Raw genomic sequence first — 57,323 nt, 5'->3', positions numbered from 1 at the left:
TCCAGGACAACCAGGTTCACTACAGCAACGAGCCGGTCGCCGTGGTGGTGGCCGATACGCTCGAACATGCCACCGACGCCGCCCGCCAGTTGCGCATCACCTATCAGAGCGGCGCCGCGGTCACGGACTTCGCGCAGGCCAAACCGAACGCGCACGCCCCCGACAAGCCGCAAGGCCGACAAACCGACACGCAACGCGGCAGCTTCGACGACGGCATGCAAACCGGCACGGTACACGTGGACGCGACCTACACCACGCCGATCGAACATCACAGCCCGATGGAGCCGCACGCCACGATGGCGCGCTGGGACGGCCCGCAGCTCACGCTCTATGATTCGACGCAAGGCGTCAGCAGCGCGGCGCAGGCGGTCGCGAAGACGCTCGGCATTGCGCCCGCCGACGTGCGCGTGATTTCGCCGTTCGTGGGCGGCGGCTTCGGTTGCAAAGGCTCGTCGTGGTCGCATGTGTCGTTGTGCGCAATGGCGGCGAAACAGACCGGGCGGCCCGTGCGGCTCGTGCTCGAACGGCCGCAGATGTTCGGCCCGGTCGGTGCGCGTCCGCACACCGAGCAGCACTTCGTGCTCGCCGCGCGGCGCGACGGCACGCTGAGCGCGATGCGTCACGACAGTATCTCGAACACGTCGGTGATCGAAGACTGGACCGAGACCTGCTGCATGGTCACGCGCATGCTGTACGCGGTGCCCAATCAGGTGACCACGCACCGCATCGTGCCGCTCAATCTGGGCACGCCGACCTTCATGCGCGCGCCGGGAGAAACAACCGGTTCGTTCGCACTCGAATCGGCAATGGACGAACTCGCGGCGGCCTTGAAAATGGATCCGCTCGCGCTGCGCATCAAGAATTACGCCGATGCCGACCCGCAGGAAAACAAGCCGTGGTCGAGCAAGTCCTTGCGCGAGTGTTATCAGATCGGCGCCGAGAAATTCGGCTGGTCGCGGCGCACGAGCGCCCCGCGCTCGATGCGCAACGGCGGCACGCTGATCGGCATGGGTATGGCCACCGCCACCTATCCGGCCAATCGCAGCGAAGCCAGCGCGATTGCGCGGATCTTGCCGGACGGCACCGCGATGGTCGCCTCCGGCACCCAGGATATCGGCACCGGCACCTACACCGTGATGACCCAGGTGGCCGCGGACGCGCTCGGCTTCGCGCCGGAAAACATCCACTTCGCGCTCGGCGATTCGTCGCTGCCCAGGGCGCCTGTGTCGGGCGGCTCGCAATCGGCCGCGAGCGTCTCGCCGGCGGTACGCGACGCGGCGAGCCAGGCGCGCAGCCAGTTGATCGCGCTGGCGCTCGCCGATCAAGCCTCGCCCGTGCACGGCATTGCGCTCGACGACATCACCGTGGAAAACGGCTGGGTGGCGAGCCGCTCGCAACCGGGCAAGCGCGATCCGGCAGCGGCGATCATCGCGCGCTCGGGCGGCAAGCCGATCGAGGCGATCGCAACCGTCAAGCCCGGCGACGAAAAGCAGAAGTACTCGTTCCACTCGTTCGGCGCGGTGTTCGTCGAGGTGCATGTCGACGCCGACCTCGGCACGATCCGGGTGGCGCGCGTGGTGGGCGTGTACGACGTGGGACGCGTGCTCAACCAGAAGACGGCGCGCAGCCAGTTGATGGGCGGCATCGTGTGGGGCGTCGGGGCGGCGCTGCAGGAAGAGAGCCCGGTCGATACCCGCTATGGCCGCTTCACCAACGCGAATCTCGCCGAGTATCACGTGCCGGTCAATGCCGATATCGGTTCGCTGGACATTACCTTTATCGACCGGCCGGATCCGTATATCAACTCGCTCGGGGTACGCGGCATCGGCGAAATCGGTATTACGGGCGTACCGGCGGCGATTGCGAACGCGGTGTATCACGCCACCGGCGTGCGCGTGCGCGACCTGCCCGTCACGCTCGACAAGGTGATGGGCACGATGCAGGTTTGACGCGCGCGTTCGCGTTCGCCGGCCGGTTTCAGTGTGACGCGGGTCCGTTTCGATTGACGTGACGAAGCCCGGCAAGCGCATGAGGATGTCGGACAGCAAGCGCCGTGCATATGCATTGGCGCTTGCCTACGGCTGCGTTGCATCGCACAATCGATCTTCATCTTTATACCGGTGCCTGCTCATGGTCTACGCCTCGCTCGCCACTGGCGTGTTGCTCGCCGCCGGCTTCGGTTCGCGTTTCGACCCGGACGGCCTGCACAATAAACTGCTGGCGCGCATGCCCGACGGCACACCGGTCGCGCATGAGGCCGCGCATCGGCTGTTGCGGGTCGTCTCGCAGGTGGTGGCCGTGGTGCGGCCGGGTTCGGACGCGCTCGCTCGGCTGCTCAACGACGCCGGTTGCGACGTGGTGTTCGCGCTGGACGCCGAACGCGGCATGGGCGCGAGTCTCGCAGCCGGGGTCGAAGCCTGCGAGGGCGCCGAAGGCTGGATCGTCGCGCTCGCGGACATGCCGCGCATCGCCATCTCCACCATTGAAGAAGTGGCGCGCGCGCTCGACGGCGGCGCTTCGCTGGTCGCGCCGTATTACCACGGGCAGCGGGGGCATCCGGTCGGCTTCGGCATCGAGCATCGCGACGCGCTGCTGGCGCTCGACGGCGATACCGGCGCAAGATCCCTGTTGATGTCGCAACAGGTCACGCGGCTGGACGTGGACGATCCAGGCATTTTGCGCGATGTCGATACGCCTGAGGATCTGCGCAGCGTCTAGGCGTGACGCCCGGCCGGGGTAGTTGTGACGCGACACGCTTGATCCGGACTGGCGTTCAGGCGCATACTGTATATTTATACAGTATTTTGTCCGCACGGGTTGGCGCTTTACGTGGCGCATGGCCGCGGCGCGCCCGCATGAAACGCATTCCAATCGAACCGACTTTCGCCGCATGGCGCCGCGCGGCGCGGGAACTGCTGCGGCAAGAGATCGAGCCGGAGCGGATCGAGTGGGTCGAGTGTGATTCGGACGCTTCGAGCCCTTTGAGCGATTCGCGCCCTTCGAGCAATCCCGGCACTCACAGCGCCGAGGTTCCGGCCAGCCCCGCCGCCACTCCGGCGGTCGCCACTCCCGTCATTCCTCGTGAACTGCTCGCCCGGCTGAAAACCGCAGCCTGCTTCCGCGCGCCGGACCGCTGGTCCCTGCTCTACCGCATTCTGTGGCGTTGGACTCGCGGCGAGCGCCACGTCCTCGATCTGGCGGATCGCGACGGCGCGCTGCTCGATCAACGCGTCCAGTCGGTGAAACACGAAACCGACGATCTGCTGCTGCTCACCCTGTTCAGGCGGCGCGATCCGTCTATGGGGCCGCCGGAATTCGTCGGCTGGTACGAGCCGAATCATGATCTGCTGGAGCGCGCCGCCGCACGCTTCGCCGAGCGCATGGGTGATTCCACATGGATGCTCGCGACACCACACGGCGCGGCTTTCTGGAACGGCATGTTGCTGCGAATCAGCCGGCCGGCAGCAGACAACGGCGAGCGCGCCGCGCATCCTTTTACAGAAAGCCAGCAGCAAAGTCCGCCGGCCAGCCAGGTGCTGCCAGCGGGTGTCATGGCCGGCGAAGCCACGACCAGCGAACCCACCGAGGCGCTGTGGCTCGCGTATTACGCCAGCGTCTTCAACGGCGCGCCGGCGTCCGTGCCATTGCGCTACTGGAGAACGCCGCCCGCGGGCCCGCCGCTGCCCGCGCACCTCGCGCGCGAGCGCAGCCGTCTCGGTGCGCAGAGCGGCACCGTCACCGTCCCGGAAATGCCACCGGTCGAATATTCGGCGGTCACGCCACCGTTGCGCGAGCCGACCGGCCCGCTGGCCACCTGCCGGCGCTGCGCGTTATGGCGCAACGCGAAACAGGCCGTCGCGGGCGCCGGTGCGGCTCAGGCGGCGATCATGGTGGTCGGCGAACAACCCGGCGAGGACGAGAACCAGAACGGCACGCCCTTTACCGGCCCCGCCGGTCATCTGCTGGACACGGTACTCGCACGCGCCGGACTCGAACGCGCCGCGTTGTATCTGACCTATGCCGTCAAACACTACAAATGGGAAACGATCGAGCAGCAGCGCGTGCACCGCACGCCCGCGCTGCGCGAGGTCGAGGCTTGCCAGTACTGGCTGGAGCACGAGTTCGCGCAGGTCGCGCCGCGCGTGGTCGTCACGCTCGGCGCGACCGCGCTGAAGGCGTTGACCGGCGCGCACGTCAATCTGTCGGAATATCTGGGGCAGACCATCTGTCACAGCGGGCGTCTGATCGTGCCCGCGTGGCATCCGTCGTATGCGCTGAAAATGGCTGACGGCCGGCTGCGTGAGGATATCGTCGCGGGTATGGTGGCGGCGTTCGGTCGCGCGGCGGCGTTGGTGGCGGAAGGGGCGTAGTCTTTTTGCCCCCTGGTTCCGTGTTGGTCGCGCGCGCGCCGGCTTCGTCGATTGACTATCCAACAACGCCTCTTCGCCGCGCAAAGGTGAGCCGATCCGGGAAACCCTCTCCCCTCACGGTGAGCTTCTACAGGACACCATCAACCCACCACCAACCGTCGTGCCCCTCAGGCACGCCACTTGCGCACCCCAAACCCGCCGCGCAAGCCCCGCCAATTCCGCCTAAGCTGATGTGACGCCGCATTTTCTCTGGCACCGGCGCGACGCTCGAGCCCCGGTCGATCAACCTCGTGCACGTCCCGCGCGTCGCAAACCATCACATGCCCCATGAGCGAAACCAGCCCACGTCTTTTCATCGTCTCGCCCCATTTCGACGACGCCGTCTTCAGTTGCGGCGCATTACTCGCCGCGCATCCCGACGCCGCGGTGTGCACGGTGTTCGCCGCGCCGCCCGAGCAGCCGATGCATACCGAATGGGATGAAAAATCGGGTTTCACGGACGCCCATCAGGCCATCCACGAGCGCACGCGGGAAGATAACCGCGCGCTGGAAGTGCTCGACGCGATTCCGCTGCGCATGCCGTTTCGCGACAGCCAGTATGCGGATTCGCCGTCCATCAGCAAGCTGGCGGCGGCGCTCGAAGAAACCATCTATCGCACCACCGCGAATACGCTGCTGATGCCGCTCGGCCTGTACCACGACGATCACGTGCGGGTGTTCGAAGCCTGCTGTGAAATTCTGCCGCGCCTGTCGCATCTGACCTGGTTCGGCTACGAGGAAGCGATTCACCGCCGCACGCCCGGGGTGGTGCAGGCGCGGCTCGCCGATCTCGCGCAGCGCGGCATCGTTGCGACACCGGCCCACCCGAGTGCCGGCCATACGATCGATCTGCAGCGCCGCGCGCAACTCAAACGCGAAGCCGTCAACGCTTACGAAAGCCAGTTGCGCGCATTCGGCGCGGGCAATTACGACGACATTTTCGCCACCGAGCGTTACTGGCAACTCAGCGTGGGCCGTCGCCTGAAAAAGTAAGAGACGCGGCGCGCCGGAAACGCGTACGCTTGAAGAGAACACCCGGCGTAAGTTCGACCGCGCCGCCCGTACCGTCCTCTTCCTCTTCTCCACCCAAAGGTGCCGTCATGAGCTACGACATGCATACCAGTCCGATTCCCGATCCGAACGCCGATCCGAACCGCGACCCGGAAGCCGATCCGCTGGTGCCGCCGTCGCCCGGCCACCACACCGAGGAACCGCAGCAGCCCGACGGCCCGCCGGACAAAGACCCGGTGTGACCGCATTGCGCGGCCGGCAACCGGAAACGCGAATCAGCGCATGAGTTCGCTGAAGCCTTGCAACAGACGGTCGACGTCGGCGGCGTGAATGTTGCCCATCGTCGAGATGCGGAACAGTTCCGCCGACAGGCCGCCTTGCCCCGCGTAGATGACGAAGCCGCGCGCCTTCAGCGCGTCGTGCAGTTGCGGATATGCGATGCCTTCCGGCAAGCGATACGCACGCAACACCACCGACGACTGCTCCGGCGGCAGCACGCTGCCGATGCCGCGCTCGGCAAGACCCGCCCGCGCCTGTTCGGCGAGCGCCGCGTAACGCGCATGACGCGCGCGCCAGCCGCCTTCGTCGGCGAGTTCGCGCAGCGCTTCGACCAGTGCGTAGTACGCATGCACCGAAGGCGTAAACGGCGTGTTGCGCTGATCCTGCAAACGCGCGAGACGTCCGAGATCGAGGTAGTACGTGCGGCTCGCCGCCTGCGCGAGCGCGGCGCGGCGTACCAGCACGAACGAGGCGCCCGGCACGCCATGCAGACACTTGTTCGCCGTGGCGGCCACGGCGTCGAGACTGCTGTCGGCGAAATCGATCGTTTCCGCGCCGAAACTGCTGACGCCGTCCACCAGCAGACGCAGCCCCCGTTCGCGACACAACGCGCCGAGTTCCGCCAGATCGTTCAGGCGGCCGGTCGTGGTTTCGTGATGGATCACGGCGACGTGCGTGAACGCCTTGTCCGCGTCGAGGTGGGCGGCGATCTTCGCGAGGTCGGGCGCCTGCATCCACTCGTGCTTCAGCGATTCATGCGCAATGCCGTACTGCGCGGCGATCTGCGAAATGCGCTCGCCATACACGCCGTTTTCCACGACGAGCAGCTTGCCGTTCTGCGGCACCAGCGCGGCGGTCATGCTTTCAACTGCCGCCGTGCCGGAACCGGTCATCAGCACGGCTTGCCATTCGCCGGCGTCGAGGCCGTAAAGATCGACGAGACGCGTGCGCGCCTCTTCCTGTAAATCGAAAAACTCGCTTTCGCGGTGGCACAAATCCGTCTGCAACAGGCTGTTGCGAACGCGTTCGGTGAGCGTCACCGGGCCGGGGTTGAGCAGCAGCATGGGCGCTCCTTGACGTTGACTTTAAGCGGCGCCGATGTGGCGCATGAGACGCGTCTTCACATCGGGCGGCGTGATGGTGGGACGCGGCAGCCCGTCGGGCGTGCCGCCGCGAATGGCCAGACGCGCGAAGCGCGGGCCGTCGAGGGGCGCGGCTTCGAACAGCGCGTCGATCACGTTCGCGTCGTCGCTTTCGACCGCCGACGCATAACCGCACGCCGCAGCGACGCCCGCAAACGAAACCTGCGACGACACCGTCGCCTGGCCGCCGGTGGAGTCATGCGCGCCGTTATCGAGCAGCAGGTGCGTGAGATTCGACGGACCGTATGCGCCGATGGTCGCGAACGCGCCCATGCGCATCAGCGCGGCGCCGTCGCCGTCGAGCGCGACCACGTGCAGATCGGGACGCGCGAGCGCAAGACCCAGCGCGAACGGCGTCACGCAACCCATCGAGCCGACCATGTACAACTGGTTCGGACGGTCCTCGATCGCGTAGAGTTCGCGCCCGCAAAATCCGGTCGACGCGAGCACTACCGTCGATTCGAGCGGCGTGTGCGCGATCACCTTGTTCAGCGCGTCGTGACGCGAAGCCAGCTCGCTCGCCGCCACATTCGTGAACTGCGATTGCGGCGTAACAGGCACGCGGCGCGCGCTCGCGCCGCTGTCCTTCAACTCATACGGCGCCACGCTGCCCTTCTGCATCACCAGCGCATAAGGGCGGCCGGTTTCATCCATATGCGCGATGGCGCGATCGAGAGCCGGGCCGATCGCGTCGGCTTCGGTCGGGAAGGTTTCCCACGGAATCTCCATTGTCTCGAGCATCGCGGGCGTGATTGGGCCCATCAACGCGTGCTGCGGTTCGTCGGCGACACCGGGCTGGCCGCGCCACGTGACGATCAGCAATTGCGGCAAGCGGAAGGTCCACGTGAGCGAGGTCAACGGGCTCACGGCATTGCCGAGCCCGGAGTTCTGCATCATGGTGATGCCGCGCCGGCCGTTGCGCGCGCCGAGCGTGACGCCCGCGATCAACGCGACGGCGTCGCCTTCATTGGCCGCCGACACGTAATGCAGCGACTCGTCCTGCAACACGTAGTTGATGAACGGCGTGAGATACGAACACGGTACGCCTGCATACCAGTCGAAGCCGCGCTCGCGCGCCGCCTCGACAAACTGTGCAGCCTCGATCATTGCGCGGCTCCGCTCGCTGCGCCCGTCGCTGCGCTGTTTGCCGAGCCGCCGGCCGCAGCCGCGAACGGCGCCTGCGCATGCGCGAAGTCGCCCGCACGGCGGAAATCTTCGAGGTCGTTCACGCCGCGCCAGTGGCCGTGCACGTATTGCACTTCGATCGATTCACCCGCTTCGATCAGCGCGTTCAGCAACGCGGGCATGTCGAGCGACGCGAAATCCGGGCGCGCCTGCAACTGGCTCATGACCGCCTGCAAACGCTCGCGGCCATCGCCGCGCACGTTCAGCAGACCGACCCAGCGGCCATGCGGCGTTTGCGACGCGATGGCCGAGCTGGCGTCCTGCCCGCTCGATACGTGACGCAGCACGACCTTGTTGCCGAACAGACCGCGGTCGTCGGCCGCCGAGCACCACGCGAAATCGCGCACGCTGGCGTTTTCCGCGTCGGTCAGCGACGAATCGACCACCACGCTGAACGCCGCTTCGCTCTCCACGAGATCGCGCAGGATATAGCTGCGGAACAGCAGATCGCCGTACGAGATCACCGTGTCGCCCGCCAGCTTGTCGACCGCGCAGGCGAGCGACGCGAGTTCGCCGGTTTGCGCGTGCTGTTCGTTGACCACCAGCTTGATGCCGGCCGTGTCGATCGCATCGGCGCGATAACCGCCGACCACGGTGATATCGTTCACGCCCTGCTTCTTGAATGCATCGACGAGCCAGCGCAGCAGCGGCTTGCCGGCGATCGGCAGCATCACTTTCGGACGGTCTTCGGTGACGGCTTCGAGACCCTTGCCGCGGCTTGCCGCGAGCACGACCGCGGAACCGGCCGCTCGGCCGCTCGACAGGTAGCGGTCTTCGGCTTCTGAATATTCGTCGGCATCCTGCAGACGGAAAATTTCATTGACGGCGGCGATGCTGTCTTCCACGTTGACGAGCGTTTCGCTCGAATGGATTTCCTTGGCGACGGCCTGCATGGCCGAGGTGGCCGCGCGAATCAGATGGTTCGCCCAGATCACGGTGCTGATGCCGGCTTCGCGGAAAACTTCGGTGGGCGTGCTGTAGTACTTGGTCGGCACGATCACGAGCGGACCACGGCCCGCCCATTCGCGCGCGAACTCGAGAATTTCGTCGGGACGCGAGAGCTTGCTGTGAATCAGGATCGCATCCGCGCCGGCCTGGCGGTAGGCTTCCGCGCGACGCAGCGCCTCGTCCATGCCCCAGCCGGCGATCAACGCTTCAACCCGCGCGACGATCGAAAAGTTTTCGTCCGACTGCGAGTCCTTACCGGCTTTGATCTTGCCGCAGAACTCATCCATATCGGCGAGCGGTTGCGCTTCGCCGTTGATGAAGCTGTTGGTCTTGGGAAACTGCTTGTCTTCGATACACACGCCGGCAATGCCGCGCTGTTCGAGCTTGCGCACGAGACGGCGCACGTTGTTGAAGTTGCCGTAGCCGGTATCGCCGTCGAGCAGGATCGGCAGGTCGCTCGCGTCGGCCATGAATTCGAGCGTGTCGACGACTTGCGTCCAGCTTGCTTCGTTATTGTCGCGCACGCCGAATTGCGCGGAGATCGCGAGGCCCGAGCCCCAGATCGCCTTGAAACCGGCTTCGCGGACGATCCGCGCGGACAGGCCGTTATGGGCCTCCATCATGAATTCGAGTTCGTTGCTGACAAGCATCTGGCGCAGGCGCGCGCTACGGGAAGCGGAGATAAAGGCAGGTTCGCGGGCGTTCATTATTTGTACTCCTGGTGGCGGGCTTATTGGCGCTCTTCTTTTGCCCGACTGGCGGCTGGAAAATGGCGACTATAGCGGAATTTTTATTTATTCGTCTTCCCCGCGACGGCGGCTTTTCCCCATTTGCGGATAAGTGGAAAAATGTGTCGTTTTTTGCAAGCTGGGTAATGCATCGTCTGGCGTTTGTATTTTGTTGGCATTTTGTGGAATCTTGACGCAACTGCTTGCTGTGTTGCAGGTAGGCAGTGGATTCGTGCAGTTGGGTCGCAAGCCAATTGTGGCGATCTTGAGGCTTTTAATATCCGGCCTTCATTTATGGAATGCCCCGATTATTAATCTCGATTCGCAAGCACCGGCATTTTTAAACGGCAGTACAGGGAAAGCCGGATTGAATCAATACAAAATAAAATAATCCCTTCGAATCAAGCATGAAAATGCCATACTGGCCGTAAAAAACCCTTTTAGTCAGACAAATAAAAATCTCCGACAGCGGGTTTCCCCTGCCTGTGGAGTCCCTGAAGCCGCGCCGTAAACACAGTCAGCGACAAGCCATTCGCCGCAAGCGAACCCAATCCTGACCGACACTGTGCGAAAGCAAAAAACCGCTATGACTTTGAACAAGAAACTGGCCTCGATGATCGGCGTCCTCTGGATCGGCCTGATCCTGATCGGCGGCTTCGGCGCATGGCAAAACCGCGCCTCGATGATTTCGGATCGCCGCGATCAGCTGCAATCGCTGATCGACCAGGCCAACCACATCGTCGGCCGCTACTACACGCTCGCGCAGCAGCACACAATCACTGAAGACGAAGCCAGAAAGCAGGCGCTCGCGACGCTGGCGGCCATGCGCTACGGCAAGGACGGCTACATCTCCGTCAACGACTCGCAGCCGGTCATGTTGATGCATCCGTTCAAGCCGGAAATGGTCGGCAAGAACCTTGGGCAGTTCACCGATCCGGCGGGCAACCATCTGTTCACCGATATCGTCACCGCGGGCAATCGCGAAGGCGGCGGTTTCATCGACTATCTGTGGGCCAAGCCGGGCAACGATAAGCCGGTGGCCAAAACCAGCTACGCGCTGCACTTCGCGCCGTGGGACTGGTATATCGTCACCGGCATGTATATGGACGACGTGCAAAGCGAGTTCTACGCCAGTCTGCTGCGCTGGCTCGTCATCACCGTCACGCTCGGCGCGATCGCCACCGTCGTCATGCTGCTGGTGCTGCGCAGCATTCGCCGCTCGCTCGGCGGCGATCTCGAAGCGGCCGTGGAACACGCGCAGTTAATGGCGGGTGGCAATCTCGCCACGCGCGTGCCGGTGCGGCCGGACAGCGCCGGCAGCCTGCTGCACGCGCTTCAGACGATGCAGGCCGGCCTCGTCGAAACCGTGTCGCGCGTGCGTCTCGGCACGGAAAACATCAATATCGGCGCGACGGAAATCGCCGCCGGCAACACGGATCTCTCGCAGCGCACTGAAGAGCAGGCCGCCGCGCTCGTCGAAACGGCTTCGAGCATGGACCAGATGACGGTCAACGTGAAGCAGAACGCGGACAGTGCGCAGCAGGCCGCCCACCTCGCCGGCCAGGCCGCGGACGTCGCCACGCGCGGCAGCCGCGTGGTCGACGACGTGGTGCGCACGATGGGCGAGATCACTACCAGTTCGCGGCAGATCGGCGACATCATCGGCGTGATCGACGGCATCGCCTTCCAGACCAACATTCTCGCGCTCAACGCAGCCGTGGAAGCGGCCCGCGCGGGCGAACAGGGTCGCGGCTTCGCGGTGGTCGCAGCCGAAGTGCGCAGCCTCGCGCAACGCTCGGCCACGGCGGCGAAGGAAATCAAGGCCTTGATCGAGACTTCGACGCATACGGTCGAAGCCGGCGCGTCGCTGGTCGCCAACGCGGGTTCGACGATGGGCGAGATCGTGCAGTCGGTGCGGCGCGTGAACGAGATCCTCGAAGAGATCAGCAACGCCTCGCGCGAACAGAGCGCGGGCATCGAGCAGGTCAATCGGGCGGTCGGCGAAATGGATCAGGTCACGCAGCAGAATGCGGCGCTGGTCGAGCAGGCCGCGGCCGCGGCGCATTCGCTGAAGGATCAGGTGGGAGTGCTGCGCGAAGCGATCTCGAGCTTCGCGCTGCCGGCCTGACGGTTTCGAACCACCACCCGCAACCGACGCAATCAGTCACCCAAAAAAGAAGGCGCTCAACAGGCAGAGAGCGCCTCTTTAACACGCCGCGTCGGAGTCGACGCATTAATCGAACGAAAGAGCCGCGCGGATTTTTCAAGTCCGCGCGGTTTTTTTATGCCCGTACGCGGCTCGCCCATCTTCGGCCACTCATGGTCGACGTGGTGCCGCCTTGCGCGGCGAATGCTTACCTCACCCCGGAGCGCCGCCGCGTAGAGCCAGATTTGGCGTCGGCGAGTTCCCGGACGCGCCCGGCGGCGACACGGTGCGCGAAGCCCTACCCGGTCACGCCCCACTTGCGCGGATCTCCCATACGGATTACGTTCTCATTACAATTGAGCCGGCCTTCCTGGCGATCGGCCGCGACGTGCGGCCACGCTCGACGCGCCCAGCCATGTCGTGGCGCCGGCCGAGCGATTTCGCCGGCACTTCAGGAAGGCATTCGCCGCCGCCGATTCGGGCGGCGCAAGTTAATCGAGCTGTTCGTTATCCGCCCCTAATGATCCAGAAGAAGAAATCGCAATCTCACGACCCCTACGCGCCCGTCGCGAAGAACCAGTTGCTGGCCGCGCGCCTGCCGATGTGGCGTTCGAAATTCATCGTCCTGCTGGTGTTCGGCGCGTTCGCCTCGCTGACGGGGCGCGCGTTCTGGGTGCAGGTGGTGAACCAGGATTTCTACGTCGATCAGGGCCAGAAGCGCTACCAACGCACCATCGAACTCGACGCGACACGCGGGCGGATTGTCGATCGCAACGGCTCGATGCTCGCCGTCAGCCTTGCGACCTACGAAATCTGGGCCTCGCCCAAGCTGATCGACGAAGCCGCGGTCGCGCCGCTCTCCAGGCTGCTCGATCTGCCGCTGGCGGAGTTGCGCAGGCGTCTGAACGGCGACAAGACCTTCGTCCTGCTCAAGCGCCAGGTGGACGCGGAGACCGCCGGGCATCTGTCCAAACTGGGCCTTGCCGGCATCACGCAGATCGCGGATTCGAAGCGCTTTTATCCCGAAGGCGAATCCGCGGCACACGTGGTCGGTTTCACGGATATCGAGGACAACGGCCAGGAAGGTATCGAACTCGCCGCCAATGAACAACTGCTCGGCGTGCCCGGCCAGCGCGAAGTGATCCGCGACCGTCTGGGGCGCGTGGTGTCCGAGACCCGGCCGCTGGTGCCCGCGCAGAACGGCGAAACTATCCACCTGACGATCGACCGGCGGATTCAGCAGCTCGCTTACGCGCAACTGAAGGAGGCTGTTGCCCGACATCACGCCGAAGCCGGCAGCGTGGTGGTGCTCGATGCCCGCAACGGCGAAATCCTGGCGCTCGCCAACTACCCGAGCTTCGATCCGAACGACCGCGCCCGCCTGACCGGCCGCCAACTGCGCAACCGCGCGGTGGTCGACACTTTCGAGCCGGGTTCGACCATCAAGCCGGTGGTCGTCGCACTGTCGATCGACGAGGGCAAGGTGCGGCCGCAGAGCATTATCGACACCGCGCCCGGCTGGTACAGGATCGGCCCGGCCGTGATTCACGACACCTCGAATCACGGCGCGATGAGCGTCGCCGAAGCGGTGCAGAAGTCGAGCAATATCGCGCTCGCCAAGCTCGCGCTGAATCTGCCGGCCGAAAAGATCTGGACCAAGTATCAGGAATACGGGCTCGGTCTGCGCCCCGAGCTGACCTTTCCGGGCGTAGCGTCGGGCAAGGTGCGGCCGTATAAACGCTGGCGGCCGATCGAACAGGCCACCATGGCGTATGGCTATGGGCTCTCCACGTCGCTATTGCAGATCGCACAGGTCTACACGGCCTATGCCGGCGACGGCACGATGCATCGCGTCAGTCTGTTGCGCAGCGGGGCGGGTAACGTCGAGCAATCCGCGGACGCGGGTCATGCGGTCACGACGCCGGCCACCGCGCGCGCCATCCGCTCAATGCTGGAAATGGCGACCGGCGTGGGTGGCACCGGGCGCGCGGCAACGGTGGAAGGCTACCGGATCGGCGGCAAGACCGGCACGGCGCGCAAACAGGTCGGCGCGACTTACGCGAAGAACCGCTACCGTGCGCTGTTCGTCGGCATGGCGCCGATGAGCGACCCACGGCTGATCGTCGCGGTGATGATCGACGACCCGGCGGGTAAGGCGTTCTACGGCGGAACGGTGGCCGGCCCGGTGTTCAGCGGCGTGACGGGCGGAGCGCTGCAGTTGCTCGGCGTGCCGCCGGATGCGCCGGCGATCTGAATGCGGCGAATTCCCGCAGCACGCGCCGCTCAACCGGCCGTGTGATCGCCGCTTGCGCTCACCAGCGCTTCGATGCGATTACGGCCGTTGCGTTTGGCCTGGTACATCGCGCGATCGGCTTCCTCCATGATCGCGCCGCCTAACGTGGCGGCTTCGGTCGGCGTGCCACTGACCATCCGCGACGCCACGCCGATCGACACCGTCAAGGCGATGCGTTCGCCATGATCGTCCTGCAAAGCCAGCCTTTCGACCGCCAGCCGCACGCGCTCGGCGACGGTGAGCGCGTCGGCCCGGTCGCCTTGCAGCAGCGCGGCAAATTCCTCGCCGCCGTAACGCGCCACGGTATCGCCCAGACGCACCTGCTGCCGCACACAAGCCGCCACCGCCGCCAGCGCGCGGTCGCCGGTCTGATGGCCGTAGGTGTCGTTGATCCGCTTGAAGCTGTCGATATCGATGAAAAGACATGCCACCGGCATGCGATAGCGGACGGCGCGCATGACTTCCTCGCGCAGCCGCTCGTCGAAATAGCGGCGATTGGCGAGGCCTGTCAACGAATCGGTCATGCCCAGTTGCTTGAGCCGCTCGCGATGCGCGACATTGTCGAGGCTCGCTGTCACGATGCTCGCGAAGCGCTCCAGAATGTCGGTGGCCATGCCTTGACCGAACCGCGCCGCGTCGTCACTGCCGAGCCAGAGATAGCCGCTGATCGTATCGCCGGAGGCAAGCGGCAGCAGGATCGCACTTGCCGGCACATCTTCCGCATCACCGAAGAAAGCGCGCCGCACGGTGTCGTTCAGTTCGCGCAGTGTGCCGAGCCACGGCCGGCCGTCTTCGCACAGACCTTGTGCCGCAAGGCCGCCTTCGCGCGAAGTTCGCAAGCGGGGCTGATCGAGTGCCAGCAAGGCGACCGGTTCGAGCAGTTCACGCAGCATCGGCGCGCGGTCGTCGAGCCAGAGCGTCACGCCCGCCAGCGAGAATTCCCGCGGCAACTGACTGAATAGCGTGTCGAGAAAGGACGCGAAGTCCTGCGCGCCGATCAACCGTAGTTCCACGTTCTGGAAGCGGCGTAGCGTGCGCTCATTGTGCTGCACGGTATCGACGAGCGAGCGAAGACGCTCGGCGAGCGGCGTTTGGGCGAGATTCGTCACGTTGTGAGGTGCAGGCCCGAAGGCGGAGCGGGGTTGGCGGCCCCAACCACTCTGATAACGGCCAATTTCGCGAGGGCTTGAGGGTGCGCACCGCCTACGCTTTTGCGCGATCTTAAGTCTCGCTTAATTCTTTGCTGTAACCATGAGGCACAACATCCCCTGTTGAAGCCGCCAGAACATCGGCGGCGCTTTTTCTCCGGGGTGTCGACGACGCGCCAGAAGACGGGCTGCAGGCCCGCGAAGAAGGAGTCAAATCATGGATGAAGACACGGTATTCGAGCATCTGCGCGCCATGCCCGACAACGAATGGGTCCGGCAGATTCACTCATGCAAGGTCTCGGACCCGCTGCAGCATCCTTGGGGGCGTTCGTACCGGCTCGTCGAATGGACCATGAAGCACACGCCCGAATCGAGCCGCCGGGTGGTGCCCGCCGAAAGCACGCCGCTTGAAATCGCTCAGGCTGTCGTCTCGCACGTTCCGGGCCGGCGCTTCTGCCAGCAGAGCGACGAGTAGTAGCATACGAAGGCGCAGGTTGCGTGCGACGCATTCATCGCGCTAGCCGTCTGGCGCGATCGATACGCAGTAGTCCAATGCATCGTCCAGCCGGTCGTTGCCCCAGAACATTTCATCGCCCACAAAAAATGTCGGCGCGCCGAAAATGCCCCGGCGCGCGGCCGCTGCGGTCTGTTCACGCAAGCGCAGTTTGTTCGCGTCGCTTTGCGCCTCGGTGATGATCTGCTGCGCGGGCAAACCCAATTCGCCGAGCGCCTCGCTCACCACCTCCAGCGAACCGATATCACGGTCACGCGCGAAGTTCAGTTGCATGATCTCGCGGCAATAGGCGGCCATCCATTCGCGATCCGCGCCGAGCAACGCCACGCGCATGGCGAGAAGTGCTGCACGTGGAAATGTGGTGGGACGCTTCAGTGCAATGCCATATTTGCGGCATTGCCGCTCCATGTCCTTCCACACATACGCGCCCTTCTCTTTCTGCAGCACGAATGGCGAATCGTCGAAACCGAGGCCGCGAAAAACAGGGCCCAGCAAGAAGGGGCGCCAGCAAATCCGCGCGCCTCGCGCCGCAGCCAGCGCTTCGATGCGCATGACGCTGAGATAGCTGTAGTTGCTGCCGAAGTCGAACCAGAACTCGATTTCCGGCGCACGTGTGGTCGCGCAAGCCGCGGCGTCGCTCATGTTTGCCCCTCCGATCGTATGCAGGTACATGGCGACCGCCGATGCCCCGCGTCTTGCAAAGCTTAACAGTCGCGTGGTGCGCTTATCCCTATGATGGCTCTTCGCTCCGCCACGTCAGATGGTCATACATCATGCGCTATCCCTACGACATCCTTACCGCCACGTGTCTTTTCATCATCGTGGTCTCGACGTCCATCATGCTGGCGCTGTGCTGAGCCAATCGGGCCGCCTTTCGCGCAGGTGGTAAGCCCGCGAAAGTGCTCTACGCGGTTCCGTAAAGAGACGGGATATACTGTACGCATATACAGTACTTTTCGTCTGAGCAATGCGCCTTCCACACTTCGAACCTCCCACGCTCGCCGAATTGCGCGCCTGGTGGCGCACCCGCGACGAGCAGGCCGTTCAGCGGCTCATCCTCGAAATCCAGCGGCAGCGGCTCACGCTACTGGAACTGCGCAATCTGATCGACTGCGGCGTCCAGCAGGCGCGCGCAGCGGACCGCACGCTGGTTGAACGCGGCGAACCGTTGATGACGCTGCGCATCAGGATCGCCCAGGAAGTGCTGCGTGTCGGCGACATCGACGATACGCAGCAGATGAGCCGCACCCAACAGGAAAGGCTCGCGGTTCGCACCGAAGGCCAGATGGAATATGCGCGCGAAGGCCGTCTCAGGCGACAGCGCCGCAATATCTAGCCACAACGCGGTCGCGCTACTCCCGCAGTGACGGGCAGCAACGTGCGTGGATTGCTCAACGCGTTTTCAACGCGTTTGCGTCGCCACACGCAGGCCGAGCGAAATGAACAGCACGCCGATGATCCTGTTCTGCCAGCGCGTCAGCCACGTCAAACGCTTGACGAGTTTGCCCAGCGGACGAATGGTCAGCACGATCAGCGTCGTATAAAGCGCACTCATGCCGACAAAGATCAGCCCGAGCGTGGTGAACTGCAAGAACGTGGAACCGTGTTCGGGATGAACGAATTGCGGCAGAAACGCGAGAAAAAACAGCGCAGTCTTAGGGTTCAGCACTTCGGCGGGAATGGCCTGAAAGAAAGCCTTCGCGGCCGATACCGGCGCCACGGCCGGCATATGCGCGCCCGCCTGTTTCTCGCGCAACGCGCGAACGCCCAGATAGACGAGATAGGCCGCACCGACGAACTTCACCGCATTGAAGGCCAGCGCGGAGGTCATCAGAAGCGCCGAGAGGCCGACCGATGCGCCCAGCGTATGAATGAAATCGCCAACCGCGATACCGAGCCCCGTGAGAATGCCGGCCTGGCGGCCGCCATGCACCGTGCGCGTCAAAACCAGCAGCACAGCCGGACCGGGAATCAGAAAAAGCCCGAGTACAACGGCAACGAAAGTCCCTAACGTGGATAGATCCAGCATGCTGTCTCCTTGATGACGCGCGCCGAGTTTCGCGGAAGGGCGCACGCGTTCAGCAAAAGATTGTAGACGAAGGCGTGCAATTTCATTGGAGCGCGGCAGACGATAGTCACCACGGCGAAAAACACGGCGCTCAAGGCGCGCATGCGCCGCGACGCCAGATCCATCAGCAGGCGCCGATCCGTTACCATGACGGGCACGGTGCCGCACGCGGCCCGTATTTTTCATCCACCGAAGTCTTTGCCTTGCCCACTTATACCCTGCCCGCGCCGTTGAGCGCAGAACTCGAGATTCGCAAGAGCCGATTTATTGCGTATGCGATACCGGTCGCCGACCGCGACGCCGCGATGGCCGAATTGCGGCGTCTGCGCGACGAGCATCCCGCCGCGACGCATGTCTGCTGGGCGCTGCTGGCGGGCGGCCAGTCCGGCATGTCCGACGACGGCGAGCCGTCCGGCACCGCCGGCCGGCCGATTCTCGAAGTACTGCGGCATCACGATCTGGACGGTGTGCTGGCCGCCGTCGTGCGCTACTACGGCGGCGTGAAGCTCGGCGCCGGTGGACTCGTGCGCGCGTACACGGACGCGATCGCTTCGGCTTTACTGGATGCGCCGCGCGTCGAACGGATCGCTCAGGTTTCGCTGACCGTCGAAGTGAGCTACGCCGACGAAGCGAAAGTGCGCCGATGGATCGATGCCGAAGGCTATGCGCTTGTGGACAGCGCCTACGCGATGCTGGTGAAGATGACGATCCGCTTGCCCGTCAACGCGGTGGATAACGCCCAGCGAGCGCTGGTGGACATGACGCAGGGGAAAGCCGGGTTCTTCTGATGGCTCGACGATCCGCAGGCCAGACCGCTGCTCGCTTCTTTGCAACCCTCGCCTGACTATGCGAGCGGTTCGATCTCATAGCAGTCGCTGTTGCCGTTCGCCTGATCATTTGATATGTCATCCTGAGTACTTTCCGAGCCACGCGAGCAAGCCCTGTGCGTGTCCGATGCGCACAGTTTTCATGCGCCGCGGTTATTGTCGTGAGATAACGGCATTCGCATCGATTTGGCTCGGGCGCCGATCGATGCGTGGACGCCATCCTCTATTGACGCTGTGTCTCTTGCAGCGCCTGCTGGCTATGATGGGCACACCCGTTTAAACCTCCGCGAATCCGGGCCGCGACCTCATTAAGAGACGCACGGATCCAGGTCGCTGTTACCATGTCGTTTATTCCCCGGAATGACTCAATTTAAAAGGGTAATCCCTCTGACTTCGACCGCCGCTTTTTCCAGCACAGCGCCTGAGTCGCCGCATTGGAGCGCGCCTCTGCCGCAATCGCTCAGTCCTACCCATTCACCCCTGGCAACGACCATGCTCAAGGGATGCGGCACGATCGCGCTACCGCTGATGCTCTCTGCCTGCTCGTGGTCGTGGTTCGGCCTGAATAGCGCGCCGCGCGCGGCGGCGCATCCAACCGGCTGGCTCAGCGTCGCCCCCGCCCGTGACTTCCCCTACATGCCGGCCCGCAATGGACAGGTCTCACCGAACCGCATCGAAAACACGGCGATGACAGGCATCGTGCTCAAAGACGATATCAACGAAACCGTGCGCAACGGCATTGTGAACAGCCTGAAAATCGCCGGCTTTCATCTCGACTCGGGCAAACGGGTTCTCAGCGGAAGTATTGAAAAATTCACGGTGGACGACACGCGCTCCACAGCGTTCTGGACGCTGAAAATGCGTTATGTGGTAACTGATGCCACGACCCAAAAGGTCGTGTTTTCAACCACCAAAACGGTTAAACAGAAATCACCCAAATTCACCAATAACACCATCGCCATTGAAGACACGGTCAAGCTGAGCGTCGACGCGTTGATCGGCGATCCGGGCTTTGTCAAAGCGGTGAATTGAGGGCGCCGACCGCGTAGCCCCGGACCGGTTTCGCTACAATGAACTGGAGGAAGATATATCGCGCGGGCCGCCGTCTTGCCGTGTGATAGATCTCCAGCGTCCATTCACCGCGCGAGCCGTCATGTCCATCACCGCCTGGCTGTTCTTTCTGCCCGCCTGCTTCGCGATCAATCTCGCACCCGGGCCCAATAATCTGCTGTCGATCAATGTGGCGGCGCGCCATGGTTTCATGACCGCGTTCGTCGGCGGCACGGGTCGCCTGATCGCATTCGCCATGATGCTAGTGCTTGCAGCGACAGGCCTTGCAGTTGTGTTGCACGCGTCGGAGTGGTTCTTTCTCGCGATCAAGCTGGCCGGTGCCGCCTATCTGATCTGGCTCGCCATCCAGCTGTGGCGCAGCGACGCGCCTACCCTCGACACGGCACAGCAGCACGATGCCTCGCTTGCGCGGGTCACTCGGCGAGAGTTCCTCGTGGCCGCCGGCAACCCGAAGGCCATTCTGGTGTTCACCGCGTTCCTGCCGCAGTTCGTCGATATCGCCAAGCCTATGCTGCCGCAGTTCGCGGTGCTGGGTCTCAGTTTTCTGGTGCTGGAATGGTTTGCTATCGCGCTGTATTCGTGGGCGGGGATGTATCTCGGGAAATGGCTGGTGCGCGCGCGGGTTCGGAGGTGGTTTAATCGCTGCTGTGGGTGTTTTCTGGCGGCGATCGGGGTGGGGTTTTTGATGGCCAGGCGGGGGTGAGCACATACGGGCAAGGCATTCAACTGCCCTGCCGTGGCTTGACGATTCGAGCAGGGACGCCTGCCACCGTTACATTCGGCGGTACGTCGAACGTGACCACGGCATTCGCTCCGATCTTCACGTTCCGCCCAATCGTCACCGGCCCCAATATGCATGCGCCCGCGCCGATCAGAACGTTGTCCTCGATTATCGGCGCGCCAGGCTGGCCGCGGCCCCCAATTACCACGTTGGGTGCAATGACGATATCGTTACCTAGCACCGCGTGCCGGTGTACCACGATACCGAGCCCCTGATAGCCGAATATCACGTTGCGCCCCACTATTACCGACGGCGGCAAGGATACAGAAAAGACCACGCGGTTAAAAACCTTCAACGCCCAAGGCAGAAAAGGCACGTGCAGCCGATAAAGCAGATGCGCAATGCGATAAATGTGCAGCATGAAAAACTTCCCTTTCCACAGTCCGTGCAACTGGTCTACCCCGGCTACCGCTGGACGATCAAAGCCTTACCCAACATCAGTGCGAACTTGCTGTTCGTGACCAGATAGCGGCGCCACATACGACGCGGTTCCTGCAGGACACGGAAGAACCACTCCAGACCGGCTCTTTGCATCCACCGAGGCGCGCGGCTGACTTTACCGGCCACGACATCGAACGTTCCGCCAACCCCCATTACGAAATCGACACCGAGCGCGGCCTGCCAGCGGTTGATAAAATTTTCCTTGGTGGGCGAGGTAATCGCCACGAACAGCAGTCGTGCGCCTGACTCGCGGATCCGGTCGACAACGGATTGCTGGTCGTCGCCGAAATAACCGTGATGGTATCCGGCGATTTGCAGACCGGAATAGCGGGCTGTGCATATCGTGGCGACGCGTGTGACGACCTCATCGGTCGCGCCGAGCAGAAACACCGGAAGTCCAAGCTTCGCCGCCTCCGCCAGCAAGCGGTCGAATAGATCGACGCCGGCAACGCGCTCAGGCACCGCGTGACCAAGCATTCGCGCGGCCCAGATCACGCCCATCCCGTCGATATTGATCAGATCGCAATCCTGCACCGACTTTGCCAGTTCCTTGTCGGCCTGCATGTGTACGAGCTTCGCCACATTGACCACGACATGCTGGGTGAACTGCCTTGCATTGACGCGAGTTACGATTTCGGCAACCGTTTCGTCCATTGTCGCCGCATCCATCGGACATCCAAACACTTCAATACGCTTCATAACACCACTCTGTTAGTTCCCTGACACCCACCCATGAATAGCTTGCCGCGGGTGTAGTCTTTATTTCTTCGACACCGAGACCGGTCCATAAAACAACGTGATCTCGCTGACGTCCGACACCGAACTCTTCCACCCAGACTTGTACAGCCCCATTTTCAGATACGCGTCCTGTACGCCTATATAGGCGTTCGGCACCCCTTGCGACGCGAACACCAGATGTCCGTCCTTCCACAACTGAGTCGAAGCGTGGTAACCAGAATCGTCGGCAACATAGCGCAGCGACCAGTTGACCCACTTGTCCTTGTCAACGTCGGCGCAGCACAACCACTTGCCTGCGGAAACGGTCGCAGTATTCACCCCTCCCCGCTCCGAAATGGCGTACTGCTTACCCTGCAAACTCAGCGCGATTGTCGGGCCGCCCGTCCATTCGCCCTGGTGTACCTGAGTGATGATGACCGCCTGTTTGGCGTCGAAGGTAAATCCAACCGGTATGAGCGTGCTCCATCTGATCAGATAATCCGGTCCTTGCGAAAAACTCACCGCTTTCGGAAAGATCAATTCCGCGCGGGGCACGCCGTTCGCGATCCTCGAAAAGTCCTCGGATTGGAACATATGAACTCGTAAAGCCTTTCGTCCGCCCACCACGGGATCGTCGACCACGGTGATATCGCCGGGATTTGCCTGAACGCCGATGCCGGCATCGATACCGTGGTCCCATCCGGTCGAGAAAATCCTGTCATACGTGCTCGCCAACGCGGTCATTTGCGGATCGGTCCAGGCAATTCCGATATCCTGGGCGCGAGCAATACTTAAGGTTCCTAAAAGACAAATTAGCGTCAATCGATATGCCCATCTCTGCCTCATATAAGTCACGCCCCCCTGAATCCGCTTACTTGCCGATAACAACGAACATACTGACTGACAATCGCATCAACCGAATAACGGCTCAAGGCTCTTGATACCGCCTGCCGCCCCATCGCACGCGCAAGTTCAGGACTCTCCATCAAATGCCGGATTCTCTCCGCGAGTTCGTGTGCGTCGCCGCAACGGACGAGATAGCCTGTCACGCCCTCCTCGACCAGATCGAAGAATCCGCCGACGCGCGTGCCAATCACGGGGCGTCCGATAAACATCGCCTCCAGTGTCGAGATGCCGAACGCTTCAAAATGACTCGGCATGCAAAATACGGCCGCGTCGCGATAGAACGCGAGTTTTGCATCGCCCTGCAACCAGCCGACAAAGCGGACCTGGTCGCTTACGCCGTATTCGATCGCTGCGCGAGTCCACCTATCCGTATCGCCGGCACCGGCTAGCCGCAACTGAACCTTAAGGCCCTGCCGATTCAGCGCCGCAATCGCCCTCAGCAATTCGTCGAGCCCCTTACCTTCCGTGAATCTGCCGGCAAAGGCGACATATCGCGTCATGTCCGCGCCCTTCCCGTCCGAGGACTCGGGCAAAGCCGCACCGGCCGCCAACTCGGCGCTATACGCCGTATTCCCGATCACATACAGATTGTGCGTAATGCCTCGATGACCCTGGAGCTCTGACGCAATTGCCGACGACACAGCCACCACGGCGTCCGCCCCGCGAATGAAGCACGACACCGCTTTACGAGTAGTCGGTCCATTACTCGCCCAGAAATCCTGGAAATTACCCGCATGCAGATGAAAAATGGTCTTCTTGCCGAACAACCGGGCAAGAAGGTACAACAGGAATTTCCGATAGAACGACCCACGGACCGACACATGGAAATGAATCAGGTCAACACCTTTGAGCACCGCAAACAGAAAGCGAGGAATGTCGACTAGCGCAAAACACAGCAGCGATCTCATGCTCTGGAAACCATGTGTTTCGAAGATGGCCACAACGACGCCCGCATGCCGAAACCTCGCCCGCTGTGCGCCGAGTTCAGCGAGAACAGATGCAATGCCGCCTCGCTGACCTTGTCCCGGTCCCACGTGCAGCACGCGTAACGGCGCCGCTTCGTGAGACAGGTTTGGGTTATCGTCCTGGCGCTTACTCATCGTTCCACCTTTTCGTTAAAGGGCGGCGATGCCGCGGCGCGTTCGACGAGCACGGCGATCATGGCCAGGTACGGGCTGACGATCGCCGACACCAGCACGTGCCCCGCCGTGCAGGCCATTGCCATCAAGACGATATAAAACCACTTGCCGAAACCCGGCGCCGCACCGCATCCACGATGCAAAAATGCCTTCGCCACGCCCCACAAATAGAAGATGCCGACCGGCACACCCATCGCCAACATCAGATCCGGAACATCGATCTCAACCAGATAACGCACTACCGGATAACCGCCCGTGAACAGCGGGACATAGGCTTCCTTTGCTACTTCGTCCCATACGTTTGAAAACTTGACATCACGCCCGGACAAAATCATGGTAAATACTCCACCGTTGCCCGCGTGATCACGTTGATACATGAAATAATTCAGACTGAGATCGACGGCGCTTTGCACGCCCGGCAGCGACAGATAGACGGCCACCGTGACGCCAACCAGTACTGCAACGAGTGTCAATGCGCGGACGGTCGCTTGCGGCACCTTATGTCGGCAGTAGAAATATGAACATGTCATGGCAACCGCTCCGGCCATCGCCGCTTTGGTACCCACGAGGCAAGAGGCCAGCACGATGCTGCACACCAGCGCGCCATTCCACGCCGACCAGCCCGACTTCAAAACTCTCAACAGGCTGTAGCCCAGCCCCACGATCATCAGCGCGGATGCTTCGTTCTGTGCGTACACAATGCCCTTGTAGCCGGAACGGATCTGCGTTTCAGCCCAATAGCTACGAAACATATCGATCGAGAACATTGCGCCCGCCACGATCGCTAACGCGTAGGCAAGCAACGTGAACCGCATGATCGGTTCCAGCTTGCCGAGTTGCCGGTCGCTCATTCCCGAGAGGGCTGCGAGGCAAACAAAAAAGGAGAACGACTTGAGAACGAAAACCGTCTGCTGCACGAACTCTGCGCTCGACATATCCCCGAATGCGCACGTCCCAGCCGATGCCACGACCGCCAGCACGGCCAGCAGCGCCGTGCGCCAACTCGAGAGCCTCATCCGGCCGCTTGCCAACAGAATCAGTAGCAGCCCCGTCACCATGCTCCCGCGCACGAACAGCGAGTAGCGCGCCTCGCCGCCCGCAGCCTCGATTCCATGCGCGGCCCGGACTGACAGATAGTCAGCGAACGGCGACAGTGCGAGACCGCCGGCGAACACCATCCATATCAACGATCCCGGAAGCAGACGTGTCGGCTTCAGTACCGTCAATCCGCTTTGCCTGTGCAGAAATACGCTGTTAATCATGGCGCGCGCTTGCCGCTTCGTTTACCGGCGAAAACCGCTGCAACGCAACCACACTCCAACGCGCCGCGGTGCGTGCAAGACGTAGCGGCCAAAGCGCCACGTCATGCCAGGACGCGCGTGAACGTATATTCGCTCTACGCTCATCCTCGATACTGCTTGGCAACCGGTCAAAGTCTTCCCACACCGCGTACGGGCGCAATTCGACTACGCGAGCACCGCCTTCGTCGCGATGCCACGGCCAATCATCGAGCAGCGCGCCGAGTGGGCGTTCCGAGTATGCGAGGGCCCGACGGGCGGCGTGCGCCGAGATCCAGTAGCCCACGGCTCCCGACGTCCACTGTTTGAACGGGACACCGACACGCAGTCCGCCGACTCCGGTGACCCGTCTGAGCGGTTCATTGAAGTAGGTCCACGACGACGCGGTGCGGCGCAACTTGGATCGTCCCAGGAGAACAATGTCGGCAACGGCGGACAGTTCGGGCTCGTTCGCACGCAACACGTGTTCAAAGAAAGCCGGTTCGAGCATCGCATCGTCTTCGAGGACCACTGCGGCGCGCCCTGTCTCGACAATCTTGCGCCACACCGAACGATGGCTCATGAAGCACGCCACCTCTGCACGGGTCATCGAACGTCCGTAACGACGGCGAGCCGCAGCGTCGTCATAGACGGCATCCAGTTCGCTTTGCGCAAGCGAACGGCCATCCACTGCGTCCTCGATTCGAAATGCGGCGCCATGATCGGTCAAGAACCTGGCGATCGCGTCGCGACGGCCAGAACGGGACAGGGATATGACGTGAACGGGTACCAGGCTTTCCATCATCGAATCAACAGTTGGGTAAAGTGGTGGCGTAGCGATGGTTTGCCGAGGATCATCGCGACATATACAGCGAGCAGCGCTGCCTCTGCGGCGAGCACCGACACCGCAGCGCCCTCGGCGCCGAAACGCGGTGTCAGAACGATCGCCAGTCCGACGTTCAACGCGCCGGCGGCCAGCATCAACAACGAACGGGTACGGGCACTCCCGAATGGCACCAGCACCTGCAATCCGAGGAAATAAGCCAGGTTGCCGAATACCGTTGCCCCGCAAAGCAGCTTCAGCAGCGACGCCGAGCCGGCATAGCCCGCACCCAATATCAACGCAGTAAGAGGCACCGACGCACAGGCGATGACAGCCAGGCCGGCAAGTGTCGTCGCCACAGTGGCAAGTGCGCCGATAACCGTAAGCCGCGCAGCCGAGCGGGGCTGCGCCTTGAACAACGAAGCGATGCGCGGGTAGCAAACCGTGTTGATTTGAGCCGGCACCATGTTGGCCACGGTTTTGAGCTTGTCGGCGGCCGTATAGATGCCCACCTGATACGGCGTTGCCATTGACGCGAGAATGACCGCGTTGGTAACGCCGAAAAGACTCGCTGACGCCGACGAGACGAACATGTCGGCGCTTTCCCTGACGCGCTGGCAAACCGAGCGTACCGAGGCCGAGGGAAGACGCAACACACCCATGCGCCGTGCGGCAACCAGAGAGAACAGGCCGGTCAGAACCGCCGCTCCTCCCTGGATTCCCGCCGCGAAAGCAACGTCGCCACTATCGCGAACGAAGATGAACGTCAGCGGTAACGCCGCAAAGCGTCCCGCCAACGCCACTGTCGCAAACACCGGGAAGCGCTCCAATCCTTGCAACAGCCAGTTCAACGTAAAGACATTCCCGATCGCCATCGGCCACGCGGCGAGTACCACGGGAAGAACCGAAGCCAGCTTTCGATCAAAGTGCGCGACGACCAGTAGCACCGCAAACGAGAGTGCGCATAGGCATCCCTTCGCGGTCATCGTCGACCAGACGAGCTCGTTAAGCGCCTCCGGTCGCTCCCGGCGTTCGACTACCGCCTTGGGACCACTGAGAAAAAACCCCCACTCCGTCACCAGCATTCCGTACGTGGCGACCGCCATCGCATACCCGAGCACGCCGAAATTCGCCGCGCCGAGCACACGCGTCAGATACGGAAACGTCGCCAGCGGCACGAGGTAATTCCCGATCTGCCACACCATCATGGCGAGGAAGTTCGTGCGGATGCGCGGCGCCTTCACTGCCGGCTCCGCGCGCGTTGCATATTGATCGCTCAATCGATGCCTCTGCGTGCGGGCCTTGAAGAACACGACGGCTTACGCATGCGCCAGAACGCCGCGCGTATCGATCACGACCTTCGCCTGGAATCGAACCGGATCCACGCGCCGGAACTGCGCGTGATCGACCAGAATGACGATAATGTCCGCCTCCAGCAGCGCTTCGTTCAATTCGCAGAGCCTGACCTTGCCGTCGAGCGCCGCGGGCAACGTTCTGACATTGGGTTCGACCACCACCACCTGGCCCGCGAATCGCTCCGCGAGTTCGTCGGCGATTTCGACCGCCGGACTTTCGCGCAGGTCGTCGATATTCGCCTTGAAAGCCAGCCCGAGGCACGCAATCACCGGATCCTTGAAGCGTCGCGCCGCGCGTTCGACGCGGTCGATCACATAGCCCGGCTTGGAGTCGTTGACCGTTCGCGCGGTACGAATCAGGCGCGCCTGCTCCGGTGCGGAATCCACGATGAACCAGGGGTCGACGGCAATGCAATGACCGCCCACGCCGGGCCCCGGCTGCAGGATGCTCACGCGCGGATGCCGGTTCGCAAGGCGAATCAACTCCCACACGTTGATATCGAGCTTGTCGCAGATAATCGAGAGTTCGTTGGCAAAGGCGATGTTGACGTCGCGGAACGAATTCTCGGTGAGCTTGCACATCTCGGCTGTCCGGGCATCCGTCAGGATGCAATCGCCGCGCACGAAGCTTTGATAGAGTTCGCGCGCCAACTCGCTGCACCGGGGCGTCATGCCGCCGATTACGCGGTCGTTCTCAACCAGTTCCCGAATCACGTGACCGGGCAGCACGCGCTCCGGACAATGAGCGATGCGGATATCCGATTGTTCGCCTGCCTGTTGCGGAAAAGTGAGATCGGGACGCACTTGCGCCATCCAGGCTGCCATCTGTTCGGTCGTGCCGACCGGCGAAGTCGATTCGAGCACCACCAGATCGCCCTTCTTGAGCACCGGCGCGATCGCCTGGCTCGCCGCCTCGACGAAGCGGAGGTCCGGCTTGTAGCCGTCCGAGAAAGGTGTCGGCACGGCAATCAGAAACGCATCCGCAGGCTCGGGCGTGATCGTTGCGCGCAGATAGCCTTGCGTTACCGCCGCGTGCACCAGCATGTCGAGCTCTGGCTCGACAATGTGAATGGCGCCGCGGTTGATCGTGTCGACCGCATGCTGGCTGACGTCCACGCCAATGACGCGCTTGCGGCGTGCTGCAAATGCGGCCGCTGTTGGAAGTCCAATGTAGCCGAGGCCAACCACCGAAACAGTTTCAAAATCCATTTCTTTCCTATATCCGTAAGCAGATTGCGTTCGCTCAGACCGCTAGAGCCGAACTGAAACGTTTTGCAAATAACGCATTGGCAATGCGAGGGCAGGCATGGTCATCGCCATATGGACGATGGGTTTCATCACACCTGCGTCGAAGACTTCTTTCGGAAGATGCGCGAAATCCGTTTGTTCATAGGCGAGCCGTGCACTGATCGCGCGTCGTGAAATGACGCGCGACGATCTTCGTGGAAGGCCCTGTTTCAGTCCGGGCTGATTTGTTGAAATCCATTACCTGGCCTTCTGCGCCCCATACTCGGAGAACGCGCCGTATGTACTGGCTCGCAGGGGTACGCCGTTCAACAGGACTCCATCGACTGCACGGCCGGCGCTACTCAGTTGACGCGCGCTTTCCTGGAGCTCGGCGGCCGAGTGACGTCCGTGACGGACCACGAGCAATGTCAGGCCTGCATGTTTGCCGACCAGCACCGGGTCGGTCACAGCCAGAACCGGTGGCGAATCCACGATCACTACGTCGTACTGCTTGCTGAACTGTGCGAGCAATCTGCCGAAGGAATCGCTCATCAGCATTTCAGCCGGACTAGAGGCCACACTGCCGCTCGTCAATACGTCGAGGTTCGGCAGAACCTGGCGGTGGACGGCGCTGGAGGGCTCGACTCCGCCGATCACATCGGACAGGCCCGGCTTACTGGGAAGCGAGAAGTATCTGTGCACGTTGCCCCGACGCATGTCCGAGTCGATCAACAGCACGCGCTTGCCGCCTGCCGATAGCACCGCCGACAGGTTCACCGAGAGGAACGACTTGCCGACGCCTGGCCGCGGCCCCGTCAACATCACGATGTTGTTGTGCGATTTGAGCAAACCGAATTGCAATGCCGTTCTCAAACTGCGGATTCCCTCGACCGCGATATCGTCGGGCTGAACCGCCGCAAGCACGTTCAATCCCGGAGCGCCGCCACACGCCGCCTGCTGTAGCGCCCGCTGCCGCGTGCTCTTCGAGACGATCGCGTACACCGGCACACCCACTGCGCCTTCTATTTCCGACGGCGTCTCCAAGCCTCGATTCAGCGTGCCGCGCACAAATGCGATGGAGCATCCGAGCAGCAAACCGATAACGCCTGCCAATGCAATCACCAGGGTTTTCTTCGGCTTGACGGACCTTTCGGCCACCTCCGCATAGTCGACGGTGCGAACGTTACCCAGTTGACCCGCCTTCAGGACATGCAATTGCTGCGTGCTATCCAGCAGCTTCGTGTACAGGTCCGTATCAACCCGCACGTCGCGCATCAGACGGAGCGCCTGTTGTTGCACATTCGGCAGGGCCGCGACTTTTTCGTTGAAAGCACCCTGCCGTTTTTTCAGATCCGCGATCTGGGCGTCGATGGCCTGCACGGAGGGATGTTCCGCCGTGTACCGTTGCGCAAGCGCGGAACGTTGTTGTTGCAACTCGACTAACCTGGTCTGGCTATCGACGATCGACTGCAGGAGAAGTCTGCCTTCGGCCTCCAGATCGACAGTGCCGTTCCGGGTACGGAACGCGTTATATTTCGCCTCGGCTTCGTCGAGGTCCGCGCGCAACTGGGGGAGTTGTTCACCGAGGAACTGCAACATCTGCTGCGCCTGCGCGGACTTTCTGTCCACATTTCGCTGAACATAAATGCTCGCAATACGGTTGACGGTCGCAGCGGTCCTCGCAGCGTCCGCGCCTTCCAGCGAGATTGCGACAATGCCCGACTGTTTCGCCTTCTCGCTGATATCGAGTGCACTTTGCAAATCCGCTGCCGTCAGTTGCGTCGAAGCCCTCGCCAGATTGAACGACGTACCGGCGCGCGCAACCATGCGGTTCACCCTTAGTTGCACCAGCCCATACCGCGTCTTGCCCTGCGCCGCGACGCCGACAGCGCCGTGTAACACCGGTCGGCCATCGGGATCGTGGAGTTCGAACGTCTGGTTCGGTCCCACCATCAATTTGAAAAACCGGTCGTAGAGCGCGGCGGGGACGTCGAATTGCGTCACCTCCAGACTCTCGCCGCCCCACGCGAAAGTACTCATCCCCAAGATGGGATTCGCGGGAGCGCTTGCGGGCATATACCGTGCGACAAGCGCGCCGATTAGCGGAAATCGGTACGGCGTTGCCTTGACGTCAAGATGCAAACTTCGGACCGCTTCTTCGACCACCATTCGCGAACGGATCAGCTCAATTTCAGCGTCGGTCGACGCCTTGCTCTGGAACAACGACGCAAGATCGCCGAGCTTGTCGTTGAGCGTCTCGCTGCCGGGGTCGCTGTCGACCTGAATCATCACATCGGCTTTGTACAACGGCGTGGCGACGAACGCATAGGCCACGCCGAGAAACAGCATTGCCGCAGTGATCAACGCAATCAGAAGCCGATTCTCGCCCAACAGGCCAATGACCTCGGACAGCGTGATTTCCTTTTCGCCTGGCGCTTCGGCCGAGCGTTCCTGATCAAGTAATTTCATGATTCAATGCATCAGCCTGGCAAGGTCTTCGCACCATTTCAAAACGCTGTGCTCGATTTGCGCGAAGGCCAGTTCAAAAATGACGCGATGCCGCTGATACGGATCCACAATATCGAGTTGCTCATGTTCGCCCAACCGGAAAACCTTTCCCCTGGCGGATGGGAATCGATCGAGAATCAATGCGCGCTGGATGCCGGTCATGGTTAGCACGACATCTGCCGCGCGCACGTGTTCGTTGCTCAGTGCCGCGGCCACATGACCGCTAATATCCATGCCGTGCTCGCGCGCAACCTGAACCGCCAGCGGATCCGCATGCCTGCCAACGAGCGCACGCGTACCCGCGGAACTCACCGAGACGCGCGGCAAAGCCCGCTCGAGAAGTGCCCGCGCCACCGGGCTCCGGCAAACATTGCCCTCGCATACCATCAAAATCCGGGTCATTTCGCAATCACCCCCGCAGTCAGCCCCGTGCTGATCAACGGCATCAACAGACTCAGCACACGGTTGAAGCGAACCAGGCCGCTGCCGTCCACATACACCACGTCTTTCGGTTGCAATTCGAAATCCTTGGCGAGCAGCATCGCGACCGGCGAATGGCCGTCGAGGTGGAACACCTGCGGCGATCCTGTCAGCGAGCCGCGGATCACGAACATCTGTGCAGCGTCGGCGGTCGAAGCATTCACGCTGCCGGCCTGTGAAAGCGCGTCGGCCAGCGTCATGCGCCCGGTTCGGCGCGGAATCGCGGAGACAGGCTTGTTCACTTCCCCCATCACGTATGCGCCGTTTTCGTCACGCGACACCACGCGCAGCAGATCGCCGGGTTTCAGATAGAGGCGCGACGGGCTCAATCCCTGTGCAAGCATCTGCGTCAGGTTCACGCGATAAGACCGTTCGCCGCGCACCAGAACCAGGTCGCTCTGGTCGGCGGCTTCGCTGAATCCACCGGCGCGGCCGACTGCTTCGTAAAGCGTCATGGGGACGTCGTTGACAGCCAGTGCGCCGGGGCTGTGCACTTCTCCATCGACATACACCTGGTGCGCGCGATAAGACGCCATGCGTACAGTGACTTGCGGCTTGACTAAATATCTGCCAAGCGCGCCGCTCAAGCGTTGCTGTATCTCTTCGGTGCGCAGACCGGCTACGCGCAGCGTGCCCGCATACGGAAATGTCAGGCTGCCGTTCTGATCGACGACGAATCCAGCAAGCGGATCGCCGGGCCGCGAGGAGGATTGCGTTTGCGAAGACCCGAGCGCCGCCGCGAATTCCGGATGATCCCAAACGACAATTTGCAGTACATCGCCCGCCCCAACCGTGTAAGCCTGGGGCTCCCCCGAGAGCAATTGCGATAGTTCGAGTTGCTGCTGTTTCCGGCTTCGAGCCAGTTGCGAGAGCAACTCCGCATCGACCTCGGTAATAGCGATGTCCGGCGTGCCAGCCGTTGCATCGGCCTTTTCGCTTATTGCACCTTGCACCGCTTCTCCGGCAATGCTCGACGTACCGGATGCACCCGACGTGCCCTGCACACGCGACGTTTCCATTCGCATACCCGGCGCCACCGCACATGCACTGCTCAACACGGCCACCGCCGTCGTCAAAACCCCAAGCCTGAACGCCGGCCGGGTCAAAAATACCGCTAACATCGTACTCAACCTATTCAGGAAAACGTGCCGAAGCCACGTTCTCGCTGCCCACCATCGGGCAGATTTGATTCATGTTCCACTGGGATATGCATCATCTTTCCAATCAGTAGTACTTCATAATCGATCTGATTGAAGGCAATCTTGACGACGCATTTCAATATGCATTCCGATGCAGCAACCCCCTCACCACCGTGGCAAAAACAATGCGCATATCCAACCCGAACGACCAGTTACGCAAGTAGTACAGATCGTGTTCCACGCGCGCCTGCATCTTTTCGATCCGATCCGTCTCGCCGCGAAAGCCATTCACCTGAGCCCACCCGGTGATGCCCGGTTTAATCCGGTAGCGATGGATATAACCGTCGACGATGCTCCGGTACTCGTCGTCGTGTTCGATCGCGTGCGGCCGTGGCCCTACTACCGACATTTCGCCGCGCAACACATTCAGAAACTGCGGCAACTCATCAAGACTCGTACGACGCAGAAACGCGCCCACCCGAGTGACGCGCGGATCACCGCGCGTGGCCTGGCGAACCACACCGGGCCGCGCCGCGTGCTCGCGCATGGAACGAAACTTGTAAATGCTGAAGACACGCCCGTCCGCGCCTTTGCGCCGCTGGGTAAACAACACCGGCCCCTTCGACGTCGCCTTGACCGCAACGGCAATCGAGAGCATCACCGGCGCCAACGCCAGTAACGCGGCGATCGCAAACAGCCGGTCGAATACCGCTTTCTGAATCAGGGCGTACGGTGTCATCGGCGAGGCCATCAGATTGATGGCCGGCGCGCCGATCAGATCGATCACGTTCCGATCGAACATTGCAAGACTGCGCACGTCAGGAATGAAGCGCACATTGACGAGGTCGCCGCTGAATTCGTCGATGATCCGCAATACGGTGTCCTCTTCCGACATCGGCAATGCGAGCCACACCTCTTCGATCTGTTCACGGCGCACCCAGTCCGCGAATTCCCGCAGACGCCCGAACGACGGCAAGCCGGGAAAATCCGACTCGCTTGCCTGCCGCGTGTTGAATGTGGCAACGGCCCGAAAGCCCGCGTCCGGCGACCGCACAATGTTGGCGATAACCCGGTCGCGATGCGCCCCGGCACCCACCACCGCCACCATTCGCAGATTCTCTCCTGCCCGCCTCAGGCGGCCGAGGACCGCATGCACCAGCAACCGTGAAGCGACCAGCCCAACCGCCGTGATCGCGGTCCAACTCAAGCACCAGAGCCGGGACACAGACGAGGCACGGTGAAGCAGGAACAACACCGCGAGACCGCAAACCTGCACCGCGATCCAGCCAAGTACGATGCTGATACTCAGACGCCATTTCGAGCGGCCGCGCCATGAGTCGTACACGCCGAACCACGGCAGCAGCAAAATGGCGAAGGCCATGTCGAACGCGACGAAAGCACCCTCAAGGATCGACAGCCCCGCGTGGGGCGTAAGCCCGAACGAGGCCAGCGCCGCCCCCAAAGCGATCAGCATCACGTCGAGCAGACGAGCCAGTACGCTGTCCACGTCCGCGAAATTCCGGCTGGCAGGTTGACGAATTGCCGTTCGCATTGAGCTTGCCCTAGCACCCGGTAGCGTTGCGGCGCTGAACGCCGGCTTCGACGCTGAGTAACCGGTTCACCGGTGCCACATGCGCAAACATGACGGAATAGTCCAAAACAATTCTCGGCTTCATGGCATCACTCTCAATACGGTCCGTTTGCAATGCCAACCGAATGCATCACTTTTCAAAGAGATCGCATTCTGCGCCCATCAGGATTGCCCAAAAACGGGAAATTTCCGAATCAACCGCTGCATTCGTCAGCTTCCGAGTCCAGTTTTCGGATCGGCTCTGAAATATCTAAAGCAGTCCGGTCTCTCGCTGTCCATAACCTATCCCTAATGGACTCGTCGAGAAACTTTAACTATCTGCAATTTTCACGCGCCCTTATCCTCGAACACTGACCCAGAGACCGTGCGCGGCGACATACGGCACCGGGCAAGCGACTATTCATCGTCAGAGGAGCGGCATCATGAAGATCTGTATCTTCGGAGCGGGAGCGATCGGCGGCTTGATGGGTGTGCAACTCGCCCGCGCCGGCGCGGATGTGAGTTTCGTCGCGCGCGGCGCGCATCTCGCAGCCATGCGCGAACATGGCGCGCGTCTGATCATGGACGGCGAAACGTTCAGTTCGCCGGTGCGCTGCACGTCCGACCCGAGCGAGCTCGGTGTGCAGGACTTCGTGATCGTCACGCTGAAAGCGCATTCGCTGCCCGGCATGGTCGACGCCATGCAGCCGCTGCTCGGCAAACACACGGCGATCGTCACGGGCGTCAATGGCATTCCGTATTGGTACTTCTATCAGCACGGCGGCAGGTTCGCGGGCACGCGCCTCGCCAGCGTCGACCCGGACGGCGGTCAATGGACGAAACTCGGCCCTGAGCGGGCGATCGGCTGCGTGCTGTATCCCGCCGCCGAAATCGTCGAACCCGGCGTCATCAAGCATGTATACGGCAAGAAATTCCCGATCGGCGAGCCGAGCGGAGAGCGCACACCGCGCATTCAGCAATTGCACGAAGTCATGCAGGCGGCCGGTTTCGACGCGCCGATTCGCGACAATATCCGCGACGAAATCTGGCTCAAGCTATGGGGCAACCTGTGCTTCAATCCGATCAGCGCATTGACGCATGCCACGCTCGACGTGCTCACCAGCGACCCCGGCACGCGCGCCGTGTCGCGCACGATGATGCTGGAAGCCAAGCGCATTGCGGACCAATTCGGCGTGCACTTTCGCGTGGATGTGGAAAAGCGCATTGACGGCGCGGGTGCGGTCGGCGCGCATAAGACCTCGACCCTGGTGGACCTGGAGAATCGTCGGCCGATGGAGATCGATCCGCTCTTGACCGTCGTGCAGGAAATGGGACGCCTCGTTGCCGAGCCCACGCCGACCATCGACGTGGTGCTGGCACTCGTCAAATTGCGCGAACGGATGGCGTTGCAAGGGAATTGAGATTCCGAAGGAAGCGTCAGAAGACTTTTTCCACCAGACGGCCGCAAGCAAAAGAGGATCGAATGCTACGCGCATTCGGTCCTCTTTTATTGGCCGCTACTGCTACTGGTCGATAGCGAGCCACACCGCCTTGGGCTCCGTGAAGTTTTCGATCGCGACGTCGCCGTGTTCGCGGCCGAACCCCGAGTCGCCGGATCCTCCCCACGGCAGGCGCACATCGGTGTAGCCATAGGTATTGATCCACACGGTCCCCGCCCTCAGATCCCGCGCAACCCGGTGTACGCGGCCGATATCCGCGCTCCACACACCCGCGGCGAGGCTATATAACGTGCCGTTAGCAATCCGTATCGCATCGGCTTCGTCGTTGAAGCGGATCACGCTCGCCACCGGCCCGAAGATCTCCTCCTGCGAAATGCGCATGTCATGCTCGACATCGGCAAAGACAGTCGGCTCGACAAAGAAGCCGCGTTCGCCCACCCGCGCGCCACCGGTTACGAGCGACGCCCCTTCGGCGCGACCCGTTTCGACATAGCCCAGCACCGTTTTCATCTGTGCCGCGGAGATGAGCGGCCCCATGGACGTTTCGCGTAACGACGGATCGCCGACCTTGATCGACTTCGCACGGGCAGCGAGGCGCTCGACCACTTCGTCGTACACGTCGCGATGGGCGAGAATGCGCGAGCCCGCCGAGCACACCTGTCCGGTATTGAAGAAAATCCCCGCCGCTGCGGCGCGCACCGCGTTGTCGAGATTGGCATCCGGGAAAATCAGGTTGGCCGATTTGCCGCCGAGCTCCAGCGTGACGCGCTTGAAATTGCCGGCCGCGCCTTGCAGAATGCCGCGCCCCACGGAGGGCGAGCCCGTGAACGTCACCTTGTCGACGCCGGGATGCGCAACCAGCGCGTCGCCGACCACGCGTCCCTTGCCAGTGACGATATTCAGCACGCCCGGCGGCATGCCCGCTTCGAGTGCCAGTTCGCCGACGCGCAATGCGCTCAGCGGTGTGATCTCGGCAGGCTTGACAATCACCGTACAACCGCACGCGAGCGCCGGCGCGATCTTCCACATGCCGATCATCAGCGGGAAATTCCACGGCACGATCGCGGCGACCACGCCGACCGGCTCACGCAACGTGTACGTCAATGCATCGGGCCGCACCGGCACGACCTGGCCGTTGATCTTGTCGCACCAGCCTGCGTAATATTCGAGCGTATCGATCGCGGCCGGAATGTCCTGGCGCATCACCGCGGCAATCGGCTTGCCCGCGTCGAGGCTTTCGAGCGCGGCGAGCTCGTCGAAATTCGCGCGCATCAGGCCGGCAAGACGCATCAGAATGCGGCCGCGCTCGGCGGCCCGTATCGCGTTCCATACTTTCAGTGCGGCACGCGCCGCGTGCACGGCCGCGTCCACGTCGGCGGCGCTGCCTTGCGCAACCAGTGCGATCGGCTCTTCGGTGGCGGGGTCGATGTCGACGGAATACTCGCCGCTGCCGGGCGGCAAACGCTTGCCGTCGATCAGTAAATCATGGCGCCTGAGGTCGGTTTCAGTTTCCATCATGAAGCTCCTTGCTTGAAATGCTGGCTGGGATAGTGAATGGGCTGAATACTGCGAACCGGCTCGGGATAAGAAGCGTGGCTAGGGCTCATGGAGCACGGCGCCGTCGCGCGCGACGCTCGACGCCATTCGCGTTGGCGAAGCGGACGGCGACATGTCGGCGGCATTCGAAGTCGCGCCGGCTGGCGCGGAGAACTGTGCCCAGGCGGCCGCGGCGTTGGGTCTGAGAGAACGGTTGCGGCGATGCACGAGGAGCGTCGTCAGATTCATAGCGGGCGAGAGCGGCCGGCTGACGAGCGACGGGCTCACTTCGGGCCAATGTCCGTCGACGGGTAATACGCCGATGCCGAGCCCCAGTTCGACCATGCGCAAGACCGCGGCGACATGCCCGAACTCCTGGACCGGTCTGCGCTTCACACCGTTCGAGTTAAAGGCAAGTTCGAGCGCTGAGCGCACGCCCGCGTCGCCATTCAGCGTAACGAGCGCCCATTCGTGCAACGCGCTCCATGCAACGGTGGCATGGCGTGCAAGCGGATGCGCGGACGGCATCACCGCATGCAGCGGCGTCGTGAAAACCACTTGCGCGCGCAACAGATCGCCGGCGAGCGGCTCCGCCAACGACACCACGCCGAAGTCCACCTCGCCTTGCTCGACACTCGCGAGCACACCGCTTTGCGGCTGATCCCTGACGGAGACGATCAACTCCGGATAAGCCGCCGCGCATCGTGCAAGCCCCTGTGCCACCCAGCCCGACGACAGCACCGGATTGCTCGCCAGCACCACCACACCGGTGTGTCCGTCGTAAGCAGCCCGTTCTTCACGCAGCGTCAGTTCGATTTCATCGAGCAGTCGGCCGATCCTTCGTTCGAGACTCGCGCCCGCATGAGTCAGTTCAACCTGGCGCGTGGTACGGTCGAAGAGTTTCAGTTCCACGGCTTCTTCGAGTTCGCGCACACAACGGCTCACTGCCGACTGCGTCAAATCGAACTCGCGCGCCGCGCGCGTGAAGCTGCGCTCACGCGCGACGGCGACGAACACCTTGAGTTGCTGCAACGAAACATTCATGACGCCGCCGCCGGGCACGGGCCGCTCACCCTATTCCCCTGTCTGCTCAGGCCAGCGACTCAGCCGCGAGGCCTGGCCGGCGCCGGCCACCGCCAGCACGCCTTGGGGCTCGTTGTGTGTTTCGATCCAGCGTGCGCGCATGGGGGCGAGTATGAATTTCGCCGAGATACCCGCCGCGATGGTCACCACGGCGGAGACGATGAAGACGAGACTCCAGCCGCCGGTCGCCGACAGGACCGAAGCGATCGGCACCAGCAGCGAAGCCGTGCCCTTTGCGGTGTACAAAGTGCCCGCATTGGCCGCCGCATATTTACTGCCAAAAGTATCGGCACAGATTGCCGGAAAGATCGAGAAGATCTCCCCCCAGAAGAGGAAGATCAACGCGGCGAATGTCATGAACGCATACGGATTGGTACCGTATTGCATCAGGCCGAGCAGCGCGAGACCCTCGCCGATAAAGATCACGAACATGGTGTTTTCACGACCGAGCTTGTCGGAGATGAAACCGCACAGCGGACGCGTAAAGCCGTTGCACACATTGTCGATGGAAAGCGTGGCGGTCAGCAGCGGCAAGGTCATGCCGAAGATCGTCATCGGAATGCGGGCAAGCCCCCAGTCTTTCGCGATCGGACCGATCTGCGCGGTCGCCATCAAACCGCCCGCGGCCACCGCCACGAACGACACATAGATCACCCAGAACACCGGCGTCCTGATCATCTGGCCGGGCGTGAAGTCCACCTTCGAAACGGCGAACTTTTTCTTCGCCGCGGGTTGCTGGCGCAAATTCGGCTTCTTCAATAGCAACGCGAGCGCCAGAATGCAGCCGCCTTGCAGAATGCCGAAGAAGAAGAACGTGTGCTCATAGCCCGAGCGCGTAATCATGTTGGCAATCGGAATCACCGTCACCGCCGCGCCTGCGCCGAAGCCCGCGGCCGTGAGACCGGCGGCGAGACCGCGCCGGTCCGGAAACCATTTCAACGCGTTACCCACGCACGTGCCGTACACGCCGCCCGCACCGATCCCGGCGATGACCGCTGAGACGTACAGCATCGGCAGGGTCGTCGCATACGAATTCATCACCCATGCAATGCCCGCGCATACGGCGCCGCCGGCGACCACGGGCCGAGGTCCGAACCGGTCGACGAGCCAGCCTTCGAGCGGCACGAGCCACGTTTCGGTCAGAATGAAGATGGCGAACGCAAGTTGAATGGACGCCTCGCCCCAGTGATGCCGCGCATTCATCGGCGTGACGAACAGCGTCCACGCGTATTGAAGATTGGCGACGAGTGCCATGCACACCATGCCGATGACGAGTTGCCACCAACGGTTCGCCCAAAACACCCGGGCCTTGGTCTGCTGAGTGATATCGTCCATGAGCCTTGTCTCCACTATTGATTTAGTGCAGCCGGCCGACGTCCCGAAGGAAATCCCCTCGGGATATGCCGCGCTGTATGCGTCCCACCTTATGGTTATGACCCGAAAAGCCGTGCTCCCGGGAATATCTGATATTTGCGTCTTTAATCCGCTGCTTTAAATTTGTCCAGCTTGAATTCTTCGCTTTTCCGGAAAGTGCTTTATTCCGATCAATTAATGCTTTTTCACTGTGATGAAGCGCCGGGCCTATCGCCGGATAGGCCTTGAATCCAAGCGTTAACCCGAGTACTTTGCCGATCGTTGCGGCGGTATTTCCGCTTTCTTATACAGAGCCATGCTAGGGTCATTGCTGAATTACTAATAATTAAAGTTTGTTATTATGTTGATTCACTTTTGCTTATACATCGGCCATGACGATGCGAAATGCGACGCTGCGGCAACTCAAGGTTTTCGAAACGGTGGCGCGCCACCTGAGCTTCTCGCGCGCCGCCGAAGAATTGCATCTCACACAGCCGGCCGTCTCCACCCAGGTCCGCCAACTCGAAGAACACGCGGGGCTGCCGCTGTTCGAACAACTCGGCAAGAAGATCTATCTGACACCGGCCGGCACCGAGATGCTTCACTACAGCCGCGCGATCATCCAGCAGTTCCACGAAGTGGACGAAGCGATGAGCCAGCTCAAGGGCGTCTCCGGCGGTAAGCTGAATGTCGCGGTGATCAGCGCGGGCGACTACTTCTTTCCCCGGCTGCTGGCCGAATTCACGCGCCGCTACTCGGGTGTGGTGCTCAACCTCGCCGTGCACAACCGCGAAGAACTGCTGCATCAGCTCGCGACCAATCAGACCGATCTCGCGGTAATGGTGCGCCCGCCCCATGAAACCGACGCGACCAATGAGCCGTTCGCGCCGCACCCGTACGTGATCGTGGCGGCGCCCACGCACCCGCTTGCGCACAAGCGCAGCATCAAGATCGGTCAGTTGGCGAGCGAAGCCTTCATCGTGCGCGAACGCGGCTCGGACACGTGGAATTCGATGGAGGAAGGCTTTGCCGGACGCCTCGCCAACCTCAAGATCGCCATGGAAATCAAAAGCACCGAGACGATCAAGCAGGCCGTGATCGCGGGCATGGGCATCGCTTTCCTGTCCGCGCATACGATCAGCCTCGAACTGCAGCTCGGCCATCTGGTCGTGCTCGACGTCGAGAGCTTTCCGGTCATGCTCAACTGGTACGTGGTGCACCGCAAAAACAAGCGCCTGCCGCCGGTGGCGGTCGCGTTCAAACGCTTCCTCATGGAGGAAGGCGCGAACCTGATCGAGAAGATCACGCGCGTCAAGGAATTGAGCGTGTATAAGCAGTAGGCTATGGAGACCCAATGAAACTTTAACTATTGCGGATTCGTCAGGACTTCTATGCTGCAAGCGAGTTCCCTCACTCGCCAGCCCAGGAGGCCGATCATGAATCACGCTTCGGTTGAGTCTCGTAGCAGCGCGCACACTGCCCGTGTTGCCGCGATCCATCCCGACGATGCGCATCTGAGCGCTTACAACGCCGCTTTCAGCGACCTCGGCCTGCGTTTCCGCTGGGATCGCGCCACGCTCGACGTGCTCAAGGAGTTCAACAGCGAAGCTGCCCGGATCACCGCCTATATCGAGCGGTTTCACAGCCATCTTCACCGTGCGTACGATGCTGACTTTCTCGCTCAACTGATTCTGCACAAGAAGGCCCAGTACTTCAGCGAGTTCGCGGCGACAGGCGGCTGAGAGCGCTGGCGGGATCTCGCTGCCGCTTTGCGCCCTACTCGCCGTTTCATCTATGCGTGCCTTCATCAGGCACGCCGCGTTGTGGCGCGAGTCGCTCGAAGGTGGGCGCACATGCGTTGCCGGCCGTCCACGCTCACTCCATGCCGCTCGCTTCGACAACGTGAGTAGGCTGCCGTGCGCACATCGCCTCGCGTTATGTCGCGCAGCGTCCACGTCTGCTCTTCGCCGCCGCGCCATACGATTCGCGCCAACAGCCCGCGTTTGCCCGTCGTCAGACTATGGCTATGACTACGGCAACGCGCGGCAAAGGCAAGCGTGCCTGAATCATGTCCGCCGGACTCGTGGCCGTCGGAATACTCGCGGCTCATCATCAGATGCACACCCATCGCGCAGGCCAACGCGCTCATCGCGAGTAGCGCAGCGAATCCGAACGGCTGCGCCTGTTCAGTGACGAAACCGTAGCCGAGCCAACCGCACAGCAGCAGCGCAAGCAGATTGACGATGTCATGGCCCGGACGCGCCACCGCCGCCGGTTCCAACGCACCGCGCAGTTTGCAGAACGCAATCGCCGATGTGGCAAAGATCAACGCGCCAATGAACACGGCGACATAGAGTCCGATGCGCTCGACGTTGGCCTGCGCCGCCGACGACAGATAACGCGCAAAGCCGCCCGACATCACAGCGAGCCCCATGCCGCTGCCCAACAGGGCAACCAGGCACGGCCGCCGCGTCAGGTTGCGTCGGCGCGCCAGCCACGCGCCGGGCACCGCGCCCGCCACCGCGGCGCCGATCACGCCGTTGCTCGCGCCCATCCCCACCGCAAAAAGCCCTGCAAGTGCGGCGGCCAATGCGCCGGCGTGCCAGTCCGGTCGACGCCTCGGTCGTCGATCGAACTGCAGTTGTCCGACTGCAGCAAGCGCGACAGCCAACACGGAAGCAAACAACACAGCCAGCGAACACCACACGGTACTGTCATACGCTAGCGGCATGCATACTCCTTCGTGTCGGAATGCATGGGCACGTGCCCGATGGATCGCGCGATCGGCCGGCCGTCAGCCGGCGCTTGCCACCACCGGCTCCGCGCCGGCCACGGCCGCCGCGCGCGCGGCGTTCAAGCTGTTGCTGAGCGTGCCGATCCCCTCGACCGTAATCGATACCGTCGCGCCATCCCTGATCGACCCGACGCCGACCGACGTGCCGCACGCGATCACATCGCCCGGTTCGAGCGTGAGATCCTGCGAGATCAGACTCACCTGCTCGGCGGGCGAGAAAACCATGTCGGCGAGCGGATAGTTCTGCCGCTCCACGCCGTCGAGCGTCGTGACAAGACGCGCTCGTTGCCAGTCGAAACCGGAGACGATCGCCGGCCCGATGCAGCAAAACGTATCGAAGCCCTTCGCCCGGCACCATTGCGGAAAGTGCGGATTCTCGTTCAGCAGGTCGGCAGCGGTGACGTCGTTGACGAGCGTGTAGCCGAAAATCGCTTCGGCCACCTCTTCGACGCTCGCATCGCGGCAGCGCCGCCCGATCACGATACCGAGCTCGCCTTCATAAACGATCCTGCCCGCGTAGCTGAGCGGCCGCTGGATCGGCTCATCCGCGCCGATCACCGAACCGGCCGGTTTCAGCAGGAACAGCGGATGCGTCGGTACGGGCTTGCCAAGCTTCGCCGCCAGCGCGTGATAGTTGTTCCACAGCGCGACGATCTTGCCGGGCGCGCACGGCGCAAGCGGCGTCAGCGCACGCGTCGACAGCACGGCGCCGGTCGGCACCGGCTGATCGAGACTTTCATATTCGTGCAGATATCCCCCCTCCACACGGCCGAACACGACGCCGCCGTCGCTCGACATGAATCGCATCCACGTATCCATACGTCGCTCCTTGTGCGCCTAGATCGCGCCGGCTGTGCGCAGTGCACTGATCTGTTCGGGCGAATAGCCGAGTTCGGCCATCACTTCGTCGGTATGTTCGCCGAGCAGCGGTGAACGCGTGACTTCGGTCGGGCTGTCGGACAGTTTGATAGGATTGCCAACCGTCAGGTATTTGCCGCGAGTCGGATGATCCACTTCGACGATCGTGCCGGTTTTGCGCAACGAAGGCTCTTCGGCGATTTCCTTCATGGATAGGATCGGTCCGCACGGAATGTCGTATTTGTTGAGAATCTGCATGGCCTCGAACTTGGTCTTCGTCATGGTCCAGCGCTCGATCTCGGCGAAGATGTCCTTCAGGTGAGGCAGACGCGCGGCGGGCGTCGCGTAATCGGGATCTGTCGCCCACTCTTCCTTGCCGATCACATTGCAGATCTTCGCCCATACCGGCGCCTGCGTGATGAAGTAGATATACGCGTTGGGGTCCGTCTCCCAGCCCTTGCACTTCAGGATCCAGCCCGGCTGACCGCCGCCGGATGCATTGCCCGCGCGCGGCACCGCTTCACCGAACTGTCCGTTCGGATATTGCGGATACTCTTTCATCGTGCCGGTGCGTTCGAGCCGCTGCTGATCGCGCAGCTTCACGCGGCACAGATTGAGCACGCCGTCCTGCATCGCGGCGAGCACGCGCTGGCCGCGTCCGGTGTGCGTGCGCTGATAAAGCGCAGTGACGATGCCGAGCGCCAGATGCAAGCCGGTGCCGCTATCGCCGATCTGCGCGCCCGTCACGACCGGCGGGCCATCGTCGAAGCCTGTGGTCGAGGCCGCGCCGCCCGCGCATTGCGCGACGTTCTCATAGACCTTGCAATCCTCGTACGGCCCTGGGCCGAAGCCCTTCACGGAAGCGACGATCATGCGCGGATTCAACTCCTGAATCCGCTCCCACGTGAAGCCCATGCGGTCCAGCGCGCCCGGCGCGAAGTTCTCCACCAGAACGTCGCATTTCTGGATCAGCGCTTCGAGTACCTGCTTGCCTTCGGGGTTTTTCGTATCGATCGTGACCGAGCGCTTGTTGTGGTTGAGCATCGTGAAGTAGAGGCTGTCCACCTCGGGAATGTCGCGCAACTGCTCGCGCGTGATGTCGCCCGCGCCCGCCCGCTCGACCTTGATCACATCCGCGCCGAACCATGCCAGCAGTTGCGTGCAGGTGGGTCCGGATTGCACATGCGTGAAGTCGAGAATGCGCACACCGTCGAGTGCTTTGCTCATGTCCTGTCTCCTGAAGGGCCGGGCTTATTTGTGCATGGTTTGGAAAAGCGGTGAACGCGCGAGGCCGAACTGAAGGAAGTACTACGCTAAGATCCCGATTCGGCACGTTTGATATATCACATACCATATTTTTAACATCGTCAAGCGGGGTTTATCCCGCACTACGACTGCCACGCGATCATTTCGGCCAGGCGGCGCAAACAAAAAAAGCCCGCGGCGCTTCCGCCGCGGGCCCTTCTTGCAACTTGCCGATCAACCGCCGCCCAGCCGAGCGTCAGTCCAGAAAATCGCAATTCGCCTCGACAAATGCGGCGAGATCCAGCGAGTGCTGACGCGTGAGACGCTCGGCCAGTTCGGTATCCCGCTGCTCCAGCGCCTCGATAATGCGCAGGTGGTCGACGATCGAGCGCGAAGCGCGGTCGCTCTGCGAAATGGTCATGCGGCGAATCGCCCGCACGTGAATGAAGATGTTCTTGATCGTGTCGAGAATGATCTGCGACCTGGATAGTTCGACGATCGCCTGATGAAAGGCGATATTGGCGTCCGAATACTCGGCGATATGCTCAGCGGGCGTCGCGTCGCGGAAGTTGTCGAACATATGGCGCAGGCGGGCAATTTCCTCGTCTGTGGCGTGCAAGGTGGCAAGACGCGCCGCCATGCTTTCGAGCGCGGCCCACATCTGGATCATTTCGACGATTTCGCGCTTGCTCTTGCGCACGATATAGATGCCGCGCCGCGGCACCATACGCAGAAAACCTTCCTGCTCGAGCAGCGTCATGGCCTCGCGCACCGGCGTGCGGCTCACGCCGAGCGATTCGCTCAGCACGCGCTCGTCGAGACGGATTTCCTCGCGGTTCTGGTAGATGTCCGCGTCCGCAATCGCCTGGCGGAGCATGGCATACGCCTGATCGCGCAGGCTCGCGCTCGCGCCGATCGGCTGCAATGACAACGTTAAAGGGGTGGCCACTGCTTCAGTTTGAAGTTCTGACGACATTCATCGCCTCTTGTTGAACATGTGCACGGTACGGGGCCGGCATGGCTGCGCCGCGTTGCTCGCCCAAGCCCACGAACCGACCATGTTGCGCTGCAAGCTGCGCAACCGGTTGCGGAATCCAGCGAGTCAGCAGAACCGTGGCCGCAGCGCCCAAACCCACGACAGCAGCAGCAAACAGCGAGAGAGGAACAAATTCCATTTGTAACTCCGAATGATTGAGTGAAGGAATGACACAATCATATGCTGCAATGCCGCAAAAATCAATATTCCGTATGTAGTATATCAGTGACTGTAGTATCGAGATCGAATCTTCAAGGTAGCACGGCTGCCCTACAGACGGTTCCTCGCGGCGCCCGAACCTGGCGACGCTCGGTGTAAACGCGCAATATCGATCGAAGGCGGATTGTGGGATCGGTCTCGCCTCATTAACCTTCGGACATCCTGCGACCGATCGCGAGCGGCAACGCCCCTCTTCCCGCGCGACTGCGGCAGTCAGAAAGTTCAAGGAGACACTGTGATGAGCACCACCCTCCCAACGGCCGCGATGGCCGACAACCGCAACGCGCGCAGCCGGGCCCGCAAAGCGGCGCTCGGCAGCTTCGTCGGCGCCGTGGTCGACTGGTACGACTTCCTGCTGTATGGCATCGTCGCCGCGCTCGTTTTCAACGCTGAGTTCTTCCCCAAGGTCAGCCCGGCGATGGGGACGCTTGCCGCGTTCGCTACCTTCGGGGTCGGTTTTCTGTTCCGTCCGCTCGGCGGCTTCGTGTTCGGACACTTCGGCGACCGCTTCGGACGCAAGCGCATGCTCGTGCTCACGGTCATGATGATGGGACTTTCCACCGCCGCGATCGGCCTGCTGCCGTCGTTCGCCACCATCGGCTGGCTGGCGCCGGTGCTGCTCGTGACATTGCGCGCGATGCAGGGCTTCGCGGTGGGCGGCGAATGGGGCGGCGCGGCGCTGATGGCCGTGGAAAGCGCACCTGAGAAGAAGAAAGCGTTTTACAGCAGCGGCGTGCAGGTCGGCTACGGTGTGGGCCTCGTGCTCTCGACCGGGCTGGTCGCGCTCATCAGCCGTGCGATGGATAACGCCTCGTTCCTGAGCTGGGGCTGGCGCCTGCCCTTCCTGTTCAGCGTGGTGCTGGTGCTGATCGCGCTGTGGATCCGCTCGAGCATGGAAGAGTCGAAGGAGTTCATCGAGAAAGTCGGCGAGCACGGTGAACACAGCGTGCGCCTGCCGATTGTCGAAGCGCTGCTGCGGCACCCGAAGGCTTTCCTGCTGATCATCGCGCTGCGACTCGCCGAGTTGTTCACGATGTATATCGTGACCGCCTTCGCGCTTAACTACTCGACGGCGAACCTGCATATGCCGCGCGAATTTTTCCTCAGCATCGGTCTGCTGGTCGGCGCGCTGAGTTGCGTGACGATTCCGTGCTTCGCCGCGCTGGCGGATCGCTTCGGCCGCCGCCGTGTATATATGATCGGCGCGCTGGTCGGCATGCTGAGCGCAGTGCCGTTCTTCCTCGCGCTGGAAGCGCGCTCGACGGTATGGATCGTGGTCTTTGCCGTCATGCTCGCCAACCTCGCGCACGACATGGTGGTGAGCGTGCAGCAGCCCATGTTCACGGAACTGTTCGGCACCGAGTATCGCTACAGCGGCGCGGGTGTGGGCTATCAGGTGGCGAGTGTGGTTGGCGGCGGCTTCACGCCGTTCATTGCGGTGGCGCTGGTCAATTTTGCCGGCGGCTCCTGGCATCCGGTGGCCGCTTATCTGGCGGTGGGCTGTCTGATCTCGTTGCTCGTGGCGGCCAGGATGAGAACCGGGCGCACCGTCGCCTGATGCTCTGATACAGCACCGCCAGAAACGGGCCGGCGTGGCGAAAGATGCCACTGCCGGCCCGTTTCGTTTCGGGTATCCGGTAGTTTATTCCGGCCATTCGCTCTGCGGTGCCGCGCTTCGACGGGGTACGGTCGTGTTTCACCCAGGCAAACACCTTATGTTTTTTCATCTCATATTGCAAAGGCCATGATCGCCCCCTATCGTTCATCGGTGCTATTTTTGTCGTGGATTTGAGCGCTTGATATGTAATTTGAATACATATATCGACGGCTTCGAAATCCGCGACTTATACGCCGCGACGCCTAAAGCATTCGTAATGAAGCGCCGATAACAACTAATTCGTCACCGGAGACCGACCATGAGTAGCATCACCGAGCCGAGCGGGAATTCAGGCTCTGCCCCATTCTTTTCCAAACAGGCCACCGTTGCGAAACCGGGTTTTTCGCGCTGGATGGTTCCGCCCGCAGCCCTCGCCGTCCATCTGTGTATCGGCCAGGCGTATGCCTTCTCCGTGTTCAACGGCCCGCTAACCAAAGTCATCGGCATTACGCAGTCCAGCGCGGATGACTGGTCGCTGACTTCGCTCGGCTGGATCTTTTCGCTGGCGATCGTGTTCCTCGGTTTGTCGGCGGCCTTCGCCGGTAAGTGGCTCGAACGCGTCGGCCCGCGCCGCACCATGTTTACCGCGGCCTGCTGCTTCGGCGGCGGCTTCCTGGTTTCCGCGCTCGGCGTGTATCTGCATCAGATCGTCCTGCTCTATCTCGGCTACGGCGTGATCGGAGGCATCGGGCTGGGCCTCGGTTATGTGTCGCCGGTGTCCACGCTGATCCGCTGGTTTCCGGACCGCCGCGGCATGGCGACCGGCATGGCGATCATGGGCTTCGGCGGCGGCGCGATGATCGCCGCGCCGTTGTCGGTGGCGTTGATGAACCACTTCCGCAGCGCCACCAGCATCGGCGTGGCGGAGACGTTCATCGTGCTCGGCATTGCGTACTTCATCTCGATGACGATCGGCGCACTCGCAATCCGCGTACCGCCGGCAGACTGGAAGCCGGCCGGTTGGACGCCGGCCGCGACCGGTCAGAACAAGATGATCTCGCGTAACCACGTGCATATCGACCAGGCGCTGAAGACGCCGCAGTTCTATCTGATCTGGCTCGTGTTGTTCCTGAACGTGACGGCCGGCATCGGCATTCTCGGCCAGGCCTCCGTAATGATTCAGGAGAGCTTCAAAAACACGGTGACGGCAGCGGCGGCAGCCGGTTTCGTGGGTCTCCTGTCGCTCTTCAACATGGGCGGGCGTTTCGTATGGGCGTCGGCGTCGGACTGGATCGGCCGCAAGAACACCTACTTCATCTTCTTCGCGCTCGGCGCGGTGCTGTATTACCTGGTGCCGGGTTTCGCGGCGTCCGGTCAGATGGCCCTTTTCGTGCTCGCCTACTGCGTAATCCTGACGATGTACGGCGGCGGCTTCGCCACCGTGCCCGCATATCTCGCCGACATGTTCGGCACGGCGTTCGTCGGCGGCATTCACGGCCGACTGTTGACGGCGTGGGCCGCGGCGGGTGTCGCCGGCCCGGTGCTGGTGAACTACATTCGCGCCTATGAAGTCGCGCACGGCGTGGCCAAGGCGGACGCCTACACGATGACCGTGCACATCATGGCCGTGCTGCTGGTAGTCGGCTTCGTCTGCAACCTGCTAGTCAAGCGTGTGGACGACAAGCACCACATGACCGACACTCAACTCGCCAAAGGCGCCTAAGGAGACTTCCATGTCGACCGTTCAAACAGCGAATCAAACAAGCAAGGTCAAACTCGCCGTCTTCTGGCTCTACGTGACGCTTCCGCTGGCATGGGGCGTGGTCAACACGCTCTCGCAGGCAATGAAACTTTTCCAGTAAATATCCTGTTCGGCACCCCGCGTGTTCAGACGGCGGGGTGCCGGCAACGAGCGTGACTCGCTGCCTGTCTATCGGCGCATATCCAATGCGCCGATCCCCTGCCTTCCCGCTACCACTGATACGCCGCGCCCGCCGTGACCGCCGTCGTGGCGGAACTGATGCCCGCGCCGAGCTTCACCTTCAGACTCTGCGTGACTCGCGCCGACAATCCCACCGCCACCGCCTGATAGCCCTTGTAACCGGCCGTGCCAACCCCGATTGCAAGGTTCTTGCTTGAATCGACTTCGGGGATCGCGGTCAATGCCAGCGCCGATGCCGTTCCGGAGTAAGCATTGCGCGCCATGTCGCTCAGGCCGCCCTGGAACTGCTGCATGTTCACGGCATCCGTAGGTGCCTGGCCTGGCGCGACATTGGTGATGCGGCGCTCGCTGCCGGACGAGCCCACGGAAACCGTGTTCGTCACATCGGCCACCGAGCCCTCGCCGATCGCCACCGAGTTCGGCGCGGACGCTTTCGCGCCGCCGCCGATCGCGACAGAACCGTTACCGATCGCCTGCGCCGCGTTACCGGAACTGTTGACGGATACATACGGCGTGCCGGTAGTCTGATTGTTCCGCACGGTCTGGACCAACTGGTTCAGCGTGCTGACATCCTGGTTGGTGTTCCAGAGTTGCGCTCCGGTCACTGCGTCGGTGCTGGTGGCCGATAGAGTGGCGTCCTTCAGGTTGGTCAGTTGCACCTTCGGCACATTGACCGCCGTGCCGCCGAGCGTGATCCTGTCGTGCGCCGAACTGTCGTACTGCACCGCGTTCGCGACCGCCCCGTTGAGACTGCCGATGGTGGTTTGCAGACCGGCGATATCGCTGCTATTTTGCGTGACGCGACCATCCAGGTTGGTGATCGCACTGCCGACATTGTTCACCACGGTGCCGCCCACGCTATACGACGGCGCCGTCATCGAACCGTCCGCATTGACAGTGGCCCCGCCGCCCAGCGCCACCGCCGTGCTCGCGGCCTGCGCATGCAGTTGCGAGCCGTTGACCGCGTCGCTGCTCGTCGAAATGACGGCGCCCGGCGCCACGCCCGTGACGATCCGATTGCCCGCCGTACCCGACATATTGATCAGATTGCCGTTCGTCGTCGCACCGACACTGATGACGCGGGATACCGGATCTTGCGTCACCATGCCGATGCCGCCGTTCTCCATGTTCTGCTGCAACGTGCTGAGGCCGTTGTCGAGCGAACCGAGCGCGTCGCCGACCGTGGTTTGCGTGCCGCCTTGCATGTGATAGCTGGGGCCGCTCAGCGAACCGTCGGCATTGATCTGCGCGCCGCCGCCCAACGCGGCCACCATTGGTTTGAACTGCGCGAGATTGACCGCGGAAGCCTCCGTGGTGCCTGCCGCGATTCCGGTCAGCTCGCGTGCGCCGCCGGTGCCGGCGAAGTCGACGCGGGCGCCGTCCGTGCCCTTCGCCACGGTGAGATTGCGCGACGCCTGATCCTGTTGAACAAGCCCGATCTCGCCGTTCGTGATCTGGTTCGTGATGTTGGTCACGTCGCCTTCGATCGTGGTGGTGCGCTGGTCGAGATGGCTGATGTTCGTCGTGTTGTCCGTCACGCGCTGGTCGAGACTGCTGATGTTCGTCGTGTTGTCCGTTACCCGCTGATCGAGGTTCGTGATGCTGCCGGTGTTCTGCGCGACAGCCTGATTGGTGGCAAAGAGTTGCTGGCCGTTGACAGCGTCCGTGCTGTCGGCGGCGAGATTCGCGGCGCGCACGTTGGTGAGCCGAACCGGCGCGGCACCGTTGCCGAGCGTGATGATGTCGTGCGTTGCCGAATCGTACTGAACCGAATTAGCGCCCGCCTGGACACTGGTGGTGACGGCAGCAGCGAGCGCGGACCCCACGTCGCTGTAAGTGCTTCCTCCGATGCTGTACGCCGGCCGTTTGAGCGACCCATCCGCATTGACGGTCGAGCCGCCGCCCAGCGCCGCCGCCGTGCTGGCAGTGTTCGCATAGAGTTGCGCGCCGTTGATGGCTTCGCTGCTGGCCGCACCGACCGCGCCGGCCGTGAGGCCGCCGATCACGCGATTTCCACCCGTGCCCGCCACGCTGACACGCGTGCCGGTCGTGGATGCGCCGATAAGAATGTCGTGAGAAGCGGCATTCTGCGTGACGAGTCCGACCGTGCCGCCGCTGATCTGCGACTGCAACGATGACAGGCCCGTATCGAGCGAACTGAGCGCGTTGCCGACCGTGGTCTGCGTGCCGGCTTGCACGTGATACGTGGGGCCGGCTACCGAGCCGTTGGCATTGACCGTCGCGCCGCCGCCGAGCGCCGCGACGACCGGGCTGAGCTGGGCCAGATTCACCGCCGAGCCCGCGCTCGTACCCGCCGCCACGCCGACCAGCTCGCGCGATCCCGTCAATCCGGTGAAGTCGACGTGCTTGCCGTCCGTGCCCTTCGCCACGCTCAGATCGCGCGTCACGGAGTCCTGCTGAACCAGCCCCGTCTTGCCGTTACTGATGTTATTGACGTTGTTGGTGATGTTGGTGATGTCCGCGGTATTTTTCCCGACCGCCTGATTGGTGCCGTAGAGCTGCGCGCCCGTCACCGCGTCCGAACTGGCTGCGCTCAAGGTAGCGTCCGCGACGTTGGTGAGCTTGACCGGCGTGACGGTGTTACCGAGCGTCGCGACGTCGTGCGCCGGGGTGTCGTAACGCAGCGCGTCCGCACTGCCGGCGGCGCTGCCTGAAACAACCGCCGCGAGTGCCGCGCCCACGTCGTGGTACGTTGTCCCGCCGACGGTGTAGGCCGGCGCGACCACCGCACCGTTCGGATCGATCAGCGCGCCGCCGCCCAGCGCTTCGGCCACGCCGGACAGCTGGCCGACGTTGGCCGCGTCGGTGGGCCGCGTGCCGGCTGCGACGTAGGTGATCTGGCGGCCCTGCGTCAGGCTGCCCACCGACACGACGTTGACGCGATCGGCGATCGAATCGGAGCCCAATGCGACTGAACCCGTACCGCTGGCCGATGAATTCCCGCCGATGACAATCGAACCCTTAGCGGTGGGATTGATGAACGAGTTGTAGCCGATCGCCACGGAACCACTCGAAGCAGCACTCGCGAAGGAGCCGAGCGATATCGTATTCATTGCGGCTGACCGGGAGTTGTAACCGACCGCCACCGAGTTATTCGAAAGGGCGACCACCATCGCGCCCGCACCGACGGCGGTCGAATTCACCGAACCCACTCCTGCCGCCGATCCGACTGCGGTCGAAGCGTCGGAACCGGCAATCGAGGCCGAGCCGACGGACAACGCGTTAAAGCCGGTTGCCGCGGCCGTTGGGCCGATCGCCATCGCGTTCAGGTCGGTCGACGCGCTGGTGCGCGCGCCCAGAACGACATTGGGGCTCACGGCTATATAGTCGGTCACTGGCGTAGTCACGGCCGCCCCCAGCAAGCTGGTCCGGTTCGAGCTGACCGTGACTGGCGGCGTCGCCGCGTCGAGCGCCGGATTGCCCGTGAATACGTGCGCATTATCGATCGCGGCTGCCAGGTCTGCGGGCCTCGCGGCATCGTCCGTGGCCGGCGGCACGGCCGGGCCCGCCGCCAGCGCCTGCGCGACGCTGAGACAGTCCGGCTCCGATGACGCACATTCCCCGGCGGCTGCCGGCTGCGAAAACGCCAGCGCACCGAGCAGCCCGGCACTCGCCGCTACCAGCGAACCACGCACCGAAGCCCCTTTTGCACCGAGACTTTTCGTCATTTCGGACGCGGCTGCATATGTGCGGGTCGTTTTGTTCCACACGGTCTTATAGGACTTGTTCAACATACCTCCCTACTCTTTTTATAGAAGACTCAAGCACAAGGTTTTTCTTATGTCATCCTAACTATTTAGCTAGAACCATTAGAAACTTAAGATGGCATCGCGCTTCGCCTCGCCGCAAAGCCGCAGAACACGAATATACCTTGTAGAGCTATTTTTTAGCTTATATTAGAAAAGCGGCATAGCCCATTTAAGACGCAAAATGCCAAACGTCTTAAATTGCGCCGAGTGTTTTTAGTCTTTTCTAAGACACAGTTCTAATTTGTCCAAAAACAGCACATCGGGATAGTGCGAATCGCGGCTGAAGCTTTCAAACGGACGAGCATCGACCGCAACGAGTCTATCCTCGATAGCTAAACAGACGTCATACAAGAGAACCACACCGAAGAAGCGGGAACTGATACGGCGGACCACGCCGTGTCGAGACAGATCTGTCAGCCGCCCACAGCCTGCAGGTGCATCGGGAAAGTGATTTCGAAGATCGTGCCCTTGCCTTCATGCGAGTCGAAACGAATCTCGCCCTCCAGCACCCGGCACAACTCCTTGACGATCGCGAGGCCCAGACCGGCGCCGGGAATGTCGTCGGCGGCGGCGCGCTCGAACTCCTTGAATACGCGCTCCCGGTCCGATGAGTCGATGCCCACGCCCGTGTCGGACACACGCAGGCACCAGCGATCGTCCTGCGCGGCCGTCATGCTCAATTCGACCTGCCCGGCCCGGGTATATTTGGTCGCGTTGGTCAGCAGGTTGAGCGCGACCTGCTTGAGTTTGAGACGGTTGGACACGACCATCTGCAGCGCGCCGTCGAAGACCGTCTGCAAGCGCAGCCCTTTGCCTTCAATTGCGGGTTCACACGAGATCACCAGCTCGTCGAACAGCTCACGCAGCGAGAAGCTTTCCAGCACGAGCGGACTGGCGTCGCCGAGCACCACTGAATACTCGACCAGTTGGTCGACCAGCGTTTTCATATCGGCGGCCTGACGATTCGCGAGCGCGAGCGCCGTGTCGATTCGGGACGGCGCCCTGCTGATCACTTGCAGCGCCATCGAAAACACGTTGAGAAAGTTGCGCAGATCGTGCACGACGCTGCGCGTGATCTGCATGCGTGATTCGTACAGATCGCCGACCAGCCGCTGTTTGAGCGTCAGTTCGTGATTGGCGCGCTCGAGGCGCCCGGTGTAGTCGTCGATTTTCCGGTCGCGCTCGTTGACGACCTCGCGGATCGAGGTCAACGTGACGAAGCTGACGGCTTCGTCGATGAAATGCCGCGCCCGCTCCTCATGACGCCGCGTGAAATACGGCCGGGCTTCGCTGAATTCGACGATCGCGCCGGTCAGCATCTGCCGGAACAGATCGAGCTCGCGCACCAGTTCGTCGATCCGATAGCCCTGCTTCCAGCGCAATTTGCCGTGCAGGCGCGCGTCGCGCTTGATCGCGCCCTCGGCGTGGTCGAGATCCTGGTTCTCCAGCACGCTGCAGATTTCGTCAAGAATGTTCGGGATATGATCGGCCAGTTGTTCGTAGGTCAGCCGGTCTGATTCGGTCAATTCTGCGTCGTGAAAAACGGCCTTCATCCACCGCTCGGTCAGATCGACCTGTTGCAGACGCAACTGTTTGGCAAAAGCGGTAAGCGGCAGTGCGTGCGAGTCCGTCATGTGGGAGACCTGGCGCCGCATGGCGGCGAAAATAGGTGTTCCGCGCCACCCCGACGAACGCTTCGGGGTATACCTGACGCGACCGCAGGGACTGCAAACCGCGCTCAGGAGGCAAAGAGTGAGCGCTTCGCAAGCCGCCCGGGCGCCTCCAGTATGCGCGATTTGCGGAACAAAAATTAACCAGGGTAAGGACGCGTCCGAACCGCCGCGCCGAAAGTAGTTGCCTTTCAGGCTTGCGCGCCGCGCCTTCAGATCTTTTCGAACAGCACGTCCTGTGCGCCTTCCCACAACACCTTGGCGCCGAGTTCGCGCAGCCTTTCCTTGCCTTCGACAATGGTCAGAAAGTGATTGCCCGCGAGTTGTCCTAGCTTGCTCGCGAAGCAACACGAGCCGTACGCGAGAATGATCTCGGTTTCGCTGTAGCCGCCAGGGTAGAACAGAATGTCGCCGACCGACGGATGGCTCGTGTGGTTCTCGAAGCCGACCGCCACGCCGTCGTTCTCGAGCTTGAAGTCGCCGAGCGGCACCCAGCAGCCTTCGCCGCTCCAGCGCACGTGGATGATCTTCTGCCGGTACGGCAGGAGCCTCAGGAAGGCCGCCACGGTATGCGGCGCGTCCGGATGGGTTTCGGCGGTAAAGACATGGCCGCAGGAGGTGATTCGAAGTCGGGTCATCGCCAGGTTTCCAGTGTGACGGGTTGAATGGAATGGTCGGTCGGACGCGAGGCGAGGCGGGCCAGGCAGCGGGCGCACTATTCTGTCGTCCTGTGCAAGGCTTCGACAGATACAGTTGCTGTTTTGCCGGTCGGGCCAATTGAACCCAAGCCCGCGTTCCGTGCGGATGGCGCCCGCCCGGCCATGACGGCACGCGCATGCCAGGTCGCACTGTCCGATCGCCACGAAAGTTCGTAGTTTGCAAGCCGCGCAATGCGCAGCACACTGCGCAAAGTGCGTGATTCCCAAGGCGGCTCATCGGACAGTCCCTCCCGGCGACCCAAGGCGGTCCGCCGTCAAAGACAGCACGACAGCACTGCGGCATTGCCCGGAGGCGAAAGCGGCAAGGCTCCGGGTGCCCTCATCCGGCTGTCTTGACGCTTATGCCGCCGTTCCGCCACTGCCCGCTGACCAGCCGGCCACTTCCGGCCGCGCAATCCGTACTTCAGCCGCGCAGCCGGTAGGCGAGCGGCGTCACGCCGTAGTCACGCTTGAACTGCACGGAGAAATGACTGGCATTCTCGAAACCAACCGCAAGCGCGATCTGCAGCACGGTCTGATCGGTCGCATACAGCAGCCGCGCCGCTTCCTCGAGCCGCAAACGCGTGACGAACTGATGCGGCGTTTCACCGGTCTCGCGGCGAAACACGCGCGCAAAGTGAAAGCTGCTTAACCCCGCCTGTGCGGCCAGTTCGCTGATTGCCAGATCCCCGGCGAGATTGGCGCGGATATAGTCGGTCACACGGCGGATCCGGCGCGGCACGAGGCGTTCCGGGCACGCCGGCAATCCGGCCGGTGATCCCGCCAGCGCAGAGCGGCCGCGCGAATAATGCTGCAAGAGATGCGCGGCAAGCGCGTGAACCAGCGCATCGACATAGAGACGCGAGTCGGCGGGATCCGCAGCGGCGCGATGCAATGCAGCAAGCATCGCGGCGACCACCGGGTCGCGAAACTGCATCGCGTCGCCGAGCGACAGCTCGCGGGAGCCGCCAAGCTCCATCTGATCGGCGACGCTGTCGATCAGACTGCGCTCGATGTGCAAGTGGACGGTCGACAGCGGCTCATCGCTGATCGAACGCCAGCGCCATGAGATCGGCACGGGCGGCACGAACCAGACGTCGCCCACCCGCAGATCGGCGCTCTCCCAGCGCCCGTTCAGGTTGCGTTCGAGATGCTCGGCGCCGCTCGCGAGGGTCATCAGCGTGAGGTCCTGGAGGCCGGGCGCTTCCAGCAGTTCCTGCTCGACCGGTTCGAGGTACGAGCGCAGCACGAGGTGCCGCCACGGGCGATTCACGCTCGAGACCAGTTTCTGGCCTGCCATGTAGCGATCGTAGGCAAGCGTCGTTGTCAGCTTTGGAATTCGTGCCATCACGTCCATTCCCAGGAGGTGCCATATGAAGAGTGAACCCCGCCATACCCGTGTTGCCAATTCGCTATCGGAGCAAGAACTCAAAAATGATAGCAAGGAACCGGCTACCGTAATTTCTGGAAATAGCTAATCATTCAGCTTGTCGTCTTTCACGCGTTTCGAACGCTGGAGCTACCGTTTAATGGAACACGAATGCGATACGCTGCCGCACTGGCTGACCGGCTCGCCGCAAGGCGAAGCCGGGCACCCGTCGGCAGCTTGCAACTCGACGGTTGCCGCCCAACCGGCCTACCCGGCCGGCACGCGGCAACCCGAGAAATCAGCCCACGCGGCTGAAGCATCCAGGGCACACAACCGCACTGCAACAGGCGTCGCGCCCACGGGCTTTCTCACACTCTTCACCGAGGAGGAGATCGGCACGCCCTCGCCCGCCGCGCGGCGCGCCGCACCGGTCATCAGTCCGCTGGTGCGCTTTGGCAGCGCGCAGGACCGCATCGAATTCGTGCGGCAGCGCATCAGGCAACTGGGCTTCGACTCGTTCAGCTATTCGGCCACGCGCACGTCGGCGCATCACAAGACGAT

At 62.4% G+C, this 57,323-nt stretch carries 50 protein-coding genes (2 of these 50 cut by a window edge); 20 read left to right on the top strand and 30 right to left on the bottom strand.

What is annotated here, in order from left to right; translation table 11 throughout:
• The 5 genes from PDMSB3_RS24270 to PDMSB3_RS24250 form a co-directional block, all read left to right on the top strand.
• Window positions 1-1,949, top strand: partial view of a xanthine dehydrogenase family protein molybdopterin-binding subunit gene (locus PDMSB3_RS24270; protein ID WP_165187993.1) — the 3' portion only. 274 nt of this gene lie to the left of the window's left edge; only the last 1,949 of its 2,223 coding nucleotides appear in the window; the start codon falls outside the window, past its left edge; it ends in the stop codon at window positions 1,947-1,949.
• A 181-nt stretch (window positions 1,950-2,130) separates the two neighbouring features.
• Window positions 2,131-2,718, top strand: a complete 588-nt coding sequence (locus PDMSB3_RS24265; RefSeq protein WP_007176554.1) for a nucleotidyltransferase family protein — start codon at window positions 2,131-2,133, stop codon at window positions 2,716-2,718.
• Window positions 2,719-2,855: 137 nt separating this feature from the next.
• Window positions 2,856-4,370 carry a UdgX family uracil-DNA binding protein gene (locus PDMSB3_RS24260; RefSeq protein ID WP_007176553.1) on the top strand — a complete coding sequence of 505 codons (1,515 nt, stop codon included), beginning with the start codon at window positions 2,856-2,858 and terminating at the stop codon, window positions 4,368-4,370.
• Between the two features lie 327 nt (window positions 4,371-4,697).
• Window positions 4,698-5,402 (top strand): PIG-L deacetylase family protein, encoded by a 705-nt coding sequence (locus PDMSB3_RS24255; protein WP_007176552.1) that lies wholly within the window; start codon window positions 4,698-4,700, stop codon window positions 5,400-5,402.
• A 107-nt stretch (window positions 5,403-5,509) separates the two neighbouring features.
• Complete coding sequence (locus PDMSB3_RS24250; RefSeq protein ID WP_007176551.1) at window positions 5,510-5,662, top strand: hypothetical protein; 153 nt, start codon at window positions 5,510-5,512, stop codon at window positions 5,660-5,662.
• A 33-nt stretch (window positions 5,663-5,695) separates the two neighbouring features.
• Here PDMSB3_RS24250 and PDMSB3_RS24245 read toward each other — a convergent pair whose 3' ends face one another.
• Genes PDMSB3_RS24245 through aepX form a run of 3 tightly spaced genes read right to left on the bottom strand, consistent with a single transcriptional unit; the run spans window position 5,696 to window position 9,681 of the window.
• Window positions 5,696-6,763, bottom strand: a complete 1,068-nt coding sequence (locus PDMSB3_RS24245) for a 2-aminoethylphosphonate aminotransferase (protein ID WP_007176550.1) — start codon at window positions 6,761-6,763, stop codon at window positions 5,696-5,698.
• Window positions 6,764-6,784: 21 nt separating this feature from the next.
• The gene (gene aepY, locus PDMSB3_RS24240) at window positions 6,785-7,948 is read right to left on the bottom strand and encodes a phosphonopyruvate decarboxylase (RefSeq protein ID WP_007176549.1); all 1,164 of its coding nucleotides are present in this window, start codon (window positions 7,946-7,948) and stop codon (window positions 6,785-6,787) included.
• Entirely contained in the window at window positions 7,945-9,681 is a 1,737-nt protein-coding gene (gene aepX / locus PDMSB3_RS24235; protein WP_165187990.1) for a phosphoenolpyruvate mutase, read from the bottom strand. The genes aepY and aepX overlap by 4 nt, the downstream gene beginning before the upstream one ends.
• Before the next feature lie 211 nt (window positions 9,682-9,892).
• On the opposite strand from aepX, the gene PDMSB3_RS24230 reads away from it, so the two are divergent.
• From PDMSB3_RS24230 to PDMSB3_RS24220, 3 genes are all read left to right on the top strand, one after another.
• Window positions 9,893-10,093, top strand: coding sequence for a hypothetical protein (locus tag PDMSB3_RS24230; RefSeq protein WP_165187982.1), 201 nt, complete (start codon window positions 9,893-9,895; stop codon window positions 10,091-10,093).
• A gap of 195 nt (window positions 10,094-10,288) precedes the next feature.
• A complete protein-coding gene (locus tag PDMSB3_RS24225; RefSeq protein WP_007176547.1) occupies window positions 10,289-11,830 on the top strand; it encodes a methyl-accepting chemotaxis protein in 1,542 nt (513 codons plus the stop codon).
• A 538-nt stretch (window positions 11,831-12,368) separates the two neighbouring features.
• Window positions 12,369-14,102, top strand: coding sequence for a peptidoglycan D,D-transpeptidase FtsI family protein (locus PDMSB3_RS24220; RefSeq protein WP_007176546.1), 1,734 nt, complete (start codon window positions 12,369-12,371; stop codon window positions 14,100-14,102).
• Between the two features lie 29 nt (window positions 14,103-14,131).
• On the opposite strand, the gene PDMSB3_RS24215 is transcribed toward PDMSB3_RS24220, so the two are convergent.
• Complete coding sequence (locus tag PDMSB3_RS24215) at window positions 14,132-15,250, bottom strand: GGDEF domain-containing protein (protein ID WP_007176545.1); 1,119 nt, start codon at window positions 15,248-15,250, stop codon at window positions 14,132-14,134.
• A 256-nt stretch (window positions 15,251-15,506) separates the two neighbouring features.
• Here PDMSB3_RS24215 and PDMSB3_RS24210 point away from each other — a divergent pair, with 256 nt between their 5' ends.
• On the top strand, window positions 15,507-15,764 hold the full coding sequence (locus PDMSB3_RS24210) for a DUF2866 domain-containing protein (RefSeq protein ID WP_007176544.1): 258 nt from the start codon (window positions 15,507-15,509) through the stop codon (window positions 15,762-15,764).
• 42 nt (window positions 15,765-15,806) lie between these two features.
• Here PDMSB3_RS24210 and PDMSB3_RS24205 read toward each other — a convergent pair whose 3' ends face one another.
• Window positions 15,807-16,445 (bottom strand): 2-hydroxychromene-2-carboxylate isomerase, encoded by a 639-nt coding sequence (locus PDMSB3_RS24205; protein ID WP_007176543.1) that lies wholly within the window; start codon window positions 16,443-16,445, stop codon window positions 15,807-15,809.
• Window positions 16,446-16,770: 325 nt separating this feature from the next.
• Here PDMSB3_RS24205 and PDMSB3_RS24200 point away from each other — a divergent pair, with 325 nt between their 5' ends.
• Window positions 16,771-17,139 (top strand): hypothetical protein, encoded by a 369-nt coding sequence (locus PDMSB3_RS24200; RefSeq protein ID WP_007176542.1) that lies wholly within the window; start codon window positions 16,771-16,773, stop codon window positions 17,137-17,139.
• A gap of 66 nt (window positions 17,140-17,205) precedes the next feature.
• On the opposite strand, the gene PDMSB3_RS24195 is transcribed toward PDMSB3_RS24200, so the two are convergent.
• A complete protein-coding gene (locus PDMSB3_RS24195; RefSeq protein ID WP_007176541.1) occupies window positions 17,206-17,832 on the bottom strand; it encodes a LysE family translocator in 627 nt (208 codons plus the stop codon).
• A gap of 242 nt (window positions 17,833-18,074) precedes the next feature.
• Between PDMSB3_RS24195 and PDMSB3_RS24190 the strand changes: the two genes are divergently transcribed.
• The 3 genes from PDMSB3_RS24190 (at window position 18,075) to PDMSB3_RS24180 (ending at window position 20,472) form a co-directional block, all read left to right on the top strand.
• The gene (locus PDMSB3_RS24190) at window positions 18,075-18,659 is read left to right on the top strand and encodes an IMPACT family protein (RefSeq protein ID WP_165189612.1); all 585 of its coding nucleotides are present in this window, start codon (window positions 18,075-18,077) and stop codon (window positions 18,657-18,659) included.
• A 531-nt stretch (window positions 18,660-19,190) separates the two neighbouring features.
• Window positions 19,191-19,730, top strand: coding sequence for a hypothetical protein (locus PDMSB3_RS24185; protein ID WP_007176539.1), 540 nt, complete (start codon window positions 19,191-19,193; stop codon window positions 19,728-19,730).
• Between the two features lie 121 nt (window positions 19,731-19,851).
• Window positions 19,852-20,472 (top strand): LysE family translocator, encoded by a 621-nt coding sequence (locus tag PDMSB3_RS24180; protein ID WP_007176538.1) that lies wholly within the window; start codon window positions 19,852-19,854, stop codon window positions 20,470-20,472.
• 19 nt (window positions 20,473-20,491) lie between these two features.
• On the opposite strand, the gene PDMSB3_RS24175 is transcribed toward PDMSB3_RS24180, so the two are convergent.
• From PDMSB3_RS24175 to PDMSB3_RS24120, 12 genes are all read right to left on the bottom strand, one after another.
• Window positions 20,492-20,911 (bottom strand): serine O-acetyltransferase, encoded by a 420-nt coding sequence (locus PDMSB3_RS24175; RefSeq protein WP_007176537.1) that lies wholly within the window; start codon window positions 20,909-20,911, stop codon window positions 20,492-20,494.
• Between the two features lie 44 nt (window positions 20,912-20,955).
• A complete protein-coding gene (locus PDMSB3_RS24170; RefSeq protein ID WP_327197039.1) occupies window positions 20,956-21,555 on the bottom strand; it encodes a WecB/TagA/CpsF family glycosyltransferase in 600 nt (199 codons plus the stop codon).
• 195 nt (window positions 21,556-21,750) lie between these two features.
• On the bottom strand, window positions 21,751-22,452 hold the full coding sequence (locus PDMSB3_RS24165) for a heparin lyase I family protein (protein ID WP_232064318.1): 702 nt from the start codon (window positions 22,450-22,452) through the stop codon (window positions 21,751-21,753).
• A gap of 107 nt (window positions 22,453-22,559) precedes the next feature.
• Window positions 22,560-23,714 (bottom strand): glycosyltransferase family 4 protein, encoded by a 1,155-nt coding sequence (locus PDMSB3_RS24160; protein WP_007176534.1) that lies wholly within the window; start codon window positions 23,712-23,714, stop codon window positions 22,560-22,562.
• Window positions 23,711-25,015, bottom strand: coding sequence for an O-antigen ligase family protein (locus tag PDMSB3_RS24155; protein WP_007176533.1), 1,305 nt, complete (start codon window positions 25,013-25,015; stop codon window positions 23,711-23,713). Before PDMSB3_RS24155 ends, PDMSB3_RS24160 begins: the two co-directional genes overlap by 4 nt.
• Window positions 25,008-25,832, bottom strand: a complete 825-nt coding sequence (locus tag PDMSB3_RS24150; RefSeq protein WP_232064425.1) for a glycosyltransferase family 25 protein — start codon at window positions 25,830-25,832, stop codon at window positions 25,008-25,010. Before PDMSB3_RS24150 ends, PDMSB3_RS24155 begins: the two co-directional genes overlap by 8 nt.
• Entirely contained in the window at window positions 25,832-27,133 is a 1,302-nt protein-coding gene (locus PDMSB3_RS24145) for a flippase (protein ID WP_232064316.1), read from the bottom strand. The genes PDMSB3_RS24150 and PDMSB3_RS24145 overlap by 1 nt, the downstream gene beginning before the upstream one ends.
• A gap of 39 nt (window positions 27,134-27,172) precedes the next feature.
• Window positions 27,173-28,417, bottom strand: coding sequence for a UDP-N-acetyl-D-mannosamine dehydrogenase (wecC, locus tag PDMSB3_RS24140; RefSeq protein WP_007176530.1), 1,245 nt, complete (start codon window positions 28,415-28,417; stop codon window positions 27,173-27,175).
• A gap of 276 nt (window positions 28,418-28,693) precedes the next feature.
• On the bottom strand, window positions 28,694-30,904 hold the full coding sequence (locus tag PDMSB3_RS24135; RefSeq protein WP_007176529.1) for a polysaccharide biosynthesis tyrosine autokinase: 2,211 nt from the start codon (window positions 30,902-30,904) through the stop codon (window positions 28,694-28,696).
• A 3-nt stretch (window positions 30,905-30,907) separates the two neighbouring features.
• Window positions 30,908-31,330 carry a low molecular weight protein-tyrosine-phosphatase gene (locus PDMSB3_RS24130; RefSeq protein ID WP_232064424.1) on the bottom strand — a complete coding sequence of 141 codons (423 nt, stop codon included), beginning with the start codon at window positions 31,328-31,330 and terminating at the stop codon, window positions 30,908-30,910.
• Between the two features lie 11 nt (window positions 31,331-31,341).
• Window positions 31,342-32,442: a polysaccharide biosynthesis/export family protein gene (locus tag PDMSB3_RS24125; protein ID WP_084747660.1), complete on the bottom strand. Its 1,101-nt coding sequence runs from the start codon at window positions 32,440-32,442 to the stop codon at window positions 31,342-31,344.
• Window positions 32,443-32,698: 256 nt separating this feature from the next.
• Window positions 32,699-34,114 carry an undecaprenyl-phosphate glucose phosphotransferase gene (locus PDMSB3_RS24120; RefSeq protein ID WP_007176526.1) on the bottom strand — a complete coding sequence of 472 codons (1,416 nt, stop codon included), beginning with the start codon at window positions 34,112-34,114 and terminating at the stop codon, window positions 32,699-32,701.
• Window positions 34,115-34,575: 461 nt separating this feature from the next.
• Here PDMSB3_RS24120 and PDMSB3_RS24115 point away from each other — a divergent pair, with 461 nt between their 5' ends.
• Entirely contained in the window at window positions 34,576-35,553 is a 978-nt protein-coding gene (locus PDMSB3_RS24115; protein WP_007176525.1) for a 2-dehydropantoate 2-reductase, read from the top strand.
• A 102-nt stretch (window positions 35,554-35,655) separates the two neighbouring features.
• On the opposite strand, the gene PDMSB3_RS24110 is transcribed toward PDMSB3_RS24115, so the two are convergent.
• The 3 genes from PDMSB3_RS24110 to oxlT all read right to left on the bottom strand — a co-directional run bounded on the left by PDMSB3_RS24110 (window position 35,656) and on the right by oxlT (window position 39,546).
• Complete coding sequence (locus PDMSB3_RS24110; RefSeq protein WP_165189608.1) at window positions 35,656-37,107, bottom strand: aldehyde dehydrogenase family protein; 1,452 nt, start codon at window positions 37,105-37,107, stop codon at window positions 35,656-35,658.
• Window positions 37,108-37,188: 81 nt separating this feature from the next.
• Window positions 37,189-38,172, bottom strand: coding sequence for a LysR family transcriptional regulator (locus PDMSB3_RS24105; protein ID WP_035517089.1), 984 nt, complete (start codon window positions 38,170-38,172; stop codon window positions 37,189-37,191).
• Window positions 38,173-38,202: 30 nt separating this feature from the next.
• Window positions 38,203-39,546 (bottom strand): oxalate/formate MFS antiporter, encoded by a 1,344-nt coding sequence (gene oxlT / locus PDMSB3_RS24100; RefSeq protein ID WP_007176522.1) that lies wholly within the window; start codon window positions 39,544-39,546, stop codon window positions 38,203-38,205.
• A gap of 410 nt (window positions 39,547-39,956) precedes the next feature.
• Between oxlT and PDMSB3_RS24095 the strand changes: the two genes are divergently transcribed.
• Both PDMSB3_RS24095 and PDMSB3_RS24090 read left to right on the top strand, forming a co-directional pair.
• Window positions 39,957-40,904 (top strand): LysR family transcriptional regulator, encoded by a 948-nt coding sequence (locus PDMSB3_RS24095; RefSeq protein ID WP_007176521.1) that lies wholly within the window; start codon window positions 39,957-39,959, stop codon window positions 40,902-40,904.
• Window positions 40,905-41,000: 96 nt separating this feature from the next.
• Window positions 41,001-41,306, top strand: coding sequence for a hypothetical protein (locus PDMSB3_RS24090; RefSeq protein ID WP_007176520.1), 306 nt, complete (start codon window positions 41,001-41,003; stop codon window positions 41,304-41,306).
• 65 nt (window positions 41,307-41,371) lie between these two features.
• On the opposite strand, the gene PDMSB3_RS24085 is transcribed toward PDMSB3_RS24090, so the two are convergent.
• The 5 genes from PDMSB3_RS24085 to PDMSB3_RS24065 all read right to left on the bottom strand — a co-directional run bounded on the left by PDMSB3_RS24085 (window position 41,372) and on the right by PDMSB3_RS24065 (window position 45,636).
• A complete protein-coding gene (locus PDMSB3_RS24085) occupies window positions 41,372-42,295 on the bottom strand; it encodes an NAD(P)(+) transhydrogenase (Re/Si-specific) subunit beta (RefSeq protein WP_007176519.1) in 924 nt (307 codons plus the stop codon).
• Window positions 42,296-42,358: 63 nt separating this feature from the next.
• Window positions 42,359-43,177, bottom strand: a complete 819-nt coding sequence (locus tag PDMSB3_RS24080; RefSeq protein WP_007176518.1) for a fumarylacetoacetate hydrolase family protein — start codon at window positions 43,175-43,177, stop codon at window positions 42,359-42,361.
• An 18-nt stretch (window positions 43,178-43,195) separates the two neighbouring features.
• Window positions 43,196-44,443: a formyl-CoA transferase gene (gene frc, locus PDMSB3_RS24075; RefSeq protein WP_007176517.1), complete on the bottom strand. Its 1,248-nt coding sequence runs from the start codon at window positions 44,441-44,443 to the stop codon at window positions 43,196-43,198.
• Between the two features lie 274 nt (window positions 44,444-44,717).
• Window positions 44,718-45,437 (bottom strand): GntR family transcriptional regulator, encoded by a 720-nt coding sequence (locus tag PDMSB3_RS24070; protein WP_007176516.1) that lies wholly within the window; start codon window positions 45,435-45,437, stop codon window positions 44,718-44,720.
• The gene (locus PDMSB3_RS24065) at window positions 45,415-45,636 is read right to left on the bottom strand and encodes a hypothetical protein (protein ID WP_007176515.1); all 222 of its coding nucleotides are present in this window, start codon (window positions 45,634-45,636) and stop codon (window positions 45,415-45,417) included. The genes PDMSB3_RS24070 and PDMSB3_RS24065 overlap by 23 nt, the downstream gene beginning before the upstream one ends.
• A gap of 318 nt (window positions 45,637-45,954) precedes the next feature.
• Between PDMSB3_RS24065 and shiA the strand changes: the two genes are divergently transcribed.
• The 3 genes from shiA to PDMSB3_RS24050 all read left to right on the top strand — a co-directional run bounded on the left by shiA (window position 45,955) and on the right by PDMSB3_RS24050 (window position 49,175).
• Window positions 45,955-47,274: a shikimate transporter gene (gene shiA / locus PDMSB3_RS24060; RefSeq protein ID WP_007176514.1), complete on the top strand. Its 1,320-nt coding sequence runs from the start codon at window positions 45,955-45,957 to the stop codon at window positions 47,272-47,274.
• A 358-nt stretch (window positions 47,275-47,632) separates the two neighbouring features.
• The gene (locus PDMSB3_RS24055; RefSeq protein WP_007176513.1) at window positions 47,633-49,036 is read left to right on the top strand and encodes an L-lactate MFS transporter; all 1,404 of its coding nucleotides are present in this window, start codon (window positions 47,633-47,635) and stop codon (window positions 49,034-49,036) included.
• 10 nt (window positions 49,037-49,046) lie between these two features.
• Window positions 49,047-49,175, top strand: a complete 129-nt coding sequence (locus tag PDMSB3_RS24050; RefSeq protein ID WP_165187980.1) for an MFS transporter small subunit — start codon at window positions 49,047-49,049, stop codon at window positions 49,173-49,175.
• Window positions 49,176-49,284: 109 nt separating this feature from the next.
• Here the strand turns inward: PDMSB3_RS24050 and PDMSB3_RS24045 are convergent, their stop codons facing one another.
• From PDMSB3_RS24045 to PDMSB3_RS24030, 4 genes are all read right to left on the bottom strand, one after another.
• Complete coding sequence (locus PDMSB3_RS24045) at window positions 49,285-53,010, bottom strand: YadA-like family protein (RefSeq protein ID WP_165187978.1); 3,726 nt, start codon at window positions 53,008-53,010, stop codon at window positions 49,285-49,287.
• 428 nt (window positions 53,011-53,438) lie between these two features.
• Entirely contained in the window at window positions 53,439-54,659 is a 1,221-nt protein-coding gene (locus PDMSB3_RS24040; protein WP_165187976.1) for a sensor histidine kinase, read from the bottom strand.
• A gap of 248 nt (window positions 54,660-54,907) precedes the next feature.
• On the bottom strand, window positions 54,908-55,333 hold the full coding sequence (locus PDMSB3_RS24035) for a DUF3830 family protein (protein ID WP_165187974.1): 426 nt from the start codon (window positions 55,331-55,333) through the stop codon (window positions 54,908-54,910).
• A gap of 484 nt (window positions 55,334-55,817) precedes the next feature.
• A complete protein-coding gene (locus PDMSB3_RS24030) occupies window positions 55,818-56,741 on the bottom strand; it encodes an AraC family transcriptional regulator (protein ID WP_165187972.1) in 924 nt (307 codons plus the stop codon).
• A 181-nt stretch (window positions 56,742-56,922) separates the two neighbouring features.
• Between PDMSB3_RS24030 and PDMSB3_RS24025 the strand changes: the two genes are divergently transcribed.
• Window positions 56,923-57,323, top strand: the start of a protein-coding gene (locus PDMSB3_RS24025) for a helix-turn-helix transcriptional regulator (RefSeq protein WP_007176506.1). The gene runs 601 nt beyond the window's last position; the window shows 401 of its 1,002 coding nt (coding positions 1-401); its start codon is at window positions 56,923-56,925; its stop codon lies off the right edge, out of view.

The organism is Paraburkholderia dioscoreae (genome assembly GCF_902459535.1).
GTDB lineage: Bacteria > Pseudomonadota > Gammaproteobacteria > Burkholderiales > Burkholderiaceae > Paraburkholderia > Paraburkholderia dioscoreae.
The sequence above is the reverse complement of the archived record's forward strand: the minus strand, read 5'-3'. Positions and strand labels throughout refer to the sequence as shown.

Excerpts from the sequence above, each read along its gene's own strand:
- PDMSB3_RS24160 (WP_007176534.1), bottom strand. The coding sequence starts at position 23,714 with ATGAGTAAGCGCCAGGACGATAACCCAAACCTGTCTCACGAAGCGGCG.
- PDMSB3_RS24115 (WP_007176525.1), top strand. The coding sequence starts at position 34,576 with ATGAAGATCTGTATCTTCGGAGCGGGAGCGATCGGCGGCTTGATGGGT.
- PDMSB3_RS24245 (WP_007176550.1), bottom strand. The coding sequence starts at position 6,763 with ATGCTGCTGCTCAACCCCGGCCCGGTGACGCTCACCGAACGCGTTCGC.
- PDMSB3_RS24130 (WP_232064424.1), bottom strand. The coding sequence starts at position 31,330 with ATGGTATGCGAGGGCAATGTTTGCCGGAGCCCGGTGGCGCGGGCACTT.
- PDMSB3_RS24205 (WP_007176543.1), bottom strand. The coding sequence starts at position 16,445 with ATGAGCGACGCCGCGGCTTGCGCGACCACACGTGCGCCGGAAATCGAG.
- PDMSB3_RS24155 (WP_007176533.1), bottom strand. The coding sequence starts at position 25,015 with ATGATTAACAGCGTATTTCTGCACAGGCAAAGCGGATTGACGGTACTG.
- PDMSB3_RS24255 (WP_007176552.1), top strand. The coding sequence starts at position 4,698 with ATGAGCGAAACCAGCCCACGTCTTTTCATCGTCTCGCCCCATTTCGAC.
- shiA (WP_007176514.1), top strand. The coding sequence starts at position 45,955 with ATGAGCACCACCCTCCCAACGGCCGCGATGGCCGACAACCGCAACGCG.
- PDMSB3_RS24085 (WP_007176519.1), bottom strand. The coding sequence starts at position 42,295 with ATGCCGCTAGCGTATGACAGTACCGTGTGGTGTTCGCTGGCTGTGTTG.
- PDMSB3_RS24095 (WP_007176521.1), top strand. The coding sequence starts at position 39,957 with ATGACGATGCGAAATGCGACGCTGCGGCAACTCAAGGTTTTCGAAACG.
- PDMSB3_RS24250 (WP_007176551.1), top strand. The coding sequence starts at position 5,510 with ATGAGCTACGACATGCATACCAGTCCGATTCCCGATCCGAACGCCGAT.
- PDMSB3_RS24175 (WP_007176537.1), bottom strand. The coding sequence starts at position 20,911 with ATGCTGCACATTTATCGCATTGCGCATCTGCTTTATCGGCTGCACGTG.
- PDMSB3_RS24225 (WP_007176547.1), top strand. The coding sequence starts at position 10,289 with ATGACTTTGAACAAGAAACTGGCCTCGATGATCGGCGTCCTCTGGATC.
- oxlT (WP_007176522.1), bottom strand. The coding sequence starts at position 39,546 with ATGGACGATATCACTCAGCAGACCAAGGCCCGGGTGTTTTGGGCGAAC.
- PDMSB3_RS24120 (WP_007176526.1), bottom strand. The coding sequence starts at position 34,114 with ATGCGAACGGCAATTCGTCAACCTGCCAGCCGGAATTTCGCGGACGTG.
- PDMSB3_RS24220 (WP_007176546.1), top strand. The coding sequence starts at position 12,369 with ATGATCCAGAAGAAGAAATCGCAATCTCACGACCCCTACGCGCCCGTC.
- PDMSB3_RS24200 (WP_007176542.1), top strand. The coding sequence starts at position 16,771 with ATGCGCCTTCCACACTTCGAACCTCCCACGCTCGCCGAATTGCGCGCC.
- PDMSB3_RS24035 (WP_165187974.1), bottom strand. The coding sequence starts at position 55,333 with ATGACCCGACTTCGAATCACCTCCTGCGGCCATGTCTTTACCGCCGAA.
- PDMSB3_RS24125 (WP_084747660.1), bottom strand. The coding sequence starts at position 32,442 with ATGGAAACGTCGCGTGTGCAGGGCACGTCGGGTGCATCCGGTACGTCG.
- wecC (WP_007176530.1), bottom strand. The coding sequence starts at position 28,417 with ATGGATTTTGAAACTGTTTCGGTGGTTGGCCTCGGCTACATTGGACTT.
- PDMSB3_RS24170 (WP_327197039.1), bottom strand. The coding sequence starts at position 21,555 with ATGCAGGCCGACAAGGAACTGGCAAAGTCGGTGCAGGATTGCGATCTG.
- PDMSB3_RS24045 (WP_165187978.1), bottom strand. The coding sequence starts at position 53,010 with ATGTTGAACAAGTCCTATAAGACCGTGTGGAACAAAACGACCCGCACA.
- PDMSB3_RS24065 (WP_007176515.1), bottom strand. The coding sequence starts at position 45,636 with ATGGAATTTGTTCCTCTCTCGCTGTTTGCTGCTGCTGTCGTGGGTTTG.
- PDMSB3_RS24105 (WP_035517089.1), bottom strand. The coding sequence starts at position 38,172 with ATGAATGTTTCGTTGCAGCAACTCAAGGTGTTCGTCGCCGTCGCGCGT.
- PDMSB3_RS24210 (WP_007176544.1), top strand. The coding sequence starts at position 15,507 with ATGGATGAAGACACGGTATTCGAGCATCTGCGCGCCATGCCCGACAAC.
- PDMSB3_RS24030 (WP_165187972.1), bottom strand. The coding sequence starts at position 56,741 with ATGGCACGAATTCCAAAGCTGACAACGACGCTTGCCTACGATCGCTAC.
- PDMSB3_RS24080 (WP_007176518.1), bottom strand. The coding sequence starts at position 43,177 with ATGGATACGTGGATGCGATTCATGTCGAGCGACGGCGGCGTCGTGTTC.
- PDMSB3_RS24135 (WP_007176529.1), bottom strand. The coding sequence starts at position 30,904 with ATGAAATTACTTGATCAGGAACGCTCGGCCGAAGCGCCAGGCGAAAAG.
- aepY (WP_007176549.1), bottom strand. The coding sequence starts at position 7,948 with ATGATCGAGGCTGCACAGTTTGTCGAGGCGGCGCGCGAGCGCGGCTTC.
- PDMSB3_RS24265 (WP_007176554.1), top strand. The coding sequence starts at position 2,131 with ATGGTCTACGCCTCGCTCGCCACTGGCGTGTTGCTCGCCGCCGGCTTC.
- PDMSB3_RS24260 (WP_007176553.1), top strand. The coding sequence starts at position 2,856 with ATGAAACGCATTCCAATCGAACCGACTTTCGCCGCATGGCGCCGCGCG.
- PDMSB3_RS24040 (WP_165187976.1), bottom strand. The coding sequence starts at position 54,659 with ATGACGGACTCGCACGCACTGCCGCTTACCGCTTTTGCCAAACAGTTG.
- PDMSB3_RS24090 (WP_007176520.1), top strand. The coding sequence starts at position 41,001 with ATGAATCACGCTTCGGTTGAGTCTCGTAGCAGCGCGCACACTGCCCGT.
- frc (WP_007176517.1), bottom strand. The coding sequence starts at position 44,443 with ATGAGCAAAGCACTCGACGGTGTGCGCATTCTCGACTTCACGCATGTG.
- PDMSB3_RS24180 (WP_007176538.1), top strand. The coding sequence starts at position 19,852 with ATGTCCATCACCGCCTGGCTGTTCTTTCTGCCCGCCTGCTTCGCGATC.
- PDMSB3_RS24195 (WP_007176541.1), bottom strand. The coding sequence starts at position 17,832 with ATGCTGGATCTATCCACGTTAGGGACTTTCGTTGCCGTTGTACTCGGG.
- PDMSB3_RS24050 (WP_165187980.1), top strand. The coding sequence starts at position 49,047 with ATGTCGACCGTTCAAACAGCGAATCAAACAAGCAAGGTCAAACTCGCC.
- PDMSB3_RS24055 (WP_007176513.1), top strand. The coding sequence starts at position 47,633 with ATGAGTAGCATCACCGAGCCGAGCGGGAATTCAGGCTCTGCCCCATTC.
- PDMSB3_RS24165 (WP_232064318.1), bottom strand. The coding sequence starts at position 22,452 with ATGACCGCGTTGGCGAGCACGTATGACAGGATTTTCTCGACCGGATGG.
- PDMSB3_RS24185 (WP_007176539.1), top strand. The coding sequence starts at position 19,191 with ATGCTCAAGGGATGCGGCACGATCGCGCTACCGCTGATGCTCTCTGCC.
- PDMSB3_RS24070 (WP_007176516.1), bottom strand. The coding sequence starts at position 45,437 with ATGTCGTCAGAACTTCAAACTGAAGCAGTGGCCACCCCTTTAACGTTG.
- PDMSB3_RS24110 (WP_165189608.1), bottom strand. The coding sequence starts at position 37,107 with ATGGAAACTGAAACCGACCTCAGGCGCCATGATTTACTGATCGACGGC.
- PDMSB3_RS24150 (WP_232064425.1), bottom strand. The coding sequence starts at position 25,832 with ATGGAAAGCCTGGTACCCGTTCACGTCATATCCCTGTCCCGTTCTGGC.
- aepX (WP_165187990.1), bottom strand. The coding sequence starts at position 9,681 with ATGAACGCCCGCGAACCTGCCTTTATCTCCGCTTCCCGTAGCGCGCGC.